45 protein-coding genes and 2 rRNA genes (1 of these 47 running past the window's edge) are annotated in these 47,729 nt (G+C 56.0%); 32 read left to right on the top strand and 15 right to left on the bottom strand.

The features are described 5' to 3' along the window. From ACMWLG_RS12420 to ACMWLG_RS12410, 3 genes are all read left to right on the top strand, one after another. Positions 1 to 76 (top strand): 23S ribosomal RNA (locus ACMWLG_RS12420); the annotation flags it as partial. A 72-nt stretch (positions 77 to 148) separates the two neighbouring features. Further along, a 5S ribosomal RNA gene (gene rrf, locus ACMWLG_RS12415) occupies positions 149 to 264 on the top strand. 209 nt (positions 265 to 473) lie between these two features. Continuing rightward, a complete protein-coding gene (locus tag ACMWLG_RS12410) occupies positions 474 to 1,769 on the top strand; it encodes an MFS transporter (RefSeq protein ID WP_045399405.1) in 1,296 nt (431 codons plus the stop codon). Here the strand turns inward: ACMWLG_RS12410 and ACMWLG_RS12405 are convergent. The 5 genes from ACMWLG_RS12405 to trxC all read right to left on the bottom strand — a co-directional run bounded on the left by ACMWLG_RS12405 (position 1,766) and on the right by trxC (position 7,487). Next, the gene (locus ACMWLG_RS12405) at positions 1,766 to 2,089 is read right to left on the bottom strand and encodes a YfiM family lipoprotein (protein WP_045399407.1); all 324 of its coding nucleotides are present in this window, start codon (positions 2,087 to 2,089) and stop codon (positions 1,766 to 1,768) included. The genes ACMWLG_RS12410 and ACMWLG_RS12405 overlap by 4 nt on opposite strands. Before the next feature lie 45 nt (positions 2,090 to 2,134). Then, positions 2,135 to 3,490 (bottom strand): CDP-diacylglycerol--serine O-phosphatidyltransferase, encoded by a 1,356-nt coding sequence (gene pssA / locus ACMWLG_RS12400; RefSeq protein WP_045399417.1) that lies wholly within the window; start codon positions 3,488 to 3,490, stop codon positions 2,135 to 2,137. 110 nt (positions 3,491 to 3,600) lie between these two features. Next, a complete protein-coding gene (locus ACMWLG_RS12395) occupies positions 3,601 to 6,264 on the bottom strand; it encodes a bifunctional acetate--CoA ligase family protein/GNAT family N-acetyltransferase (RefSeq protein ID WP_045399420.1) in 2,664 nt (887 codons plus the stop codon). A gap of 35 nt (positions 6,265 to 6,299) precedes the next feature. Then, positions 6,300 to 6,998 carry a tRNA-uridine aminocarboxypropyltransferase gene (gene tapT, locus ACMWLG_RS12390; protein WP_045399422.1) on the bottom strand — a complete coding sequence of 233 codons (699 nt, stop codon included), beginning with the start codon at positions 6,996 to 6,998 and terminating at the stop codon, positions 6,300 to 6,302. 69 nt (positions 6,999 to 7,067) lie between these two features. After that, positions 7,068 to 7,487, bottom strand: coding sequence for a thioredoxin TrxC (trxC, locus tag ACMWLG_RS12385; RefSeq protein ID WP_023308858.1), 420 nt, complete (start codon positions 7,485 to 7,487; stop codon positions 7,068 to 7,070). A gap of 204 nt (positions 7,488 to 7,691) precedes the next feature. Between trxC and ACMWLG_RS12380 the strand changes: the two genes are divergently transcribed. Then, positions 7,692 to 8,822, top strand: a complete 1,131-nt coding sequence (locus ACMWLG_RS12380) for a tRNA/rRNA methyltransferase (protein WP_029741125.1) — start codon at positions 7,692 to 7,694, stop codon at positions 8,820 to 8,822. Between the two features lie 48 nt (positions 8,823 to 8,870). Here the strand turns inward: ACMWLG_RS12380 and ung are convergent, their stop codons facing one another. Continuing rightward, a complete protein-coding gene (ung, locus tag ACMWLG_RS12375) occupies positions 8,871 to 9,560 on the bottom strand; it encodes a uracil-DNA glycosylase (protein WP_023308856.1) in 690 nt (229 codons plus the stop codon). 315 nt (positions 9,561 to 9,875) lie between these two features. Here ung and grcA point away from each other — a divergent pair, with 315 nt between their 5' ends. Continuing rightward, entirely contained in the window at positions 9,876 to 10,259 is a 384-nt protein-coding gene (gene grcA, locus ACMWLG_RS12370) for an autonomous glycyl radical cofactor GrcA (protein ID WP_045399425.1), read from the top strand. A gap of 51 nt (positions 10,260 to 10,310) precedes the next feature. Here grcA and srmB read toward each other — a convergent pair whose 3' ends face one another. Beyond that, the gene (gene srmB / locus ACMWLG_RS12365) at positions 10,311 to 11,639 is read right to left on the bottom strand and encodes an ATP-dependent RNA helicase SrmB (protein ID WP_023344704.1); all 1,329 of its coding nucleotides are present in this window, start codon (positions 11,637 to 11,639) and stop codon (positions 10,311 to 10,313) included. A 132-nt stretch (positions 11,640 to 11,771) separates the two neighbouring features. Between srmB and trmN the strand changes: the two genes are divergently transcribed. Then, a complete protein-coding gene (gene trmN, locus ACMWLG_RS12360; RefSeq protein ID WP_045399428.1) occupies positions 11,772 to 12,509 on the top strand; it encodes a tRNA(1)(Val) (adenine(37)-N(6))-methyltransferase TrmN in 738 nt (245 codons plus the stop codon). On the opposite strand, the gene nadB is transcribed toward trmN, so the two are convergent. Beyond that, a complete protein-coding gene (gene nadB, locus ACMWLG_RS12355) occupies positions 12,494 to 14,113 on the bottom strand; it encodes an L-aspartate oxidase (protein WP_045399432.1) in 1,620 nt (539 codons plus the stop codon). The two genes, trmN and nadB, sit on opposite strands and share 16 nt — an antisense overlap. Positions 14,114 to 14,457: 344 nt before the next feature. On the opposite strand from nadB, the gene rseD reads away from it, so the two are divergent. From rseD to acpS, 12 genes are all read left to right on the top strand, one after another. Next, positions 14,458 to 14,541, top strand: coding sequence for a rpoE leader peptide RseD (gene rseD / locus ACMWLG_RS12350; RefSeq protein WP_223605340.1), 84 nt, complete (start codon positions 14,458 to 14,460; stop codon positions 14,539 to 14,541). Next, on the top strand, positions 14,538 to 15,113 hold the full coding sequence (rpoE, locus tag ACMWLG_RS12345) for an RNA polymerase sigma factor RpoE (protein ID WP_006176728.1): 576 nt from the start codon (positions 14,538 to 14,540) through the stop codon (positions 15,111 to 15,113). Before rseD ends, rpoE begins: the two co-directional genes overlap by 4 nt. Positions 15,114 to 15,144: 31 nt before the next feature. After that, positions 15,145 to 15,795: an anti-sigma-E factor RseA gene (gene rseA / locus ACMWLG_RS12340; RefSeq protein ID WP_008502186.1), complete on the top strand. Its 651-nt coding sequence runs from the start codon at positions 15,145 to 15,147 to the stop codon at positions 15,793 to 15,795. After that, complete coding sequence (rseB, locus tag ACMWLG_RS12335; protein WP_023308851.1) at positions 15,795 to 16,748, top strand: sigma-E factor regulatory protein RseB; 954 nt, start codon at positions 15,795 to 15,797, stop codon at positions 16,746 to 16,748. Before rseA ends, rseB begins: the two co-directional genes overlap by 1 nt. Next, positions 16,745 to 17,221, top strand: coding sequence for a SoxR-reducing system protein RseC (gene rseC, locus ACMWLG_RS12330; RefSeq protein ID WP_045399436.1), 477 nt, complete (start codon positions 16,745 to 16,747; stop codon positions 17,219 to 17,221). The genes rseB and rseC overlap by 4 nt, the downstream gene beginning before the upstream one ends. A gap of 185 nt (positions 17,222 to 17,406) precedes the next feature. Then, positions 17,407 to 19,206, top strand: a complete 1,800-nt coding sequence (gene lepA / locus ACMWLG_RS12325) for a translation elongation factor 4 (protein ID WP_024908619.1) — start codon at positions 17,407 to 17,409, stop codon at positions 19,204 to 19,206. Between the two features lie 15 nt (positions 19,207 to 19,221). Then, on the top strand, positions 19,222 to 20,196 hold the full coding sequence (lepB, locus tag ACMWLG_RS12320) for a signal peptidase I (protein WP_023308848.1): 975 nt from the start codon (positions 19,222 to 19,224) through the stop codon (positions 20,194 to 20,196). A gap of 222 nt (positions 20,197 to 20,418) precedes the next feature. Then, a complete protein-coding gene (rnc, locus tag ACMWLG_RS12315) occupies positions 20,419 to 21,099 on the top strand; it encodes a ribonuclease III (protein WP_003860711.1) in 681 nt (226 codons plus the stop codon). Then, entirely contained in the window at positions 21,096 to 22,001 is a 906-nt protein-coding gene (era, locus tag ACMWLG_RS12310; protein WP_023308847.1) for a GTPase Era, read from the top strand. The genes rnc and era overlap by 4 nt, the downstream gene beginning before the upstream one ends. A gap of 17 nt (positions 22,002 to 22,018) precedes the next feature. Further along, positions 22,019 to 22,726 carry a DNA repair protein RecO gene (gene recO, locus ACMWLG_RS12305; protein WP_023308846.1) on the top strand — a complete coding sequence of 236 codons (708 nt, stop codon included), beginning with the start codon at positions 22,019 to 22,021 and terminating at the stop codon, positions 22,724 to 22,726. Positions 22,727 to 22,801: 75 nt separating this feature from the next. Beyond that, positions 22,802 to 23,533, top strand: coding sequence for a pyridoxine 5'-phosphate synthase (gene pdxJ, locus ACMWLG_RS12300; protein WP_032659491.1), 732 nt, complete (start codon positions 22,802 to 22,804; stop codon positions 23,531 to 23,533). Further along, complete coding sequence (gene acpS, locus ACMWLG_RS12295; RefSeq protein WP_023294331.1) at positions 23,533 to 23,913, top strand: holo-ACP synthase; 381 nt, start codon at positions 23,533 to 23,535, stop codon at positions 23,911 to 23,913. The genes pdxJ and acpS overlap by 1 nt, the downstream gene beginning before the upstream one ends. On the opposite strand, the gene ACMWLG_RS12290 is transcribed toward acpS, so the two are convergent. Further along, a complete protein-coding gene (locus ACMWLG_RS12290; RefSeq protein WP_008502177.1) occupies positions 23,910 to 24,170 on the bottom strand; it encodes a YfhL family 4Fe-4S dicluster ferredoxin in 261 nt (86 codons plus the stop codon). The two genes, acpS and ACMWLG_RS12290, sit on opposite strands and share 4 nt — an antisense overlap. 46 nt (positions 24,171 to 24,216) lie before the next feature. Further along, a complete protein-coding gene (locus ACMWLG_RS12285) occupies positions 24,217 to 25,065 on the bottom strand; it encodes a MurR/RpiR family transcriptional regulator (RefSeq protein WP_023308844.1) in 849 nt (282 codons plus the stop codon). Positions 25,066 to 25,182: 117 nt separating this feature from the next. On the opposite strand from ACMWLG_RS12285, the gene murQ reads away from it, so the two are divergent. Genes murQ through tadA form a run of 4 tightly spaced genes read left to right on the top strand, consistent with a single transcriptional unit; the run spans position 25,183 to position 28,651 of the window. After that, entirely contained in the window at positions 25,183 to 26,076 is an 894-nt protein-coding gene (gene murQ / locus ACMWLG_RS12280) for an N-acetylmuramic acid 6-phosphate etherase (protein WP_045399582.1), read from the top strand. An 11-nt stretch (positions 26,077 to 26,087) separates the two neighbouring features. After that, entirely contained in the window at positions 26,088 to 27,449 is a 1,362-nt protein-coding gene (locus ACMWLG_RS12275; protein ID WP_045399583.1) for a PTS transporter subunit EIIC, read from the top strand. 3 nt (positions 27,450 to 27,452) lie between these two features. Further along, positions 27,453 to 28,088 carry a phosphatidylglycerophosphatase C gene (yfhb, locus tag ACMWLG_RS12270; RefSeq protein WP_023308841.1) on the top strand — a complete coding sequence of 212 codons (636 nt, stop codon included), beginning with the start codon at positions 27,453 to 27,455 and terminating at the stop codon, positions 28,086 to 28,088. A 56-nt stretch (positions 28,089 to 28,144) separates the two neighbouring features. Beyond that, on the top strand, positions 28,145 to 28,651 hold the full coding sequence (gene tadA / locus ACMWLG_RS12265; protein ID WP_045399585.1) for a tRNA adenosine(34) deaminase TadA: 507 nt from the start codon (positions 28,145 to 28,147) through the stop codon (positions 28,649 to 28,651). Here tadA and mltF read toward each other — a convergent pair. Next, positions 28,539 to 30,089: a membrane-bound lytic murein transglycosylase MltF gene (mltF, locus tag ACMWLG_RS12260; RefSeq protein ID WP_045399587.1), complete on the bottom strand. Its 1,551-nt coding sequence runs from the start codon at positions 30,087 to 30,089 to the stop codon at positions 28,539 to 28,541. The genes tadA and mltF overlap by 113 nt on opposite strands. A 267-nt stretch (positions 30,090 to 30,356) precedes the next feature. On the opposite strand from mltF, the gene purL reads away from it, so the two are divergent. From purL to glnB, 5 genes are all read left to right on the top strand, one after another. Then, positions 30,357 to 34,244, top strand: a complete 3,888-nt coding sequence (gene purL / locus ACMWLG_RS12255) for a phosphoribosylformylglycinamidine synthase (protein WP_045399589.1) — start codon at positions 30,357 to 30,359, stop codon at positions 34,242 to 34,244. A 534-nt stretch (positions 34,245 to 34,778) separates the two neighbouring features. After that, positions 34,779 to 36,206: a two component system sensor histidine kinase QseE/GlrK gene (gene qseE / locus ACMWLG_RS12250; protein WP_045399592.1), complete on the top strand. Its 1,428-nt coding sequence runs from the start codon at positions 34,779 to 34,781 to the stop codon at positions 36,204 to 36,206. 1 nt (position 36,207) lies between these two features. After that, positions 36,208 to 36,945: a two-component system QseEF-associated lipoprotein QseG gene (qseG, locus tag ACMWLG_RS12245; RefSeq protein ID WP_023308836.1), complete on the top strand. Its 738-nt coding sequence runs from the start codon at positions 36,208 to 36,210 to the stop codon at positions 36,943 to 36,945. Next, complete coding sequence (gene glrR, locus ACMWLG_RS12240; protein WP_023308835.1) at positions 36,932 to 38,269, top strand: two-component system response regulator GlrR; 1,338 nt, start codon at positions 36,932 to 36,934, stop codon at positions 38,267 to 38,269. Before qseG ends, glrR begins: the two co-directional genes overlap by 14 nt. A 65-nt stretch (positions 38,270 to 38,334) precedes the next feature. Continuing rightward, the gene (gene glnB, locus ACMWLG_RS12235; RefSeq protein ID WP_003860685.1) at positions 38,335 to 38,673 is read left to right on the top strand and encodes a nitrogen regulatory protein P-II; all 339 of its coding nucleotides are present in this window, start codon (positions 38,335 to 38,337) and stop codon (positions 38,671 to 38,673) included. 79 nt (positions 38,674 to 38,752) lie between these two features. On the opposite strand, the gene hmpA is transcribed toward glnB, so the two are convergent. Then, positions 38,753 to 39,943 (bottom strand): NO-inducible flavohemoprotein, encoded by a 1,191-nt coding sequence (gene hmpA / locus ACMWLG_RS12230; protein ID WP_023308834.1) that lies wholly within the window; start codon positions 39,941 to 39,943, stop codon positions 38,753 to 38,755. 304 nt (positions 39,944 to 40,247) lie between these two features. On the opposite strand from hmpA, the gene glyA reads away from it, so the two are divergent. Then, entirely contained in the window at positions 40,248 to 41,501 is a 1,254-nt protein-coding gene (gene glyA / locus ACMWLG_RS12225) for a serine hydroxymethyltransferase (RefSeq protein ID WP_008502165.1), read from the top strand. Between the two features lie 53 nt (positions 41,502 to 41,554). Here glyA and ACMWLG_RS12220 read toward each other — a convergent pair whose 3' ends face one another. After that, positions 41,555 to 41,977 (bottom strand): DoxX family protein, encoded by a 423-nt coding sequence (locus tag ACMWLG_RS12220; RefSeq protein WP_032667909.1) that lies wholly within the window; start codon positions 41,975 to 41,977, stop codon positions 41,555 to 41,557. Between the two features lie 149 nt (positions 41,978 to 42,126). Between ACMWLG_RS12220 and ACMWLG_RS12215 the strand changes: the two genes are divergently transcribed. Both ACMWLG_RS12215 and ACMWLG_RS12210 read left to right on the top strand, forming a co-directional pair. Further along, positions 42,127 to 42,618 (top strand): DUF2569 domain-containing protein, encoded by a 492-nt coding sequence (locus tag ACMWLG_RS12215; RefSeq protein WP_045399594.1) that lies wholly within the window; start codon positions 42,127 to 42,129, stop codon positions 42,616 to 42,618. Between the two features lie 116 nt (positions 42,619 to 42,734). Then, the gene (locus ACMWLG_RS12210) at positions 42,735 to 43,880 is read left to right on the top strand and encodes a 3-phenylpropionate MFS transporter (RefSeq protein ID WP_045399597.1); all 1,146 of its coding nucleotides are present in this window, start codon (positions 42,735 to 42,737) and stop codon (positions 43,878 to 43,880) included. Here the strand turns inward: ACMWLG_RS12210 and csiE are convergent. Beyond that, entirely contained in the window at positions 43,875 to 45,152 is a 1,278-nt protein-coding gene (csiE, locus tag ACMWLG_RS12205) for a stationary phase inducible protein CsiE (RefSeq protein WP_045399600.1), read from the bottom strand. The genes ACMWLG_RS12210 and csiE overlap by 6 nt on opposite strands. A gap of 125 nt (positions 45,153 to 45,277) precedes the next feature. Here csiE and ACMWLG_RS12200 point away from each other — a divergent pair, with 125 nt between their 5' ends. Together ACMWLG_RS12200 and ACMWLG_RS12195 are read left to right on the top strand one after the other, a co-directional pair. After that, positions 45,278 to 45,916 carry a DUF1007 family protein gene (locus tag ACMWLG_RS12200; protein WP_045399603.1) on the top strand — a complete coding sequence of 213 codons (639 nt, stop codon included), beginning with the start codon at positions 45,278 to 45,280 and terminating at the stop codon, positions 45,914 to 45,916. After that, a complete protein-coding gene (locus tag ACMWLG_RS12195; RefSeq protein WP_045620567.1) occupies positions 45,907 to 46,887 on the top strand; it encodes a nickel/cobalt transporter in 981 nt (326 codons plus the stop codon). Before ACMWLG_RS12200 ends, ACMWLG_RS12195 begins: the two co-directional genes overlap by 10 nt. A 59-nt stretch (positions 46,888 to 46,946) precedes the next feature. Here the strand turns inward: ACMWLG_RS12195 and suhB are convergent, their stop codons facing one another. Further along, a protein-coding gene (gene suhB, locus ACMWLG_RS12190) for an inositol-1-monophosphatase (RefSeq protein ID WP_023308828.1) crosses the window boundary here: on the bottom strand, positions 46,947 to 47,729 show its 3' portion. Its footprint extends 21 nt past the window's final position; 783 of the gene's 804 nt are visible here — the last part of the coding sequence; its start codon lies off the right edge, out of view; its stop codon occupies positions 46,947 to 46,949.

Genomic DNA, 47,729 nt, shown 5'->3' with positions numbered 1-47,729 from the left:
ACGTTGATAGGTCGGGTGTGTAAGCGCAGCGATGCGTTGAGCTAACCGATACTAATGAACCGTGAGGCTTAACCTTACAACGCCGAAGCTGTTTCGGCGAAGAGACGACACAATCAAATTTCAGCCTGATACAGATTAACAGAATTTGCCTGGCGGCTTTAGCGCGGTGGTCCCACCTGACCCCATGCCGAACTCAGAAGTGAAACGCCGTAGCGCCGATGGTAGTGTGGGGTCTCCCCATGCGAGAGTAGGGAACTGCCAGGCATCAAATAGAAGAACCCCGTACCGAAAGGTGCGGGGTTTTTTGCTTTGTGCTTACCCTCTCTGGCCTTCCTCTTAATCCCTTATCCTGCTAATGGAATGTGTGATCCCTGTCGCAATGTTATTTATAACAAAATTATAACATTTCATTTACGAGGTAATTGAGTCTCCTGGCTCAATACGCCGCTGTTTATGGCAGGAGCATAATCACAATGACAGAAAGCATTACATCAAACGGGACGCTGGCTAACAGTGATATCCGAAGAAGGGTATGGGCAATAGTCAGCGCCTCTTCAGGGAATCTGGTTGAATGGTTCGACTTTTACGTCTACTCATTCTGTTCACTCTACTTCGCACATATTTTTTTCCCATCCGGCAACACCACAACGCAGCTGCTACAAACGGCGGGGGTTTTTGCCGCAGGGTTTTTAATGCGGCCCATCGGGGGCTGGTTGTTCGGTCGCATTGCGGATCGTCGCGGCCGTAAGACTTCTATGCTGATCTCGGTGTGCATGATGTGCTTTGGTTCTCTGGTGATCGCCTGCTTACCGGGATATGAATCGATTGGTACCTGGGCACCGGCGCTACTTTTACTGGCCCGCTTATTTCAGGGATTATCGGTGGGCGGAGAATACGGTACCAGTGCGACCTACATGAGTGAGATTGCACTGGAAGGCCGTAAAGGTTTTTACGCCTCATTCCAGTATGTCACGCTGATTGGTGGTCAACTGCTGGCCATTCTTGTGGTGGTGATCCTGCAGCAAATCCTGACGGACGAACAACTTCACGCCTGGGGATGGAGAATTCCTTTCGCAATGGGCGCAGTACTGGCGGTTGTCGCACTTTGGCTACGCCGTCAGTTAGATGAAACCTCTCAGAAGGAAGTCAGAACGCTGAAGGAGGCTGGAACATTCAAAGGGTTATGGCGTAACCGCAAAGCTTTCCTTATGGTACTGGGCTTTACTGCGGGCGGCTCTCTTAGTTTCTACACGTTCACCACCTATATGCAAAAGTATCTTGTGAACACCACCGGCATGCACGCAAACGTTGCCAGCGTAGTCATGACCGTGGCGCTATTTGTCTTTATGCTCATACAACCTATTATCGGTGCGCTCTCGGATAAAATCGGTCGACGAACGTCGATGCTGATTTTTGGCGGGCTGTCGGCGTTATGTACCGTACCTATTCTGTCTGCCCTTCAGCACGTGACTTCGCCGTATGCCGCGTTTGCGCTGGTGATGCTGGCGATGGTGATTGTCAGTTTCTATACCTCTATTAGCGGAATACTGAAAGCCGAAATGTTCCCGGCGCAGGTACGTGCTTTAGGGGTAGGGCTCTCTTATGCGGTAGCTAATGCGTTGTTTGGCGGATCGGCGGAGTACGTTGCGTTATCGCTTAAATCATGGGGAAGTGAAACGACATTCTTCTGGTACGTAACGATAATGGGCGCACTGGCCTTTGTTGTTTCCCTGATGCTGCATCGCAAAGGGAAAGGCATTCGACTTTAATAGCGCGCCATCTGCCACACTGCATAGCCGGTCGTTGCGCCGGCGACATCCCAGGCGAAATCTTTCCAGCTCCAGCCGCTCCCTGCGGGGCGGCTATCCCATAGTTCTTTTGATGCTCCAAGACTGACTGAGAACATCAACCCAATTGCCGCACTGCGATCCCGGCTGTATCCCTGATGCTGCGCATATTCATTACCGGCTGCAGACAACATCGCGGAAGCGAGGAAATGCTGGGCTTTATCCTGTCCAGACCAGTTATCGTTGGCCACATGGCTACAGCCACTCAGAAAAAGGACGCTCAGTAACAGAGGAATACGCATCCACGGGCCCCATAAAAAAGCCCTGCGGGTGGCAGGGCCTGGACATTACAGAATACGGCTGATAAGTCGGTCGATACGAATACGACGCAAGCGGCGGATAAGCTTGCGGACTTTCACCGGGTAATCGGCAATGCTCTGCAGTTCGCGGTAATGATTCACCACAGTGGTATGTGTGCGAATCAGCTCCAGCTCATGTTCACGTTTTGCGGCTAACTCATGCTGCGGGTCATGGATTAGGATAGCGTTTTCCAGATCCAGTCGCCACGCGCGTGGGTTCAGGTTGTTACCGGTCAGCAGCATCCACTCATCGTCGACCCACATTCCTTTCAGATGGTAAGTGTTGTCTTCATCTTTCCAGAGACGCACAACCAGCTGGTCAGTGTTTACGTAATACTGTAAACGGCTCAGGAAACGGCGCAGGTTAATCTCGTAGAGATAAGGCAGCGCACCGATGATTTTGAACGGCTGATCTTCAGGAATGAAGAAGTCGTTTGCAGTTTTATCGCCAACGATGATTTCCACTTTTTTACCGTCGCGCAGCAGCTGAATGATATTACGCACCAGCACGGCAGGAAGGTTGAAGTACGGCGTACAGATGGTAAGTTTCTGCTCTGCACACGGCATCAGATGGAAGATCGTTTTGTTAAGCAGGCTTGATTTGCCGAGCCCTACCAGCGGGGTAACGGATAACTCTTCGTTGTTCGCATCGCCCTGGAAATGATAGACCGCATCACGCAGCTCCTGACGGAAGGCGCGAACATCGTTTTTGATTTCCGGGCTTTTAGGACGCTCGGGATCGTCAAGGCGATTAACACCGCGTCCATGGACCAGATTTTTATCAACCCAGTTAAACATGATATCGGCCATCTGCGGATTACGGATCAGATGGTAGCGGTCGTAGCGATATTTATCGAGTTGATGCAGGTAAACATCATTCAGACTTGCACCGCTGTACAGCACGCTGTCATCAATGATGAACCCCTTGAAATGAAGGACGCCGAGCGCTTCACGGGTATTTACCGGGACGCCATAAACAGGCACATCAACGCCAGAATTTTCCTGCGCCGTACGGCAATACCAGTCGGCATTAGTGTTTGAGGCGGCAGCGCCAATACGGCCACGCTGAGCGCGATGCCAGTCTACCAGCACGCGAACATCAAGTTCTGGTCGCTGACGTTTGGCTTCATAGAGCGCGTTCAGGATCCCGCGCCCGCCTTCATCCTGTTCAAGATAGAGCGCCACAATGCAAATGCGTCGCGTGGCGCTGGCAATCTTTTCCAGAAGCGTCTCCCGAAAATGAGCGGGAGCGTAAAAGAACTCTACATCATCAACTGACTGAGAAATCTTCGGTAGTTGAGCAAGGTGTTGTTGATGTTTATTACGCTTAAATTTTGACAACATCACAGTGCGTTTCTTCTCTGTTCATTGAAGGGTTGTCTGTACCATGCAAACAACATAAGCGGACAATGATACCACCAGTCCCGTCCAAAGTGGGTAACATTTCCAGTAGCTTACTCGCGTTTGTCTGATGATCTCAGACTGAGGGACAAGGCCACAATACCTTCGTCCAGCTGAATATCAACGTCAAACCCAAGTTTTCGCGCCAGGGTCACCATACCGCGATTGTTAGGCATAGTAATGCCATTAAGGCGTAACAATCCGTGATCTCGCGTATAACTGATGAGTTTTTCCAGCAGCCGTCTCCCCAGACCCAGGCCTTTAAGATCGGAGCGCACCAGCACCGCAAACTCCGCATCGACGTTATCCGGGTCAGAAATCGCACGCGTGACGCCGAGGATCTCATCCCCCTTATCGGAGCGACGAACGGCAACAAACGCCATTTCTCGATCGTAGTCGATCTGGGTCATATTGGCTAAATCATCGTGGGTAAATTCGTTGATTTCGCTAAAATAGCGATAATAAAGATCCTCTTTCGTGACCTGAGAGATAAAGGCCCGCAGCTGGGGCTCATCTTCCGGCAGAATAGGGCGGAACAAGGCGCGTTCTCCATTCTTCATCTCAACCCACTCCTCCAGCTGCAGGGGATACGGGCGGATCGCCAGACGGCTCTCTCTGTCTCCTTCGAATGGTGCGATATCCAGGGTCACGTCCAGCGCCGTAAACTCATTGCCCGAGGCGAGCAGCGGATGAATGTCCAGCCGCTGGATTTCGGCACAATCCACAATCAGGTTAGAGACCTGCACCAGGAACTGGCTTAACCCGGCAATATCAAGCGGGCGCAGCGCGCTCCGGCCACGGATCTTTTTACTTTTGATCGCCTGGATGATCAGATACCGCGCCAGGTTCATGTTCAGCGGCGGTAACGCCACCACGGCCTGCTCCTCCGGGCGCCACTCAACGCCACCTTCCCCCAGCATGATGAGCGGTCCGAAGACGGGATCGTGTTCAACCACCACCCGTAATTCCTGGGCTCCTGCGCGGTTGGCCATGCTTTGCACCAGCAATCCGTGGATCCTTGCCTGCGGCCAGGCCATTTTTACCCGGTCGAAAATAGCATCAGCTGCCTGCTGCACCTCAGTCGCCGTACGCAGGTATAACATAACCCCCTGAACATCAGACTTATGCGGGATATCCGGGGAGCGGAGCTTCAGGGCCACCGGATAGCCAATCTGTTCGGCTATATGCACGGCCTCTGCGCTGTCGCTGGCGATCCAGGTCGGCAGGGTTTGCATCCCGTAGCTGCCCAGAATGGGCTGGACCTCATGGGTATCAAGCGAGGTCGCGCCTTCTTCAATGGCCTGCTGCAACAGCCGGTGAACATCGACGGTGTTCGCCGTCAGATTCCCCGGCAAAGCCGGCGTCTCACGCAGCTGTTTCTGGTTGCGGCGATATTCCACCATATGCATAAATGCGGTGATGGTGCCTTCCGGCGTGCGGTAGGTTGGCAGCCCGGCCTCGCTGAACAAGCGCCGTGCCTCCTGAGAGGAAAACTCACCGCACCAGTTGGTGAGCAGGGTAACGTATTTACCGCGTGGATGGTTGCGCACGGCATCAATAAGCGAGCGCGCGCTTTCACTGCCCGGCGCGACCGCGCTGGGGGAGTGGATAATCATCAGCGCATCGAAATCCTGGCTATCCAGCAAAATGGATATCGCCCTGATATAGCGGTCGCTGCTGGCGTCATCGCGCAAATCAAGCGGATTGCCGGGCGTCACGCTGGTCGGAAGCGCTTCTTTCAGGCGCTGCAGCGTCTCTTCACTCAGCGTTGCCAGCTTGCCGAAGCGCCGCCACAGCTCGTCCAGCGCGAGCGCGGCAGGGGCCGCACCGTTACTGACAATCATTAGCTTCTCACCGCGCAACGGGCGCATATGGCTTAACGTCTCAACGGCGGAAAAAAGCTCGTGCGTATCCTGTACCCGCAGCAACCCCGCGCGCTGAATGGCGGCGTCCCAGGCGGGATCCATGCCGGAATGAGAATGCAGCAGACGCTGTGCCGCAGGGCTGCGTCCGCTTTTGATCACCAGGATCGGCTTATTGCGCGAAGCGCTTCGCGAAGCCGAGACAAAACGACGCGCGTCGCTGAGGTGCTCAAGATAAAGCAGGATCGCACTGGTTTTGCCGTCACGCGCCAGAAAATCCAGTAGCTCATCAACGTCGATATCCAGGCTGTCGCCCAGGGCAATGAAGTAGGAGAATCCCATTTCACGCTGTTGCGCCCAATCGAGGATGGTGTTCGATACCGCAGCCGACTGCGAGATAAACGCCAGTTTGCCTTTGCGGATTGGAACCGGGGAGAAACTGGCATTCAGCCCCTGCCAGGGGGCGAGCAGGCCCAGACTGTTTGGCCCGAGAATGCGCATTTGATAGCGGCTGGCGCAGGCCAGAAGCTCGGCTTTCTGTTCAGGCGGAGACGAGAGAATAATGCAGGTTTTACACCCTTTCTTGCCGAGCGATTCCAGCAGCTCCGGGTTGCGCTTCGCGTTCGTACAGAGTACGGCAAGATCCGGCACGAAAGGCAGGCTCTGTACATCAGGCCATGCAAGCACTCCCTGAACCGCCTTATACGCCGGTGTGACGGGCAGGACGGGGCCATTAAATCCCCCGGCCAGCAGATTGCGCATCATCAGATAGCCAGCACGATCCGGTTTCATTGATGCGCCGATAACGGCAATGGATTTAGGACGAAGTAGCGCTTCTAACCCTCGCTGGCTCATGCAGGCCTCCTGTGAATGCAAGCGACCTGATGATTTTAAACGCTTTCTGGCTCGGGCGCTGTGACGCTGCCCTTATGAACGGTTTTTCCCGCCAGATAGCGCTCCCGGAAGCATGAGAAATGGTTGCCCAGAGCCCCAGCCGCAGCGGTATCTCCCGCTAAATCCAGAAGCGCAATTGCCACTTCGGCGGTGCAGTATTGCCCGTCAGCATGCGCTTCACGCAGGCGGTAGGCGGAGACGCGGGAAAGATCGACAGAAATGACCGGCAGCGCGTCGAGATAGGGGCTTTTGCGAAACATTTTTCGCGCTTCGGTCCATGTACCGTCCAGCATGATAAACAGAGGTGGTTTACCGTACGGCGGCGCAGAAAGAACCTGACGCTGTTCTCCCGCGTAGGACGCCGGAAATACCACCATTGGCTGGTAGTCGGGGTTTGTAACTAAATCGAGCAGCGCCTGAGGGGGTTCTATACGAGACCACTGAAACGCGGCGGTATCCGGCAGAATATCGGCAATAAGACGCCCCGTATTGCTGGGTTTCATCGGCTCGGTATCGAACATGACCAGACAAAAACGGCTTTGTGCCGTACTCGGTGCCAGCGTCTCGCACAGACAAACCTTCAGCGGCAGCAGGCAGCGCTGACAGCGGCGAATACGGTTGCCTCGGGCGAGGAACGGTCGGGTGGCGCGCGCAAGGCGTTCGGCGCGTAATTTAAGAACGGCGTTATCAGTCATGGGCGAAATGCAGGAAAAACGCTATTTTCGCAGAGGCGGGAGCGGGGCACAAGACGTGCCCCGAGAATGTTACAGAGACTCGTTTAACCAGCTTTCAAAAGGCGCTTTTGGAACCGCGCCGTTGAGCATATCGATTACTTCACCATTTTTAAAAATCATAATGGTCGGTATGCTGCGAATACGAAAACGGGCGCTCAGTTCGGGTTCGGCTTCGGTATTGACCTTAACGAATCGCATTTTTCCGCTGCGCTCTTCGGCCACATCTTCGAAAATCGGCGCGAAGCTACGGCAAGGGCCGCACCATGGCGCCCAGAAATCGATCACGACAGGAAGATCGTCCTTGAGGAGTTTGTCCAGCGTAGCACCCGTCGCGTTAATGACATCGCCATCAAATAATTCATGGCCACAACGTCCGCATTTCGCACCATCTTCCATCCGATCGTCCGGAATGCGATTAAGAGCCTGACAGTTGGCACATACGGTATTCATAACTAACCTCTGATAGAGCCGTGGGACAGCGGCACAACGCCGATAATGTTTCTAATATGTTACATATTATCAATGAGCCTGTTTGAAACAACAATGCGTTTTATTCAATGAGAACAATAGTCACAGGCTTTTGTACGAAATTATGGCTATGCGCTGGCACATCGGGTAATCTGCGCGCTTCGCGCAGCGCTGGTGGAGAAAAGCATGAACGACGAAATGAAAAACAAAAGCGGCAAGGTCAAAGTGATGTATGTCCGCAGTGATGATGACTCTGATAAACGCACCCAAAATCCGCGTACCGGAAAAGGTGGCGGGCGTCCGGCGTCTTCTCGTGCAGACGGTGGCCGTCGCCCCGCCCGCGATGACAGAAATAACCGCGGTGATGACCGCAAACGTGACGATCGCAAACGCGATGACCGTCCGCGTTCCGACCGCCCACGCAGTGACCGTCCACGCGATGACCGTCCGCGGGATGACTTCTCACGTGATAACGCCTCCCCGTGGCGCACCGTTTCTCGCGCCCCTGGCGATGAGACGCCGGAAAAAGCCGATCACGGCGGTATCAGCGGGAAAAGCTTTATCGACCCGGAAGTGCTGCGCCGTCAGCGTGCGGAAGAGACTCGCGTGTATGGTGAAAACGCCTGCCAGGCGCTGTTCCTGAGCCGTCCTGAGTGTATCGTTCGCGCCTGGTTTATCCAGAGCGTGACCCCGCGCTTCAAAGAAGCGCTGCGCTGGATGGCCGCGAACCGTAAAGCCTACCACGTGGTTGATGATGCCGAGCTGACCAAAGCGTCCGGTACTGAACACCACGGCGGCGTCTGCTTCCTGATCAAAAAGCGTAACGGCACGACCGTGCAGCAGTGGGTCAGCCAGGCGGATGCCGATGACTGCGTGCTGGCGCTGGAAGATGTGGGCAACCCGCACAACCTGGGCGCAATGATGCGCAGCTGCGCGCACTTTGGCGTGAAAGGCGTGCTGTTGCAGGATGCCGCGCTGCTGGAATCCGGCGCCGCGATCCGTACTGCGGAAGGCGGAGCCGAGCACGTACAGCCGATCACCGGCGACAGCGTGCTGGACGCCCTCGAGCAGTTCCGTAAAGCGGGTTATTCCATCGTGACTACCTCGAGCCATGCCGGTACGCCGCTGTTTAAAGCGACGCTGCCGCGCAAAATGGTGCTGGTGCTGGGTCAGGAACGTGATGGTCTGTCTGACGCGGCGCTCTCCAGTGCGGATCTGAGCGTCTCTATCGACGGAACAGGCAATGTGGAAAGTCTGAACGTATCCGTTGCGACCGGCGTACTGCTGGCCGAATGGTGGCGCCAGAATAAGGCATAATCCATTGTGCTTTTTGTATGCCCGGTGAACCGGGCATACAAACTCAAACTACTCGCTCTCTGCCGGTAATACAGGCATCCAGTCAATTGGCTTTTCGCCACGTTTTTCCAGCCATTCATTCGCCAGAACAAAATGATTACTGCCAAAGAAACCGCGATGCGCAGACAGCGGTGACGGGTGCGGTGCTTTCAGCACGTGATGACGCTGACGGTCAATAATCGCCCCTTTCTTCTGCGCGTGAGAACCCCAGAGTAAAAACACCACCCCTTCACGATGCTCGTTGATAAGGCTGATGACTTTATCGGTAAACGTCTCCCAGCCCAGACTGGCGTGCGAGTGCGCCTGACCCGCCCGTACGGTAAGCACCGTATTCAGCAACAGCACGCCCTGGCGCGCCCAGCTTTCCAGGTAACCGTGGTTTGGCCGGGTAAAACCGGGCACTGTTGCTTCAAGCTCTTTATACATGTTGAGCAGAGAAGGGGGTATAGCCACGCCCGGACGAACGGAAAACGCCAGCCCATGCGCCTGCCCGGGGCCGTGATAGGGATCCTGACCCAGAATGACCACTTTCACATCGCTCAGTTCGGTGTAGCGAAAGGCGTTGAACACGTCTTTCTGCGGCGGGTAAATCGTCTGTCCGGACTGACGCTCAGCGGCAACGGTGCTGAGCGTATTGATAAAATAAGGCTGCTGCTTTTCTTCTGCCAGCACGTCATGCCAGGTTAAAGGTGTCGTCATCTCGCTCTCCTGCGAATCTCAATCTCTGACTAGCTTACCTGTTTAGCCCCGGTGAGCAAAATTACGTGCTGAAATACGTGCTAAGTGGCTAAATTTATTTTGATAAGATACAGAGTGAGTTGAATTGGTAAAGCTGTGAAATTGATCTAAAACAATAAATTCAAACCACACTCTTTATGTGGTTGGTGTTTTTTGTTGATTTAAATCAATAAATCACCGGGGTGTGAATGTTATATATACACACAAGAAACAATGGTTTTACCAATTGGCTGCGAAAGGCCGACACCAGTTAATGTAGCCTAAGGGAGGCAACACATGATTACAGGTATCCAGATTACTAAAGCTGCAAATGACGATCTGCTCAACTCTTTCTGGCTGCTGGACAGCGAGAATAACGAAGCGCGCTGCGTCGTTGCGAAAGCGGGTTTTGCTGAAGATGAAATTGTACCGGTAAACAAACTGGGCGAAATTGAGTACCGTGAAGTTCCTATGGAAGTGCAGCCTGAAGTGCGCGTGGAAGGGGGTCAGCATCTGAACGTTAACGTGCTGCGCCGCGAAACGCTGATGGATGCCGTTGAGCACCCAGAAAAATATCCACAGCTGACCATTCGCGTGTCCGGCTATGCGGTCCGCTTTAACTCACTGACTCCAGAACAGCAGCGCGACGTCATCGCCCGTACCTTTACTGAAAGCCTGTAACGGCTTCTGCAGGGGGGGAATAAAAAAGCCGGGGATTTCCCCGGCTTTTTTTTACTCTTCAGTTTTCGTCTCTGGTGCGGCAGAGCTTGGCTTACGTCGCTTACCAATATTCTTGGTGTCGCGGTGGCGCTGCTTCACGCGCGGTTTCTCTTTTTCTTTCTCTTTTCTCTCAGCACGTTTCGCGAGCGCTTTCTTGGACGGTTTACCCGTCATTTTTTCACTCGGCGCTCGCGTGGTTGGGCGCAGGCCATCAATAACGCGCGCTTTCAGCGGCTCGTCAACATAGCGGCCAATTTTCTGCAGCAGCAGGTAGTCATGCGCTTCAACCAGTGAGATAGCAATACCTTTGCGGCCCGCGCGACCGGTACGGCCAATACGGTGCAGATAGGTATCGCCGCTGCGCGGCATATCGAAGTTGATCACGTGGCTGACGTCCGGAATGTCGATCCCGCGAGCGGCCACGTCTGTGGCAACCAGCACGTTAACGCGGCCATCGGTCAGGCGCTTAATGCCTTCGGTACGCTTGATCTGCGCCATCTCGCCTTCAAGATAGCAGTTATTGATCCCGGCGTTACGCAGCATTTCTGCCAGCTCGTGCACGCGCTCGCGCTTACGCACAAACACGATTGTGCGCAGCGCATCTTCCTGCTTCAGCAGGTGTTTCAGCAATTCGACCTTATGCTCGAGGTTGTCCGCGCGGTAGTACCACTGGTGGATCTTCTTACGCTCACGGGTGGACGGCGTCGCCGAGACTTCCACCGGATCTTCCAGCAGACGCTCTGCGAAGTCTTTAATCGCTTCCCCTTCGAGGGTTGCAGAGAACAGCATCGTCTGGTTACGCCAGCGTGTTTCCCCGGCAATGTGCTCGATATCCTGTGCAAAGCCCATGTCCAGCATGCGGTCGGCTTCGTCGAGGATCAGCGTTTCAACCGCGCGGCAGTCGAAGTTCTCTTCTTTAATGTACTGCAGCAGGCGGCCCGTCGTCGCAACGACGATGTCCTGGTTTTCGCTGAACACTTCTGCGTGGTTCATGTACGCAACGCCACCGGTAATGGTGGCGATATCCAGATGAGTATTTGCCGCGAGTTCACGCGCGTGATCGGCAACCTGCATTGCCAGTTCGCGCGTCGGCGTCAGGATCAAAATACGCGGCGGGCCAGATTTTTTACGCGGAAAGTCGAGCAGATGCTGCAACACAGGCAGCAAATAGGCTGCTGTCTTCCCCGTGCCGGTTGGCGCAGAACCGAGCACATCGCGGCCCTCAAGCGCAGGCGGAATGGCCGCTGCCTGAATGGCGGTCGGGCGTGTAAAGCCTTTGCTCTCAAGTGCATTGAGCAGGCTTTCATCGAGTTCAAGTTCGGAAAAAGTCGTTACAGTCATGTTCTACCTCTGTGTGGGGCGCTGATTATAGACGTTACGGCTGTAATCTTCATCTGTTTGTATGGATATCGCTTTTCGGCCACTTCGCTTTCCCCTATGCTACTCCAGTTTCACTTAGAAGGTTGCCCTGACATGTCTCAACTCAAAGCGCAGCTGCGCCGCGATGGTTTTACGTTCAAACAATTTTTTGTCGCTCACGATCGCTGTGCCATGAAGGTCGGTACAGACGGTATTTTACTGGGAGCGTGGGCGCCTGTCGCAGGTGTTAAGCGTATTCTTGATATCGGTACCGGTAGCGGGCTGGTGGCGCTGATGCTGGCGCAGCGTACGGAAGAACATGTCATCATTGATGCCGTCGAACTGGATGCGCAGGCCGCAGAGCAGGCGAGTGACAATATGGCCGAATCTCCCTGGGCAGCCCGAATGAAAGTGGAATGCGCAGATGTGCTCGCCTGGGCGCCTGAACAAACCGCGCGTTACGATCTGATCGTCAGCAACCCTCCCTACTACGAACCCGGCGTTGAGTGCGGGACACCCGAGCGTGAACAGGCGCGTTATACCGGCTCCCTCGATCATAAAGCGCTGCTCACCAGTGCGGCAGAACTCATCTCCGAAGAAGGTTTTTTCTGTGTGGTCCTGCCTGAGAGTACCGGCAACATGTTTATCGGCATCGCGCAGGAGATCGGCTGGACGTTACGTCTGCGTACCGATATTTCGGATACGGAAGGACGACTGCCGCACCGCGTGCTGCTGGCGCTCTCGCCAAAAGAGGGTGAATGCTTTAATGACCGGATGGTGATCCGTGGGCCAGACCAGCGTTATTCCGAAGATTACACTGCTCTGACCCAGGCGTTTTATCTGTTTATGTAAACCTGCGGGGCGAGTATCGACGGGCCGGACTCAGCAAGCTGATCCGGGTAGTCCAGGGTATAGTGCAGCCCGCGGCTCTCTTTACGCATCATCGCGCAGCGGACAATCAGCTCGGCCACCTGCACCAGATTGCGCAGCTCCAGCAGGTTATTGGATACGCGGAAGTTGGCATAATACTCATCAATTTCCTGCTGCAGCATGGTGATGCGGCGCAAGGCGCGTTCCAGGCGTTTCGTGGTGCGCACAATCCCCACGTAGTCCCACATAAATAGCCGTAGCTCATGCCAGTTATGCTGGATCACGACCAGCTCGTCCGGATTATCCACCCGGCTTTCATCCCAGGCTGGCAGGTGCTCTGTCTCGCGGGCGTAAGGCATGCGCTTTGTGATATCTTCCGCCGCCGACCAGCCGTACACCAGACACTCAAGCAGCGAGTTAGAGGCCATACGGTTCGCGCCGTGAAGTCCGGTATAGCTGACCTCACCGATAGCATACAGACTGTCTACGTCAGTACGTCCATGATCGTCAACCATTACGCCACCGCAGGTATAGTGGGCCGCTGGCACAATGGGCACCGGGTCGCGCGTTAAATCAATGCCAAGATTGAGCAGCTTCTCGTAAATCATCGGGAAATGCTGGCGAATGAACTCTGCTGGCTTATGGCTGATATCGAGATACATGCAGTCCACGCCAAGACGCTTCATTTCATGATCGATGGCGCGGGCAACGATGTCACGCGGGGCCAGTTCACCCCGGGCGTCAAAGTCGGGCATAAAGCGGGAGCCGTCAGGGCGTTTCAGATAAGCGCCTTCACCGCGCAGGGCTTCCGTCAGCAGGAAGTTGCGCGCCTGGGGATGGAACAGGGCAGTTGGGTGAAACTGATTAAACTCGAGGTTCGCCACTCGGCAGCCTGCGCGCCAGGCCATCGCGATACCGTCGCCGGAGGCAATGTCCGGGTTCGTGGTGTATTGATACACCTTGGAGGCGCCGCCCGTCGCCAGCACCACAGCCTTCGCCTGACAGGTCTCCACCTTCTCTTTATTGCGGTTCCAGACCCAGGCGCCCACCACGCGGCGCGTGCCGGGCAGGCCAATCTTGTCAGAGATAATCAGATCAACGGCATTGCTTCGCTCGAGAACCCGAATATTAGGATGGTTCAGCGCTTTGCTGACCAGCGTGGTTTCCACTTCTTTTCCGGTGGCATCCGCTGCGTGCAGGATGCGGCGGTGGCTATGGCCGCCTTCGCGAGTCAGGTGGTAGCTCTCTTCACCGTTGGGTTGAACCTGAGTATCGAACAAGACGCCCTGGTCGATGAGCCACTGAACGCAGTGACGGGCATTGCTGGCGACAAACTCTGCGGCGTGTGCATCCACGATCCCGGCCCCGGCAATGAGCGTATCTTCGACGTGAGACGCAATGCTGTCTGTCTCATCAAACACGGCGGCAATGCCACCCTGGGCATAAAACGTGGAACCTTCACTTATCGGTCCTTTACTCAGAACGATTACGTTTTGATGCTCGGCCAGGCGCAGCGCCAGAGAGAGACCGGCAGCGCCGCTGCCGATAATCAGTACATCACAATGGAGTTCAGGTGTTGTGTTCATGATTTTTGTTTAATTTACTAAACAGTGTTGGGGCAGAATAGCACCTGAATGCGATATATCGCACGTATTTTTTTAGAGGCTGTCGCAATGGCTAAACGCGTAAGCGGAGGTAAATGGAGGGTAAATGAGTGAAATTATTTTGCGAAGCAGATCGTTAGCGTCAGATTTTGTGGTGAAATAAAGCCTGTGTTGCGTTACTCTTCTGGCGGGAAAAAGATGTTTCTTGTCAGAAAGTGGTGCGTATCGTGAACAGACTTATAATGAGAGAAAATGAACGGTCTGCGGCGCGATGAACAAAAACAAAGGCGTTACGGAACTTATTGAAGATCAGACACTCTAATACGGTGCTTGCTCAAAGTGCGGTATTTTTAGAGTGGCGTTTCGATAACGCGTGGAATTTAGGTTTGGGGAGACATTACCTCGGATGAGCGAGCAGTTAACGGACCAGGTCCTGGTTGAACGGGTCCAGAAGGGAGATCAGAAAGCCTTTAACCTACTGGTGGTGCGCTACCAGCATAAGGTGGCGAGCCTGGTTTCCCGCTATGTACCGTCAGGCGATGTGCCTGATGTGGTGCAAGAGTCTTTTATTAAGGCCTATCGCGCGCTGGATTCTTTCCGGGGAGATAGTGCTTTTTATACCTGGCTGTACCGTATTGCGGTCAATACGGCAAAGAATTATCTGGTCGCTCAGGGCCGTCGTCCGCCTTCAAGTGATGTGGACGCAATCGACGCCGAAAACTTCGAAAGTGGCGGCGCATTGAAAGAAATTTCGAACCCTGAGAACTTAATGTTGTCAGAAGAACTGAGACAAATCGTTTTTCGCACGATCGAGTCGCTCCCGGAAGATTTACGTATGGCAATTACGTTACGGGAGCTGGATGGTCTGAGCTATGAAGAGATAGCCGCTATCATGGATTGTCCGGTCGGCACGGTACGTTCACGAATTTTCCGTGCGCGAGAAGCTATTGATAATAAAGTTCAACCGCTTATCAGGCGTTGACGATAGCGGGATACTGGAAAAGGTATTAGGCATGCAGAAAGAAAAACTTTCCGCTTTAATGGATGGTGAAACGGTGGATAGTGAGCTGCTCAACGAGCTGTCTCATTCACCCGAAATGCAAGAGACCTGGGAGAGTTACCATCTCATCCGTGACACCCTTCGCGGTGACACCGGCGAGGTTCTCCATTTCGATATCTCAGCCCGCGTCATGGCGGCGATCGAGAATGAGCCTGTTCATCAGACCACTCCGCTGATTCCTGAAGCTCAACCCGCGCCTCACCAGTGGCAGAAAATGCCATTCTGGCAAAAGGTGCGCCCGTGGGCCAGCCAGCTTACCCAAATGGGTGTGGCTGCATGCGTATCGCTTGCAGTTATTGTTGGCGTCCAGCACTATAATACTCAGTCTGAAACTAATCAGCAGCCAGAAGCGCCAGTGTTTAACACACTGCCGATGATGGGCAAAGCTAGCCCGGTAAGCCTGGGCGTACCGGCTGATGCTTCCGCCAGCGGCGGCCAGCAACAGCAGGTTCAGGAGCAGCGCCGTCGCATTAATGCGATGTTGCAGGATTATGAGTTGCAGCGTCGTCTGCACTCTGAACAGCTTCAGTTTGAGCAGGCGCAGACACAGCAAGCTGCTGTGCAGGTGCCCGGAAACCAAACTTTAGGAACGCAATCGCAGTAATGAAGCAACTTTGGTTCGCCATGTCTCTGATGGCGGGTAGCCTGTTCTTCTCTGCCAACGCCTCGGCTGATGTATCATCCGGGGCGTTGTTGCAGCAAATGAATCTGGCCAGCCAGTCACTCAATTACGAGTTGGCATTTATCAGCATCAATAAGCAGGGCGTCGAGTCGTTACGCTATCGCCATGCCCGTCTTGATAACCAGCCGCTCGCCCAGCTTTTACAGATGGATGGCCCGCGTCGGGAAGTTGTCCAGCGTGGTAACGAAATCAGCTATTTCGAGCCAGGGCTGGAGCCTTTCACGCTGAATGGCGACTATATCGTTGATTCCCTGCCGTCACTCATTTACACCGACTTTAAACGGCTTGCCCCTTACTACGATTTTATTTCGGTAGGGCGTACCCGCATCGCGGACAGACTGTGCGAGGTAATTCGCGTTGTTGCCCGGGACGGAACGCGCTACAGCTATATCGTCTGGATTGATGCCGAAACCAAACTCCCCATGCGTGTTGACCTGCTCGACCGTGACGGTGAAACGCTGGAACAGTTCCGGGTTATCTCCTTCAGCGTGAACAATCAGGTTGGCAACAGCATGCAGAATCTGGCTAAGGCCAGCCTGCCGCCGCTGCTTTCTGTTCCTGCCGGGGATTCCGTTAATTTCAACTGGGTACCTGCCTGGATCCCGCAAGGGTTTAGCGAAGTGTCCAGCAGCCGACGTCAGCTGCCAACGATTGAAACGCCGGTAGAATCGCGCCTCTATTCGGATGGTTTGTTCAGCTTTTCGGTGAATATTAATCGCGCAACGGCAAATAGCGCTGAACAAATGCTGCGTACCGGGCGCCGTACGGTGAGTACAACGGTACGCGATAACGCAGAGATCACCATTGTGGGAGAACTCCCTCCGCAGACGGCGAAGCGCATCTCCGACAGCATTAAATTCAGGGCTGCACAATGATCAAAGAGTGGGCGACGGTTGTCTCATGGCAGAACGGCATTGCGCTGGTGAGCTGCGATGTTAAAGCCTCATGTAATAGCTGCGCATCCCGCGCCGGCTGCGGCAGTCGCGTGCTGAATAAGCTCGGGCCGCAAACATCGCACACGATTTCTGTGCCAAGCGAACAGCCGCTGATGGCGGGGCAGAAGGTGGAACTGGGCATCGCGGAAGGCAGCCTGCTCGGCTCCGCTATGCTTGTGTATCTCTCTCCGCTGGTCGGCCTGTTTATCATGGGCGGCCTGTTTCAGATGCTGTTTGGTACCGATGTGGCCGCTATGTGCGGTGCCGCATTGGGTGGCGTGGGGGGATTCTGGCTTGCCAAAGGGCTCTCTCCGACGCTCGCCGCGCGCGAGGAGTGGCAGCCTGTCATTCTCAGCGTTGGGCTGGCGCCAGACCAGCTTCGTGTTGAAACGCTCTCTTCTGAGGCCCGGTGATCCATCGGGCTTTATCTTTTTTTACACCCTAAAACAGAAAACGTCCTTTCTTCACGCTATACCAGTCTCTAAGTGCATTTCCAGGTAGCGAGGATGTAGTGTAGAATGCTGCGTTTTCGCACTGAAAAACGTCAGGCTAAGAACAGCGGCCTCCAGGAATTCGTAAGGCATAATTATTTAACTATATGAAGAACATACGTAACTTTTCGATCATTGCTCACATTGACCACGGTAAGTCGACGCTGTCTGACCGTATTATCCAGATTTGCGGTGGCCTGTCTGATCGTGAAATGGAAGCCCAGGTACTGGACTCCATGGACCTGGAACGCGAACGCGGTATCACCATTAAAGCGCAGAGCGTTACGCTTGATTACAAAGCGGCTGATGGTGAAACCTATCAACTGAACTTTATCGACACCCCAGGCCACGTTGACTTCTCCTATGAAGTTTCACGCTCGCTCGCGGCCTGTGAAGGTGCGCTGCTGGTGGTGGATGCCGGGCAGGGCGTTGAAGCCCAGACCCTGGCAAACTGCTACACCGCGATGGAAATGGATCTCGAAGTTGTGCCGGTTCTGAACAAGATCGACCTGCCAGCCGCCGATCCTGAGCGCGTAGCGGAAGAGATTGAAGATATTGTCGGCATCGACGCGACCGATGCCGTGCGCTGCTCCGCGAAAACCGGTGTCGGCGTCACCGACGTGCTGGAACGTCTGGTGCGTGATATTCCGGCCCCGGAAGGCGATCCGGATGCCCCGCTGCAGGCGCTGATTATCGACTCCTGGTTCGATAACTATCTGGGCGTTGTCTCCCTGGTGCGTATTAAAAACGGCACCATGCGCAAAGGCGACAAAATCAAGGTAATGAGTACCGGACAGGTCTACAACGCCGACCGTCTGGGTATCTTCACGCCAAAACAGGTTGACCGCACCGAGCTGACATGCGGCGAGGTAGGCTGGCTGGTCTGCGCCATTAAAGACATCCTCGGCGCGCCGGTGGGCGATACCCTGACCGGCGCACGTAACCCGGCGGACAAAGCGCTGCCAGGCTTTAAAAAGGTGAAACCGCAGGTTTACGCGGGTCTGTTCCCGGTCAGCTCTGACGACTACGAAAACTTCCGTGACGCGCTCGGTAAACTGAGCCTGAACGATGCTTCACTGTTCTACGAGCCAGAAAGCTCAACGGCGCTGGGCTTCGGCTTCCGCTGTGGCTTCCTTGGTCTGCTGCACATGGAAATCATTCAGGAGCGTCTGGAGCGTGAATACGATCTGGATCTGATCACCACGGCGCCGACCGTAGTCTATGAAGTTGAAACCACCTCGAAAGAAGTGATCTACGTCGATAGCCCGTCCAAGCTGCCGCCGCTGAACAACATTCAGGAGCTGCGTGAGCCTATCGCAGAGTGTCACATGCTGCTGCCGCAGGAATTCCTGGGTAACGTCATTACGCTGTGTATTGAGAAGCGCGGCGTGCAGACCAACATGGTTTACCACGGTAACCAGGTGGCGCTGACCTATGAAATCCCGATGGCGGAAGTGGTACTCGACTTCTTCGACCGTCTGAAGTCGACCTCCCGTGGCTATGCCTCACTGGATTACAACTTTAAACGCTTCCAGGCTTCCAACATGGTGCGTGTGGACGTGCTGATCAACGGCGAGCGCGTGGATGCGCTGGCGCTGATCACCCACAACGACAATGCGCCATACCGTGGCCGCGAGCTGGTTGAGAAGATGAAAGATCTGATCCCGCGTCAGCAGTTCGATATCGCGATTCAGGCGGCGATTGGCAACCACATTATCGCGCGTTCAACCGTGAAACAGCTGCGTAAAAACGTTCTGGCGAAGTGCTATGGCGGTGACGTCAGCCGTAAGAAAAAGCTGCTGCAGAAGCAGAAAGAAGGTAAGAAGCGTATGAAGCAGGTCGGTAACGTCGAGCTGCCGCAGGAAGCATTCCTTGCCATCCTTCATGTTGGTAAAGACGGCAAATAACCCTAAGGAGTTGGCATGGCGAACATGTTTGCCCTGATCCTGGTCATTGCTACCCTGGTGACAGGTCTGCTGTGGTGTCTGGATAAGTTTATCTTCGCCCCAAAACGTCGTGAACGTCAGGCTGCCGCACAGGCAGCCACTGGCGATGGGATTGACGCGAAAACCCTGAAGAAAGTCGGCCCGAAACCGGGCTGGCTGGAAACGGGCGCTTCGGTATTTCCGGTGCTGGCGATTGTGCTGGTGGTACGTTCGTTTATTTACGAGCCGTTCCAAATCCCATCAGGTTCAATGATGCCAACGCTGCTGATTGGTGATTTTATTCTGGTAGAGAAGTTTGCCTACGGCATTAAAGATCCTATCTACCAGAAAACGCTGATCGAAACCGGTCATCCGAAACGTGGCGACATCGTGGTGTTCAAATATCCGGAAGATCCGCGCCTGGACTACATCAAGCGCGCGGTAGGTCTGCCGGGTGATAAAGTGACTTACGATCCGGTTGCGAAAGAAGTCACCGTTCAGCCGGGCTGCAGCTCCGGTACCGCATGTGAAAACGCGCTGCCAATCACATACTCAAACGTTGAGCCAAGTGATTTTGTGCAGACCTTTGCCCGTCGTAACGGCGGCGAAGCGACCAGCGGATTCTTCCAGGTACCGAAAGGTGAAACCAAAGAGGACGGCATCCGTCTGGTTGAGCGCAAAGAGACGCTGGGCGATGTGACGCACCGAATCCTCACCGTGCCAATCGCGCAGGATCAGCTGGGTATGTACTATCGCCAGCCGGGCCAGCAGCTGGCTAGCTGGATTGTACCGCCAGGACATTACTTCATGATGGGTGACAACCGCGATAACTCTGCGGACAGCCGTTACTGGGGCTTTGTGCCGGAAGCGAATCTGGTCGGCAAAGCAACCGCCATCTGGATGAGTTTTGAGAAGCAGGAAGGCGAATGGCCGACCGGTGTACGCCTTAATCGTATTGGCGGAATCCATTAATTCTCAATAAATGAACGCGTAGCCGCTTTAATTAGCGGCTGCGTGAATTATTTCCACGATAAATCTCTTCGAACTAACGACATCCCCTGTCGTTGTGTATAGAATATTTCCCCGAAGTTTAAGGTTGGCCCTGCAAGGGTGCCACGGCACACGAAACCGCGTTGGTTTTCTCAGGTCGGTTTCGTGTGCTGCATTTTTGACGCATTCATTTATTGGTATCGCATGAACCCCATCGTAATTAATCGGCTTCAACGGAAGCTGGGCTACACTTTTCATCATCAGGAGTTGTTGCAACAGGCATTAACCCACCGCAGTGCCAGCAGCAAACATAATGAGCGTCTCGAGTTTTTAGGCGACTCTATTTTAAGTTTCGTGATTGCGAATGCGCTTTATCATCGTTTCCCGCGTGTGGACGAGGGTGATATGAGCCGCATGCGTGCCACGCTGGTTCGGGGTAATACCCTTGCGGAAATCGCGCGCGAGTTTGAACTGGGCGAATGTCTGCGTCTTGGACCGGGTGAACTGAAAAGCGGCGGCTTCCGTCGTGAATCTATTCTTGCCGATACGGTCGAAGCATTAATTGGTGGTGTGTTCCTGGACAGCGATATCCAGACCGTAGAAAAGCTGATCCTGAACTGGTATCAGACCCGTCTGGACGAAATCAGCCCGGGCGATAAACAAAAAGATCCGAAAACGCGTCTGCAGGAATATTTGCAGGGTCGTCATCTGCCGCTGCCGTCTTATCTGGTGGTACAGGTGCGTGGCGAAGCGCACGATCAGGAATTTACCATCCATTGCCAGGTCAGTGGCCTGAGTGAACCGGTGGTGGGCACAGGTTCAAGCCGTCGTAAGGCTGAACAGGCTGCCGCCGAACAGGCGTTAAAAATGCTGGAGCTGGAATGAGCGAAGATAAAACCTATTGCGGATTTATTGCCATCGTCGGACGTCCGAACGTTGGCAAATCCACCCTGCTGAATAATCTGCTTGGGCAGAAGATTTCTATCACTTCGCGTAAGGCGCAGACCACGCGTCACCGCATCGTCGGCATCCATACTGAAGGCGCGTATCAGGCGATCTACGTCGATACCCCTGGCCTGCACATGGAAGAGAAGCGTGCCATCAACCGCCTGATGAACAAGGCGGCGAGCAGCTCGATCGGCGATGTAGAGCTGGTGATTTTCGTTGTGGAAGGCACCCGCTGGACGCCGGATGACGAGATGGTGCTGAACAAGCTGCGTGACGGCAAAACGCCTGTCATCCTCGCGGTCAACAAAGTTGATAACGTGCAGGAAAAGGCCGACCTGCTGCCGCATCTGCAGTGGCTCGGTAGCCAGATGAACTTTCTCGACATCGTTCCGCTGTCTGCTGAGACCGGTCTGAACGTTGATACCATCGCGGGCATCGTGCGTAAGCACCTTCCGGAAGCGATTCATCACTTCCCGGAAGACTACATCACCGATCGCTCTCAGCGCTTTATGGCGTCTGAAATCATCCGTGAAAAGCTGATGCGTTTCCTGGGTGCTGAACTGCCTTACTCCGTAACGGTGGAGATCGAGCGTTTCCAGACCAACGAGCGCGGTGGCTACGATATCAACGGCCTGATCCTCGTTGAGCGCGAAGGGCAGAAGAAGATGGTGATCGGCAACAAAGGGGCCAAGATCAAAACCATCGGCATTGAAGCCCGTAAGGACATGATGGAGATGTTCGAAGCGCCGGTTCACCTCGAACTGTGGGTGAAAGTGAAATCTGGCTGGGCCGATGATGAGCGTGCTCTGCGCAGCCTCGGTTACGGCGAAGACCAGTAACTTAAGACGACGAGCATATGGATGGATGGCAGCGCGCCTTTGTCCTGCATAGTCGTCCCTGGAGCGAAACCAGCCTTATGCTGGACGTCTTCACGGAAGAGTCGGGCCGCGTGCGCCTTGTTGCGAAAGGCGCACGTTCCAAACGTTCTAACCTGAAAGGTGCCCTACAGCCTTTCACGCCGCTGCTGGTACGCTTCGGTGGGCGAGGGGAAGTGAAAACCCTGCGCAGCGCTGAAGCCGTCTCCCTGGCGCTTCCTCTTTCCGGCATCACGCTCTATAGCGGTCTGTATGTCAACGAACTCATCTCACGCGTTCTTGAACATGAGACCCGCTTCTCTGAACTTTTCTTCGATTATCTGCACTGTATCCAGGCGCTGGCTGGCGGAACCGGCACGCCCGAACCCGCCTTGCGTCGTTTTGAACTGGCGCTGCTGGGCCACCTCGGATACGGCGTAGATTTTCTGCACTGCGCGGGCAGCGGTGACGAGATAGAAGACACCATGACCTACCGCTACCGCGAAGAAAAAGGCTTCATTGCCAGTATCGTGATAGACAACAGCACCTTTACCGGGCGCCAGCTCCGGGCGCTGTATGAGCGCGAGTTTCCCGATCTGGACACCCTGCGCGCAGCAAAACGCTTTACCCGGATTGCCCTCAAGCCTTATCTTGGCGGCAAGCCCTTAAAGAGCCGCGAATTATTCAGGCAGTTTGTGCCGAAACGTTAATGTTTTACCCCTCACCCCAGCCCTCTCCCGGAGGGAAGAGGGGAAGAGAAATGAACCAAAATACCGAGGATTGTCATGGCTGAATTACTGTTAGGCGTCAACATCGACCACATCGCCACGCTGCGTAATGCGCGCGGCACGGCGTATCCCGATCCGGTTCAGGCAGCGTTTATCGCTGAACAGGCTGGCGCTGACGGCATTACCGTTCACCTGCGTGAAGACCGTCGCCATATCACCGATCGCGACGTGCGCATTCTGCGTCAGACGCTGGACACCCGTATGAATCTGGAGATGGCGGTCACCGAAGAGATGCTGGCGATTGCCTGCGAGACCCAGCCGCATTTCTGCTGCCTGGTGCCGGAAAAACGCCAGGAAGTAACTACCGAAGGCGGTCTGGATGTGGCCGGTCAGCTCGACAAAATGCGCGATGCCTGCAAGCGCCTGGCGGATGCCGGTATCCTGGTTTCTCTGTTTATCGACGCCGATTTCGCCCAGATTAAAGCGGCGGCCGACGTGGGTGCACCGTATATCGAAATCCACACCGGCTGCTATGCCGATGCCAAAAACGACGCCGAGCAGGCCAAAGAGCTGGAGCGTATTGCCAAAGCGGCCACGTATGCTTCAAGCCTGGGACTGAAGGTTAACGCCGGTCACGGCCTGACCTACCATAACGTGAAGGCCATTGCCGCGCTGCCGGAAATGCACGAGCTGAACATCGGCCACGCCATCATTGGCCGCGCGGTGATGAGCGGCCTGAAAGAGGCGGTTTCAGAAATGAAACGCCTGATGCAGGAAGCGCGTCAGTAATGGCCATTCTGGGCTTAGGCACCGATATCGTTGAAATAGCCCGTATTGAAGCGGTGATCGCCCGTAGCGGCGATCGCCTCGCAAGACGCGTGCTGAGCGATAACGAGTGGGCCATCTGGGAAGCGCATCAGCAGCCGGTGCGTTTTCTGGCAAAGCGCTTTGCGGTAAAAGAGGCGGCGGCCAAAGCCTTCGGGACCGGCATTCGTAACGGCCTGGCGTTTAATCAGTTCGAAGTGTTTAACGATGAGCTGGGCAAACCGAGCCTGCGTCTGTGGGGAGAAGCGCAAAAGCTGGCGGAAAAGCTGGGGGTGAATCACATGCACGTGACGATCGCGGATGAACGCCACTATGCCAGCGCGACGGTGATCATCGAAAGTTAAAGTTTGTCCGCGTGGTGCATCAGGACAAACTTATCCCATAGCTGCTCTTCGCTCTCAACGTGGGCCGGATCCTTCAGGATGGTATTCGGGATCGGGCACACTTTCTGACAGGTCGGCGTTTCATAGTGGCCGATGCATTCCGTGCAGCGGTCGCTGTTAATCTCATAAATGCTGTCGCCCATCGAAATCGCCTGGTTCGGGCATTCGGGCTCGCACATATCGCAATTAATGCATTTTTTGGTAATTAACAGCGCCATCAGGAAATTCTCAGAAACAACACAAACCGGGCGGGCATTATAAGCGTCAAACCAGTTTCTTTACCAGTTCTTCGCTGTGACGAATGCGTTCGGGCGCGCGCTCCAGATCCTGCTGCACCAGCGCCATAAACAGCAGGTCCGTCAGCATCATTTGCGCGCTGGTGGACGAGATAGCCGCGCTGCGCGTGGCCTGTTCTTCGGCAATGGTATATAAACAGCGCGTTGCCCGCTGCTGCAGGGCATTCGGGGTAAAACCGGTGATCGCCAGAATTTTACCGCCGACGCGCAGCGCTTCATCGGTTGCCATGTTGATTTCACGGCGCTCGCCGGAGTAGGAGATAGCCAGCAGCAGATCGTCAGGATCCATCGCCTGTACGGTCGCCAGCAGGGCGTGCATATCCTGCTCGACGATGGCGTTAAGCCCAATTTTCGTCAGCTTCCAGCCAAAGTTACGCGCCACAAGTCCGGACGCCCCGATACCGGTCAGGATGATGCGCCGCGCGCCGCGCAGCATCGCTACGCTCTCCAGCAGCTTCTCTTCCGTATTCACGTCGAGCGTCGCGTGCATAGCCGCCACGTTCTCTTTGATCAGCTTTTCGCCAACCAGCCGCATCGGGTCATCGCCGCGGATCTGATTATGCACCGGCATTGACTGCGGGTTGGGGTTGCTCACCAGCGCTTCGCTGATCGCCAGCTTGAGGGCGGGGAACCCCTTAAAGCCAATCTTCTGGGCAAACTTCACCACGCTGGACTGGCTCACGCCGGCTTCACTCGCCAGCTGCTGCGAGCTGAGGTGGCGTGCATGATCGGGTTGAGAAAGCAGAAAATCCGCCAGCTTCTTGTCGCTTTGGGCAAAGCCTGCATAACGCTGGCGAATGCGAATTAAACAGTTCATAGGGTCTCCTGGCGAAAATGTGATTATCTGCGCAAATACGAATTTTGCTCGCCTGAATGAATTTTATATTCCATTATAGTGTGATTATTATGAATTAAAAATTCTTGAGGTACAAAAATGAATCTTGGCTCACTTGTTTCTGAAAGGCGTAACCCACAAACCATGGATCTGGATGCGCTCTCCACCCTGGAGCTGGTTAACCGCTTTAATCAACAGGATACGCTGGTCGCGCAGGCAGTGAAAGAGACTTTACCCGAGGTGGCGAAAGCGGTCGATGCGGCGGCGGAAGCCCTTAAGGCCGGCGGTCGCATTATCTACATGGGAGCGGGTACCAGCGGGCGTCTTGGGGTTCTGGATGCGTCAGAATGTCCGCCCACCTTTGGGGTGCCGCACGGTCTGGTCGTTGGGCTGATTGCCGGTGGACCCGGCGCGCTGCTGAAAGCCGTTGAGGGAGCGGAAGACAATAAACAGCTGGGCGAGGATGACCTGAAGGATCTGAATCTGACCGCGAAGGATCTAGTGGTCGGGCTGGCGGCATCCGGGCGCACCCCGTACGTCATTGGCGGGCTGGAATACGCCAACCGGACGGGCTGCACGACGGTCGCCATCTCCTGTAATCCGGGTTCCCCGATTGCGCAGGTGGCCGCTATCGCTATCTCTCCGGTAGTCGGGCCGGAAGCGCTCACCGGCTCCACGCGCCTGAAATCCGGGACCGCGCAAAAGCTGGTGCTCAATATGATCTCCACCGGCGCGATGGTGAAGTTCGGCAAGGTTTATCAGAACCTGATGGTGGATATGCAGGCCACCAACGTCAAGCTGGTGGACAGAGCCTGCCGCATGGTGATGGAGGCGACAGGCGCAGGCCGTGAAGAGGCAGAAGCGGTGCTCAGGCAGACCGCTCACGATGTTAAACCGGCCATTCTGATGATCCTGAGCGGGCTGGATGCGGCGGCCGCGAGGGCCAAACTCGCTGCGCATAACGGCTTCTTACGGGCGGCATTAGAAAACTAACAGAGGCGTCTATGGACAAAACAGCAGCGCTCGCCAGCGATATCCTGCAGGGGATCGGTGGGGAAAAAAATATTCAGCGTCTCGAAAACTGCATGACGCGCGTGCGAGTCGAGGTACATAACGACGACCAGCTTGACGTACCGCGCCTTAAGCAGCTGTCCGGCGTCAGCGGCTACGTGAAACAAGGGCAGCAGCATCAGCTGATCGTCGGGCCGGGGAAAGCGGCGCAGGTTGTCGATGCCATGCGCGCGCTGATGGGCGTTAGCGCGAGCGCGTCGATGGACGATGCGGAGCGCACCAGGGCGCAGGCAAAGGCCAAATACAAAGCCCCCATGAGCGATGCGCTGCGTCAGCTGGCAAACGTCTTTATTCCACTAATCCCGGCGTTTATTGCCTCAGGCCTGATCACCGGGATCATCAACATCCTCAAGCGACCGGATATTGTGGGGGATTTCGCCACGCAGTATCCGAACCTGCTGGGGATTCTCGGGATCTTCGGCAGCGCTGTTTTCGCCATCATGAACATTCTGGTCGGGGTGAATACCGCGAAGGTGTTTGGCGGATCGCTGGCGATGGGCGGGGTAATGGCGGGCATCTTGTCCAGCCCGCAGCTGGCGCAGATCACGCTGTTTGGCGAGGCGCTCCAACCGGGCCGCGGCGGGGTGATCGCCGTGCTGCTGGTGGTCATCCTGATGAGCTGGATCGAGAAAAGGCTGCGCGCGGTTCTGCCTGGCTCGATCGAGCTGATTCTCAACCCGCTGTTGACCACGCTCATTACCGGTAGCGTAGCGATTGTGGCCCTCCAGCCGCTAGGCGGGTGGATCTCTGAAGCCATCGCTCACGGTGCGTCTCTGGCTATCGACCGAGGCGGGCTGCTGGTTGGCGCTGTGCTTTCCGGTACCTTCCTGCCGCTGGTGCTGACCGGCCTGCACCAGGGGCTGGTGCCGATCCACGTCGAGCTTGTACAGGCGCACGGCTATAACGCGCTGCTGCCTATCCTGTCGATGGCGGGGGTGGGGCAGGTCGGCGCGGCAATTGCCGTACTTATGAAAACCCGCAACGCGCGTCTGAAAAAAATGATTAAAGGCGCGCTCCCGGTCGGACTGCTCGGCATCGGCGAGCCGCTGATTTTCGGCGTTACGCTGCCGCTGGGTAAACCGTTCCTCGCCGCCTGTCTGGGGGGCGCGGTAGGCGGGGCGCTGATCAGCTACTGGAAAGTCGCTACCGTTATCACCTTTGGGCTTTCCGGTTTACCGCTGGCATTAACCATCGTGACCGGAAAAGTGATGCTCTATCTGTTAGGCTATTTAGTAGCGGTGATCGCCGGGTTCCTGTTTACCTGGCTGTTAGGTTTCAACGACCCAGAGGAGTAAGGTTTGGCAAATCACGCGCGTCGCGTTGTCTTTTTCGATCTGGATGGAACGCTGCATCAGCAGGATATGTTTGGTACGTTTATGCGTTACCTGCTGCGGCGTCAGCCTTTGAATGCGCTGCTCGTGCTGCCGCTCTTACCGGTTATCGGTATCGCGCTGCTGGTGAAAGGCCGTGCGGCGCGATGGCCGATGAGTTTGCTGCTGTGGGGATGTACCTTTGGGCACAGCGAAGCGCGGCTCAAGCAGCTCGAAAAGGATTTTGCGCACTGGTTTCGCGGCCACGTCGCCGCCTTTCCGGTTGTGCAGGCGCGCCTGACCAGCTACCTCGACGCTAACGATGCCGACATCTGGCTGATTACGGGCTCCCCGCAGACGCTGGTGGAGCAGGTCTATTTTGATACCCCCTGGCTTCCGCGCGTGAATCTTATCGCCACGCAAATTAGCCGCGGCTACGGCGGCTGGGTGCTGACCCTGCGCTGCCTGGGGCATGAAAAAGTGGTTCAGCTGGAAAAACGCATCGGTACGCCGCTGCGCCTCTACAGCGGCTACAGCGACAGCAAGCAGGACAACCCGCTGCTCTATTTTTGCCAGCACCGCTGGCGCGTCACGCCATCAGGCGAACTTCAGCAACTCGAATAGTCTTCTCTAAAACTGGCGTGTATAATGCCGCCCGCTTTTCGACTGGAGTATCGCCTTTGTCCAACCCTGTACACAATCATGAATACTGGATGCGCCACGCGCTGACGCTGGCTCAACGCGCCTGGGACGAGGGCGAAGTGCCCGTGGGCGCGGTGCTGGTCCATAACAATCAGGTGATTGGCGAAGGGTGGAACCGGCCTATTGGTCGCCACGATCCTACCGCGCATGCCGAAATTATGGCGCTTCGCCAGGGCGGTCTGGTGCTGCAAAACTATCGTCTGCTTGATACCACGCTGTATGTGACGCTGGAGCCGTGCGTGATGTGCTCCGGCGCGATGGTGCACAGCCGGATCGGGACGTTGGTTTTCGGCGCGCGGGATGAAAAAACCGGTGCGGCCGGTTCGCTGATGGACGTGCTGGGTCACCCTGGTATGAACCACCAGGTGAAGACTATCGGTGGGGTGCTTGCACCAGAGTGTTCGGGGCTATTAAGCGATTTCTTTCGAATGCGCCGTCAGCAGAAAAAGCAGCAAAAGGCAGAATTGAAGCTGTCGGACGATTAAGCTCGTCCGGCGCCACGACCGGGTAACTTTGAGCCAGCTGTTTGGCCTCCGTCGCCTCTTTCTCTTTCTCCAGCAGATACCCGACCAGGCTAATCTGATATTTACGGATATTTTCCACGTAGGCGTAGGCTTCATGCCCGCGCGCGTAGCCGTATGTCAGCTTGTTATACCATGGCTTTTGGCTCAGCAGCGGCAGGCGCTGCTTAACGTCTGACCAGCTGTCCGGGTTACCTTTCGTTTTGGCCGTCAACGCTCGCGCATCAAGCATATGCGCGTAGCCCATATTGTAGGCCGCCAGCGCAAACCAGATCCGCTCTTCTTCCGGCACCGTTTCCGGTACTTTGGCCATCATATCCTGCAGGTAGCGCGCACCGCCGCTGATGCTCTGTTCGGCATCGGTACGGTCATTGACGCCAAGGCTCAGCGCGGTATTTTTGGTTAACATCATCAAACCGCGTACCCCCGTGGGCGACGTGGCCTGGGTATCCCAGTGGGATTCCTGATACGAAATAGCCGCCAGCAGCTTCCAGTCAATCTCCTGGGCGTATTTTTCGAACAGCGGCTGCAGATCCGGCAGGACGCTGTCTACTGCTCGCAGGAAGCTGCGGGTATCAACGTAGTCAAAGTCATCGCCGTGCCCGAGGTACTTCTCTTCGAGACGCGCCAGGGTACCGTCTTCATTGATGGTGTTGAAGAAATCAAGCATCGCGGCAGAGAAGGTCTGATCGTCATCAAGCTGGCTAAACCAGGTCACGGGCTGCTCGTCGGTGACGTCCAGCGCCACGGCGATTTCAGGATGCACCCGCTGGAACAGGCTGATCGCGACCGAATCGGCGATGGTGTAGGACACCTTCTGATCTTTTACCTGCTCCAGCAGCTCCGTCGTGCCGAGTTTCGGATCCACCGTCCAGCTCAGGTCGGGATATTTCTTCTCCTTGAGCTCCCGCAGATCGTCAATCACCACGTGGCCGGGCGCAATCGTCAGCTGCCGATCGTTAATTGAAGCCAGCGAGCGCGGGCGCAGGCTCCCGACGCGGTAAACCAGCTGCTGAGAAACGGAGTAGTAGGTCGGGCCTGGCTGGTAGTTCTTGCTGCGCTCGCTGTTATACACCAGCCCGGCGGCGAGCATATCGGCATCGTCGTTATCGAGGTCGTCAAACAGCTCGTTGATATTCTGGCGGACGGTGATTTTAAGCTTCACGCCAAGATAGTCGGCGAACTGTTGTGCAAGTTCATAATCCAGACCAATGATTTTGCCGTTGACGTCGCTGTAAATCAGCGGGGAGTTGAGGGTACTGACGCGCAATTCCCCCCGCTCCTGAATGGCGGCGATACGGTTTTCGGCTTTGCCGAACCAGGGGATGGAAGGCCAGAGGGCCACTGCCAGCAGCAACGTTACAATGCCGATGAGCAGATAATTAATCTTTAATTTTTTCAATTAGTTAATTCTCTGCGACGCCGGTTGCCTCAGTTTGCTGTAGCCATGTTAATCATAAGGTTTGCCATTGAATGAGCGGCATTTTGCGTAAACTTACGCCACTTGGCAACCAATTAGAGAGACAGGTCACATCTATTGTTAAATCTCTGTGCAAATTTTATTTCGACGCAAACGGTTTCGTCGGCGCTCAGGATTCTCTATAATGACGCCCGTTTTCCCCCCTTGCGCACACTGTAAGCGCCCCGGCGCTTCGAAGACGAGAGACTTATGATGGAAATTCTGCGTGGTTCGCCTGCACTGTCTGCCTTCCGTATCACTAAACTGCTGGCACGTTTTCAGGCGGCCGACCTTCCGGTAAGCAATATTTACGCTGAGTATGTCCATTTTGCTGACCTGAATGCCCCCCTGAATGCAGAGGAGCGCGTACAGCTGGAACGCCTGCTCAAGTATGGCCCAAGCCTGAGCAGCCATACGCCAACCGGCAAACTGATCCTTGCGACGCCTCGTCCGGGCACCATCTCCCCCTGGTCTTCCAAAGCCACCGACATCGCCCACAACTGTGGCCTGAGCCAGATTAACCGTCTGGAACGCGGCGTGGCGTACTACGTGGAAGCCTCTACCCTGAGCGACGCGCAGTGGCAGGCGGTTGCGGCTGAACTGCACGATCGCATGATGGAGAGCGTATTTGCCTCTCTCGATGACGCGCAGAAGCTTTTCTCTCACCATCAGCCTGCGCCGGTACAGAGCGTAGACCTGCTGGGGCAGGGCCGTCAGGCGCTGATTGACGCCAACCTGCGTCTCGGCCTGGCGCTGGCTGAAGACGAAATTGATTACCTGCAGGATGCGTTTGTTAAGCTCAACCGTAACCCGAACGACATCGAACTCTACATGTTCGCGCAGGCTAACTCTGAGCACTGCCGCCACAAGATTTTCAACGCCGACTGGATTATTGACGGCGAACAGCAGCCGAAGTCGCTGTTCAAAATGATCAAAAACACCATGGAGCAAACCCCTGACCACGTGCTGTCTGCCTATAAGGACAACGCCGCGGTAATGGAAGGTTCCGAGGTGGGCCGCTTCTTCGCCGATCGCGAAGCAGGGCGCTATGACTTCCATCAGGAGCCCGCGCATATCCTGATGAAAGTGGAAACCCACAACCACCCGACGGCGATCTCCCCGTGGCCGGGCGCGGCGACCGGCTCCGGCGGTGAAATCCGTGATGAAGGTGCGACCGGTCGTGGCGCTAAACCCAAAGCGGGTCTGGTCGGTTTCTCCGTCTCTAACCTGCGTATCCCGGGCTTTGAACAGCCGTGGGAAGAAGATTTCGGCAAGCCAGAGCGTATCGTGACCGCGCTGGATATCATGACCGAAGGCCCGCTGGGCGGCGCGGCGTTTAACAACGAATTTGGTCGTCCGGCGCTGAACGGTTACTTCCGCACCTATGAAGAGAAAGTGGACAGCCACAACGGCGAAGAGCTGCGCGGCTACCACAAACCGATCATGCTGGCGGGCGGGATCGGCAACATCCGTGCCGATCACGTGCAGAAAGGCGAGATCGTCGTCGGCGCGAAGCTGATCGTACTGGGCGGCCCGGCGATGAACATCGGCCTGGGCGGCGGGGCGGCCTCTTCTATGGCCTCCGGCCAGTCTGATGCGGATCTCGACTTCGCCTCCGTGCAGCGCGACAACCCTGAGATGGAGCGCCGCTGCCAGGAAGTGATCGACCGCTGCTGGCAACTGGGCGACGCTAACCCGATCCTCTTCATTCACGACGTGGGCGCGGGCGGCCTGTCCAACGCCATGCCGGAGCTGGTAAGCGACGGCGGCCGCGGCGGGCGTTTCAACCTGCGCGATATCCTGAGCGATGAGCCGGGCATGAGCCCGCTGGAAATCTGGTGTAACGAATCCCAGGAGCGTTACGTGCTGGCGGTTGCTGCCGACCAGCTGCCGCTGTTTGACGAGCTGTGCCGCCGCGAGCGCGCGCCGTATGCCGTCATCGGTGAAGCGACCGAAGAGCAGCACCTTTCCTTAAGCGACACCCACTTTGACAACCAGCCAATCGATCTGCCGCTCGACGTTCTGCTCGGTAAAACGCCGAAGATGACCCGCGACGTAACCACCCGTAAAGCGGCGGGCAAAGCGCTGGATCGCCAGGGCATCACCGTGGCAGAAGCGGTCAACCGCGTGCTGCATCTGCCTGCTGTGGCAGAGAAAACCTTCCTGGTGACCATCGGCGACCGCACCGTGACCGGTATGGTATCGCGCGATCAGATGGTCGGCCCGTGGCAGATCCCTGTCGCTAACTGCGCCGTGACCACCGCGAGCCTCGACAGCTACTACGGCGAAGCGATGGCTCTCGGCGAACGTACCCCGGTGGCGCTGCTGGAATTCGCTGCTTCTGCCCGTCTGGCGGTCGGTGAAGCGCTGACCAACATCGCCGCGACGCAGATTGGCGATATCAAACGTATCAAGCTCTCCGCCAACTGGATGGCCGCTGCCGGCCACCCTGGCGAAGATGCTGGCCTGTATGAAGCCGTGAAAGCGGTGGGCGAGGAGCTGTGTCCTGCCCTCGGCCTGACCATTCCGGTGGGCAAAGACTCCATGTCGATGAAAACCCGCTGGCAGGAAGGCAGCGAGCAGCGCGAGATGACCTCTCCGCTGTCGCTGGTGATCACCGCGTTTGCCCGCGTGGAAGACGTGCGTCACACCGTTACGCCGCAGCTTGCGACCGAAGACAACGCCCTGCTGCTGATTGACCTGGGTAAAGGTCACAACGCGCTGGGTGCTACCGCGCTGGCGCAGGTTTACCGCCAGCTCGGCGACAAGCCAGCCGACGTGCGTGACGTGGCCCAGCTGAAAGGCTTCTACGACGCGATTCAGGCGCTGGTGGCGCAGCGTAAGCTGCTGGCCTACCACGACCGTTCCGACGGCGGCCTGCTGGTGACCCTGGCAGAGATGGCCTTCACCGGCCACTGTGGCGTGGAAGCGAACATTGCGACGCTGGGCGAAGACCGTCTGGCGGCGCTGTTCAACGAAGAGCTGGGCGCCGTGATTCAGGTGCGCGCGGCGGATCGCGACGCGGTTGAAGCGATTCTGGCGAAGCACGGTCTGGCAGACTGCGTGCACTATCTGGGTAAAGCCGTTCAGGGCGACCGCTTCGTGATTGAAGCAGACGGTCACGCGGTATTCAGCGAAAGCCGCACCACGCTGCGCATGTGGTGGGCGGAAACCACCTGGCAGATGCAGCGCCTGCGTGATAACCCGGAATGTGCCGATCAGGAGCATAACGCGAAAGCGAATGACCAGGATCCAGGCCTGAACGTGAAGCTCTCCTTCGACATTAACGAAGATATCGCTGCGCCGTACATTGCGACCGGCGCGCGTCCAAAAGTGGCCGTGCTGCGCGAGCAGGGCGTCAACTCCCACGTTGAGATGGCGGCTGCCTTCCACCGCGCGGGCTTTGACGCTATCGACGTCCACATGAGCGACCTGCTGGCCGGACGTACCGGTCTGGAAGATTTCCAGGCGTTGGTGGCGTGCGGCGGCTTCTCCTACGGCGACGTGCTGGGCGCGGGCGAAGGCTGGGCGAAGTCCATCCTGTTCAACAGCCGCGTGCGCGACGAGTTCGAAACCTTCTTCCACCGTCCGCAGACCCTGGCGCTGGGCGTGTGTAACGGCTGCCAGATGATGTCTAACCTGCGCGAGCTGATCCCGGGCAGCGAAGCCTGGCCGCGCTTTGTGCGCAACCAGTCTGACCGCTTCGAGGCGCGCTTCAGCCTGGTGGAAGTGACCCAAAGCCCGTCTCTGCTGCTGCAGGGAATGGTCGGTTCTCAGATGCCAATCGCCGTTTCCCACGGTGAAGGTCAGGTAGAAGTACGTGATGCTGCGCATCTGGCTCAGCTGGAGAGCAAAGGCCTGGTGGCGCTGCGCTTTGTCGATAACTTCGGCAAGGTGACTGAAACTTACCCGGCTAACCCGAACGGCTCCGCCAACGGTATTACGGCGGTGACCAGCGAAAGCGGTCGCGCGACCATCATGATGCCGCACCCGGAACGCGTATTCCGTACCGTGAGCAACTCCTGGCACCCGGACAACTGGGGCGAGGACAGCCCGTGGATGCGTATCTTCCGCAACGCGCGTAAGCAGTTGGGTTAAGTTTTAGCCACACACCCTTCCAGGCCCGGTAAGCGAAAGCTCCACCGGGCTTTTTTATTTGTGTCGCAATTACGCGACAGACCCGTAATCCAACTGTCTCCAAAAGGCGACATTTAACTCATTGATTTATATGTGGCAGTAAAGGTTCCCGTTAAGGTGTTGCTTAACAGCGACACTTAGCCTGGAAATCATTCAACCGATAATTAACAGGCTAAACGAGTAAAACTCATATATTTCAAACTGTTAATATTTTGTTTTGCATTCTGGCATGGGTGTTGCATAATATTAACCAGTGGCTCATTCACCTGCTTATGTCAGCCCCTTCGGGACGCGCTACATAAACTTCGAATGACGCACAAAAAGGTGCCTGCCGTCCAACTACTGATCATAGCGATGCTTTATCAGGCCAGGGCGAAACGTCGAGTTAGGCACCGCCTCATTCCATGACAAAGCCGGGTTTTTACCCGGCTTTGTTGTATCTGAAGGGCAGACTCAGTTACGCTCTGCGTAAATCCCCATAAAGAGAGTAATGCGTTGAAACGCTGGCCCGTTTTCCCCCGCTCCCTGCGGCAGCTCGTCATGATGGCCTTCCTGCTGATCCTGCTGCCGCTGCTGATCCTTGCCTGGCAGGCGTGGCAAAGCCTGAACGCACTGAGCGCGCAGGCGGCTTTGACCAACCGCACGACGCTCATCGACGCCAGACGCAGTGAAGCAATGACCAACGCCGCGCTGGAGATGGAGCGTAGCTATCGTCAGTATTGCGTGCTTGACGATCGGACGCTGGAAAAGGTTTATCAGAGTCAGCGTAAACGCTACAGCGAAATGCTGGACGCTCACGCGGGGGTCTTGCCTGATGACAAGCTGTATCAGGCGTTACGTCAGGATTTGAACGATCTCGCGCAGCTGCAGTGCAGCAACAGCGGCCCGGATGCCGCCGCCGCCGCGCGCCTCGAAGCATTTGCCGGCGCCAACACCGAGATGGTGCAGTCAACGCGCGCGGTGATTTTCTCTCGCGGCCAGCAGCTCCAGCAGGAGATTGCCGAGCGTGGCCAGTTCTTCGGCTGGCAGGCGCTGGTGCTGTTCCTGGTGAGCCTGGGGCTGGTTCTGCTCTTTACCCGCATGATCATCGGCCCGGTGAAGGGCATTCAGCGTATGATCAACCGTCTGGGGGAGGGGAAATCGCTCGGGGATACGGTAGCCTTTAAAGGTCCCCGCGAGCTGCGATCCGTAGGCCAGCGCATTATCTGGCTGTCCGAGCGCCTGGCGTGGCTCGAATCACAGCGCCATCAGTTCCTGCGCCATATCTCCCATGAGCTTAAAACGCCGCTGGCCAGCATGCGCGAAGGGACGGAACTGCTGGCGGACGAAGTAGCCGGGCCCCTTACGCCAGAACAGAAAGAAATTGTCGAGATCCTGGATAACAGCAGCCGCAATCTGCAAAAGCTGATTGAGCAACTTCTGGATTACAACCGCAAGCTGGCTGACGGGGCGGTCGTACTGGAAAACGTTGAAATTGAGCCCCTGGTGGATATGGTGATCTCCGCCCACAGCTTGCCAGCAAGAGCTAAAATGATGCATACCGGCGTTGAGCTGAATGCGCCTGCGTGCCTGGCTGAACCCATGTTGCTGATGAGCGTTCTAGATAATCTTTACTCCAATGCGGTGCACTATGGTACTGAATCCGGTAACATTTATATCCGAAGTAATACGAATGGTTCACGGGTGTTTATTGACGTCGCAAACACCGGCACCCCGATCCCCGATGACGAAAAAACCATGATCTTCGAACCCTTTTTCCAGGGGAGTCATCAGCGGAAAGGCGCGGTTAAAGGAAGCGGGCTGGGCTTGAGCATCGCCCGGGACTGCATACGACGCATGCAGGGTGAGCTAAACATTGCCGCGGACGAACGTTCAGACGTTTGCTTCCGTATCGAACTGCCCGTGAGCCGGAAAAATCAATAAAATGAATCTATGTCTGGTGAGTATGTCACACGTCTTTTTCCGCGCCGTACGCGCGGTGTTTTCCTGCAACACGCTTCGCCTGAGCCTGCCCTGTTTATTTCTGGCAGGGTGTGTTTCCCATGCGCCACAAAGTGCAATTAGCGATAAACAAGAAGATAAATGGCCCGATAACCAGCTGGCAGATTTCCTCTCAACCCGCTGCGACGACATCTGGAACCTGTCAGGACATGACGTTGAAAGCAACCCGCTGTTCTGGCTGCGAGGAATAGATTGCGCCCAGCGTCTTGCGCCGGTAGACGCCCGCTCGAAGGCGGCGATGCTGGATGACGACACCTGGCAGGACGCTTTCAAGCGCGGAATTTTACTCGCAGATGCGAAAATCACCCCCGTTGAACGCCGCGTCAATGTCACCCGGCTGGACACGTTTGTAGTCAATCTTCCTGTGCAGGTACGCCCGGTATACCAGCTCTGGCGCGATGGACAGACATTACAGCTTCAGCTTTCTGAAGAGCGCTCCCGCTACAGCAAGCTGCAGCAGTCAACCGACAGCGAGCTTGATACGCTGCGTCAACAGCAGCAACATTTACGTACGCAGCTGGATACCACGACGCGCAAGCTGGAAAACCTGACGGATATCGAAAGGCAGCTCTCGTCGCGTAAATATCAGCCGGGGAGTTCATCCGCTGCACCGGACAGCGATACGCCGAAACAAGAGGATGTGAAGCATGACGAGCCGTAAACCTGCCCATCTTTTACTGGTGGATGACGATCCCGGACTGTTAAAGCTGCTGGGGATGCGTCTGGTGAGCGAAGGCTACAGCGTCGTCACCGCTGAAAGCGGGCTGGAAGGACTGAAGATCCTCAGCCGCGAGAAAATCGATCTGGTGATAAGCGACCTGCGGATGGACGAAATGGATGGTCTGCAGCTGTTCGCGGAGATCCAGAAGCAGCAGCCGGGTATGCCCGTGATTATCCTGACGGCGCACGGGTCGATCCCGGATGCGGTTGCCGCGACGCAGCAGGGGGTCTTCAGCTTCCTGACCAAGCCGGTGGACAAAGACGCGCTTTATAAGGCTATCGACAGCGCGCTGGAACACGCCGCCCCGGCGGGGGATGAAGCGTGGCGGGAGTCCATCGTCACCCGCAGCCCCATTATGCTGCGTCTGCTTGAACAGGCCCGGATGGTGGCGCAGTCCGACGTCAGCGTGCTCATCAACGGCCAGAGCGGAACCGGGAAAGAGATCCTGGCGCAGGCGATCCATAACGCCAGCCCGCGCAGTAAAAACGCCTTTATCGCCATTAACTGCGGCGCGCTTCCAGAACAGCTGCTCGAATCTGAACTGTTTGGTCACGCCCGCGGCGCATTCACCGGCGCGGTGAGCAGCCGGGAAGGGCTGTTCCAGGCCGCGGAAGGGGGCACGCTGTTCCTGGACGAGATTGGCGACATGCCCGCGCCGCTGCAGGTCAAACTGCTGCGCGTATTGCAGGAGCGAAAAGTTCGCCCGCTGGGCAGCAATCGCGACATTGATATTAACGTACGCATTATTTCCGCTACCCACCGCGACTTGCCAAAAGTGATGGCCCGCAACGAGTTTCGCGAAGATCTCTACTACCGTCTGAACGTGGTGAATCTGAAGATCCCGGCGCTGGCGGAGCGTGCGGAAGACATTCCGCTGCTGGCGAACCATCTTTTGCGCCAGGCGGCCGATCGCCATAAACCATTCGTGCGCGCGTTTTCCACCGACGCGATGAAGCGGCTGATGGCCGCAGGCTGGCCGGGTAACGTGCGCCAGCTGGTGAACGTGATTGAGCAGTGCGTGGCGCTGACCTCCTCACCGGTGATCAGCGATGCGCTGGTGGAGCAGGCGCTGGAAGGGGAAAACACGGCCCTGCCGACGTTTGCGGAAGCGCGGAATCAGTTTGAGCTGAACTATCTGCGTAAGCTATTGCAGATCACCAAAGGCAACGTGACCCACGCGGCGCGCATGGCCGGACGCAACCGCACCGAGTTCTACAAGCTGCTGTCGCGCCACGAGCTGGAAGCAAACGATTTTAAAGAGTAATGCCGTATGGTACTGTGAGCAATCGATTACGAGGCAGCTTACAGGCAAGAGTTTAAGGACCCACCATGAAAAAGATTGATGCGATTATTAAACCTTTCAAACTGGATGACGTGCGTGAAGCGCTGGCGGAAGTCGGCATCACCGGGATGACCGTGACGGAAGTGAAAGGTTTTGGTCGTCAGAAGGGCCACACCGAGCTTTACCGTGGCGCAGAGTACATGGTCGACTTTCTGCCGAAAGTAAAAATTGAAATCGTGGTCAGCGACGATATCGTCGATACCTGCGTGGATACCATTATCCGCACGGCGCAGACGGGCAAAATCGGCGACGGTAAAATCTTCGTCTTTGACGTGGCGCGCGTGATCCGTATTCGTACCGGCGAAGAAGACGACGCCGCGATTTAACAATGCCAACGGTTTTGTAGGCCGGGTAAGGTGCAACCACCCGGCGAAAAAAAAGCCCCTCGAACGAGGGGCTTTTTCATTACAGCACCTTATGGGGCCCGAAACATTCATAATGAATGTTGTCTTTGTTCACACCCAGCTCCACCAGCTGCTTCGCGGCATACTGCATAAACGCCACCGGCCCGCAGACGTAGAACTGCATGTCCGGCGCGCTAAACGCCCCTTCCATCAGGCTTAAATTCATCAGACCTTCGCTGTCAAATCGTGCGGCCGCGCGGTCTGCATCCGTCGGCAGGCGATACCAGGTGTGCGCGGTGAAGCGCGGCAGGGACGCCCCGAGCGTTTTCACTTCATCAGCAAAGGCGTGCACGTCACCGTTTTCCGCAGCGTGGAACCAGTTGACCTGCGCACCGTGGTTGGCTTTCGCCAGCGTATCAAGCATCGCCAGCATTGGCGTTTGGCCTACGCCCGCAGAGATCAGCGTAACCGGGGTATTCGCTTCAACGGCCATGAAGAAATCGCCCGCCGGCGCGGCCAGATGAACCACGTCGCCCACGTTAGCTTCGCTGTGAAGCCAGTTGGATACCTGACCGCCGTCCTCACGCTTCACCGCAATGCGGTAGCCTTTGCCGTTTGGCTTGCGGGTAAGAGAATACTGGCGGATCTCCTGATGCGGGAAACCTTCAGGCTTCAGCCACACGCCCAGATACTGGCCCGGCTGGTAATCGGCAACCGGCTGTCCGTCCACTGGCTCAAATTCAAAGCTGGTAATCAGCGCGCTGCGCGGCGTTTTCTCAACGATGCGGAAGGCGCGCGTGCCTTCCCAGCCGCCGTTCTTGCTGGCATTTTCGCTGTAGATCTGCGCTTCGCGGTTGATAAACACGTTTGCCAGCACGCCGTAGGCTTTCCCCCACGCGTCCAGCACCTCCTGGCCCGGGCTGAACATCTCGTCCAGCGTTGCCAGCAGGTGGCCACCCACAATGTTGTACTGCTCGGGCTGGATCTGGAAGCTGGTGTGCTTCTGCGCGATTTTTTCCACCGCGGGCAGCAGTGCCGCCAGGTTTTCAATATTGCTGGCGTAGGCCGCGATGGCGTTGAAAAGCGCTTCGCGCTGATCGCCGTTACGCTGGTTGCTCATGTTGAAAATTTCCTTGAGCTCCGGGTTGTGCGTGAACATGCGATCGTAGAAATGGGCGGTGAGTTTAGGGCCGGTTTCCACCAGCAGGGGAATGGTGGCTTTAACGGTAGCGATGGTTTGAGCGTCGAGCATGAGCGCATCCTTCTGATGTGACTTTAATGATGTATTTTAAATGCATCTTATAAAAAATACCCCTGCGTTGTAAATGGTTCTTTGCAAGATGAAAAATATGCATCACAAACCTGAAAAGAAATCCGCTGGAAAGAGCGAGAGCTTTATTCCTCAAACCCTTGCGTGGCGGGTAGGAAAACGTTTGCGTAAAATCGTTTGTCAAGACCTGTTATCACAGAACTAATCAGTTATACTGTTGCCCGTCGTCCAACAGGACTGCCTTTTCAGGCCAAAATTTACTTGTTAGCTGAGTCAGGAGATGCGGATGTTAAAGCGTGAAATGAACATTGCCGATTATGATGCCGAACTGTGGCAGGCTATGGAGCAGGAAAAAGTACGTCAGGAAGAGCACATCGAACTGATCGCCTCCGAAAACTACACCAGCCCGCGCGTCATGCAGGCGCAGGGTTCTCAGCTAACTAACAAATATGCTGAAGGTTACCCGGGCAAGCGCTATTACGGCGGTTGCGAGTACGTTGATATCGTTGAGCAGCTGGCTATCGACCGTGCGAAAGAACTCTTTGGCGCTGACTACGCGAACGTGCAGCCGCACTCTGGCTCTCAGGCTAACTTCGCGGTCTACACCGCGCTGCTGCAGCCGGGCGATACCGTTCTGGGTATGAACCTGGCGCAGGGCGGCCACCTGACTCACGGCTCCCCGGTTAACTTCTCCGGCAAACTGTACAACATCATCCCTTACGGTATTGATGAGTCCGGTAAAATTGACTACGAAGACATGGCGAAGCAGGCTAAAGAGCACAAACCGAAGATGATCATCGGTGGCTTCTCTGCTTACTCCGGTATCGTTGACTGGGCAAAAATGCGTGAAATCGCGGACAGCATCGGTGCTTACCTGTTCGTCGACATGGCGCACGTTGCGGGCCTGATTGCCGCTGGCGTTTACCCGAACCCGGTTCCACACGCTCACGTTGTGACCACCACCACCCACAAAACCCTGGCGGGTCCACGCGGTGGCCTGATCCTGGCGAAAGGCGGTGACGAAGAGCTGTACAAAAAACTGAACTCCGCTGTATTCCCAAGCGCGCAGGGCGGCCCGCTGATGCACGTTATCGCGGCAAAAGCGGTCGCGCTGAAAGAAGCGATGGAGCCTGAGTTCAAGGTTTATCAGCAGCAGGTTGCTAAGAATGCCAAAGCGATGGTGGAAGTGTTCCTGAACCGTGGCTACAAAGTGGTATCCGGCGGTACTGAAAACCACCTGTTCCTGTTGGATCTGGTTGATAAGAACCTGACCGGTAAAGAAGCTGACGCAGCCCTGGGCCGCGCCAACATCACCGTGAACAAAAACAGCGTGCCAAACGATCCGAAGAGCCCGTTCGTGACCTCCGGTATCCGTATCGGTTCTCCGGCCGTAACTCGCCGCGGCTTTAAAGAAGCGGAAGTGAAAGAGTTGGCTGGCTGGATGTGTGACGTTCTGGACAACATCAATGACGAAGCGGTTATCGAGCGCGTCAAAGGTAAAGTTCTGGATATCTGCGCACGCTTCCCGGTTTACGCATAATTCCTCTGCCTGGCAGAAATAAAAAAGGCCGCGCTTGCGGCCTTTTTTATGGCTTAACGCCGGTCGAGGGAAATGGCTCCAGGTCCGACAATCGCCAGCAAAATAAAGGCGCCAGCAATACTGACGTTCTTATAGAAGTTAATCATATTCGGCACGACCGCATCACCTGTCATATCCCAGTAGTGGTGCCCAATCACCGCGGTTCCGAGGGTATAGAATACAAACAGTACCGCGAGAGGACGGGTGAAAAAGCCCAGGACGATCAGGATAGCGGCAGGCACTTCCATTACCACCGCAATAATGGCCGCCAGCATGGGCATCGGCGCACCCAGCGAGGTCATATATTGTACGGTGCCGCTAAACCCCGTCAGTTTTGGATAACCAAAGATAATAAACAGCACGACAAGCGCGATGCGGCCAATCAGCAGCAGCAGGTGACGTGACTGACCGAAATCTAAATAACGTAGAGTGTTCATAGCTGGCTCATTTTTCAGGGGACCCAATCTAAAATTAATACACAAATCCATAGTCTTCCATTCAGCTTTTCTTCATAAATCAGGCGTTCGCGTGATGTTAAATTCAGACTTCGTGTAAAATTGTCTCTTTTCTTTGGCAAGGGAAATTTATGCAGTGCATATCATGTCAGCAAGAAGAGGCAAATAAAGAATCCGGGCTGTGTAATCAGTGTGAGCGTGTAGACGAAAAGAAAATTAACGGGCTGCTTTATCTCCCGGCGGCGGGCCTGATGATTAACCTCATCATGACGCCTATTGGAGCATGGAATTACTTTGCGGCGATGTTCCACTTTTTCCAGTCAGGGGGAATTAACCTGTTTGGGGCCGTGGGTATCGCGGTAATGATAATTGATGTGGCACTGACCGCGGCCGCAGGCTGGTATTTCTTTAAAAGAAAGTCGGGTATCCGTAAGATCATCATTCCCTACTATTTAATGGGCGTTGTCTTTATGCTCTATTTTGTGGGCATACCAGCCTGGCTCTTCGACGCAAGGCTGGATACGGCTGATATTCGCAATGCGCTTTCCTCCATTGTTGGCGCATCGATCTGGATCCCCTACTTCCTGGTTTCCAAACGCATTAATCAGGTCTTTGTACGCTAGACGTTTCGCAGGGCCGCCATGGCCCTGTGAAATGTGCGTGTTATTCACTTGTTAATAGTTGCTTGCGCAGGCTTTGATTTAACGCCAGACTATGGCCTCGATTTCGGGAGGGATTCATGGTCTTGCATTCCACGCGCTGGCTGGCGCTCAGTTATTTCACCTATTTCTTTAGCTACGGTATTTTTCTGCCCTTCTGGAGCGTCTGGCTCAAGGGTATCGGCCTGACTCCTGAGACTATCGGTGTCCTGCTGGGGGCCGGGCTGGTAGCGCGTTTCCTCGGCAGCCTGCTAATTGCCCCGCGCGTCAGCGATCCCTCCTTGCTGATCAAGGCCGTGCGTATTCTTGCTCTGCTGACGCTGGTCTTTGTTGCCTGCTTCTGGGTCAGCCACCAGTTTGCCTGGCTGATGGTGGTGATGGTCGGCTTTAACCTGTTCTTCTCACCGCTGGTACCGCTAACGGATGCCCTGGCGAACACCTGGCAAAAGCAGATCACCATGGACTATGGCCGCGTGCGCCTGTGGGGCTCTATTGCCTTTGTGATAGGTTCCGCGCTGGTGGGCAAACTGGTCAGCCTTTACGATTACCGCGCCATTCTCGCCCTGCTGAGTATCGGTATTGCCTCAATGCTGCTGGGCATGCTGCTGCGTCCGTCGGTGATGCCGCAAGGGGAAAGCCGCCATCAGGAGAGCGCAGGCTGGCCCGCCTGGCGGAGCCTGGTGGCCCAGAGCTGGCGTTTTCTGGCGTGTGTCTGTCTGCTTCAGGGGGCGCATGCGGCGTACTATGGCTTCAGCGCCATCTACTGGCAGGGGGCGGGATACTCAGCTTCCGCAGTGGGCTATCTGTGGTCGCTGGGGGTAGTGGCCGAAGTCATTATCTTCGCCCTGAGCAAGAAGCTGTTCCGCCGCTTTGGCGCGCGAGACCTGCTGCTGCTTTCCGCCGTGTGCGGCGTGGCGCGCTGGGGGATTATGGGCTGGACGACCGATCTGCCATGGCTGATAGTGGCGCAAATCCTTCACTGCGGCACCTTTACCGTGTGCCATCTGGCGGCCATGCGCTATATCGCAGCGCGCGAGGGCGGAGACGTTATTCGCCTGCAGGCCGTCTATTCGGCGGTCGCGATGGGGGGCAGTATCGCGATCATGACGGTCTTTGCGGGGTTCCTCTACCAGCATCTGGGGCATGGGGTCTTCTGGGTGATGGCGATGGTCGCCTTACCCGCCATCGTTGTTCGTCCTAAAGTGGCCGCTCGCGCCTCGCTATGATTCCAGCATGGCGCGAATATGTTCTTGCTGCTGCGCGTTCAATGTCTCAACGGCATGTATCAGCGGCGGCGAGAACAGCGGCAGGACGGTAGGGTAGGGGGTGATAACCAGCGCGGCTTCGCGCGGTGCCCCCTCTTTCTGAAAAGCCTGCAGCGTCAGATAGCGAATGTTGAGCGGCAGCAGCGTCAGCTCGCGAAGCTGCTGTTCAATCAGATCCTCGCTGGCTTTATCGTCTCCCGTCAGCAGGATCACCTGTTTTTCGTGCAGATCGGTCTCCTGCATCAGCCAGGCACCGAAAATCACCGCGACAAGACTCATCTCTTCATCTGAAAAACGCAGCCCAAACTCCGCTTCCAGCTCAAACAGCGCTTCCTTTGTGGTGCGTAACAGCCGGGGATAAAGGCGATGGATCTCCTCCGGCAGGCTATTGTCGATGCCGATCTCAAACAGCGAGCGGTCCAGCGCCTGAGCCAGATGGATATACAGCTGATCGGTCAGCCCTTGCTCATCGCTGAAGTTCATCCCGGTCTGCGCGCGAAAACGAGCGACCATGCGCACGATGGCCCGACGCAAGCGCTGATCCTGCTGGTGTTTATCGAGCACCGGATCGGGCGTGCGGAGCATCATAAACAGCAGGGCCAGAAACAGCTGTTCATCCCCGTGCGCACCCTGCGGCACGCGACGTCTCCAGTGACGCACGATCTCCTGGGCCGTAAAATACTCCCCTCTCGACTGGGTCCAGCTGCGCTGAACGTGAGAAAACTGCGGCGTATTCCCGAGCTGGTGCTGAATAAGACAGTATTGCAGATAGAGCTGTAAAAACTGGACGTCGCGGCATTCAAACTGGCGCTGCAGCTTGCGGGAGCAGAAGCCGATCAGCGCCCGCAGGTTCGCATCATCGTAAAGCGGCCGCGCAATGCCGTGTTGTTTAAGCGCGGTTTTTAATGCGGGGGTAAACTGGTGCGAGACAAACTGCGGGCAAAGCCGCAGCGCCCGGCGCAGCCAGTGCAGCAGGCATAAACGCTGATTCAGGGCTGTGCCTTCAATCCGGTAGCTGCCGTCGTGGTGCGTGACGATGTCCAGCCGGTGATAGCGCTGGATTTCATCGCGCGTCTCGGCTATATCTTGCCGTGCCATCGCGTCGTCCACCCCGTTGGCAGCAATTATGCTCTGTGCGGTGACGGCAGCATCGGGCAGGTAAAGCATCAAAAGCACCTGGCAGCGGCGCTGCGAACTGGAAAGCACAGATGGAATTTCAAGCGTCGTCATCATCTGTCGGGTATCCAGTGTGAATGTTTGATAAGAATAGCTAAAGGATGAGCGCTGAAAAGCGCGCCGGCAGGCCTTTCACTCAGGATTGCTGGGGAACATCACAGAATTTTTGACGTGAGGAATTGATGCAAACAGTTAAACAAAGTGCGATGGCGTTATTTTTGGCGGTTATCAGCTTCACCGCCAGCGCACATCCTCACAGTTTTATTGACCTCCAGACCGAGCTGGTTACCGACGGCACGCAGCTGAGCGGCCTGAAGATGCGCTGGACGATGGATGAAATCACCTCGGCCGATCTGCTCTATGATGCGGGAAACGCTAAGCCTGGCGATGAAATCTGGAAAAAGCTGGCGGCGGAAGTGATGGCTAACGTGCTCGGCCAGCACTACTTCACAGAATTCTGGCACAACGGGCAGAAGGTCAAATTTCTGAACCGGCCAACGGAATACGGTATGACGCGTGACGGGCATCAGGCGGTGCTGACGTTTGTGCTTCCGCTGGCGCATCCGCAGCCGCTGGCGGGGCAAACGTACCGCTTTTCTACCTTTGATCCTACCTACTATGTCGACATGCGCTATGACAAAGACGGCGACGTACGGCTGCCGGACGCTCTGCAAAAAAACTGCAAAATTGGCGTGCACACCCCGAAACCCAGCGAAGAGACGCTGAACTTTGCGATCTCGCTTGATAAAGAAGATGCACCCCCTGAGGACATGGAGTTGGGTAAACAGTTCGCGCAGGAGGTGACGTTACAATGTCAGTGATCTCTTCTCCGGTTCGTAAACCGCGCCGCTGGCTGCACCTCTGGCCGCTGGCGCTCTTTCTCCTGCTAGCCGTTTGCGGTTCGCTCTGGCTATGGCAGACCTGGCCGCAGGTCATGATGAAAAGCATCGTCTGGCAGCGTGAGGTCAACCAGCAGATGAGCGGCCTGCTGAAGGCGGTGGCGGAGAACCCGACCAAAGCGGGCGGATCCCTGCTGGCGTTCAGCTTTATCTATGGCGTTCTGCACGCGCTGGGGCCGGGGCACGGCAAAATCGTGATCGCGACCTGGCTCGCCACCCATCCGTCGAAGCTGAAATCGAGTATCGGGCTGACGCTGGCCTCCTCGCTGCTTCAGGGCAGCGTGGCGATTGCGCTCGTCGTTGTCGTGCTTTCGCTGTTGCAGCTTCCCGCGCGCCAGCTGCACATGAGCAGTTTCTGGCTGGAGAAGGGGAGCTACGCGCTGGTTGGCGTGCTGGGGGTGATCCTCTGTTGGCGGGCGCTGAAAAAGCTGCGCGTGCTGCTGCAAAAACCGATATTCAAAGCCTTTACGCCGCACCACGTTCATGATGAACACTGCGGCTGCGGACATCAGCATTTACCCACGCAGGAACAATTACAGAACGGCGACGACTGGCGCGCGAGGTTGATGATTGTTCTCTCGATGGGGATGCGTCCGTGCTCGGGGGCCATCATGGTGCTGCTGTTCAGTAAGGTGATTGGCGTGTTTGGCTGGGGAATGCTCTCTGCGCTGGCGATGGCGGCAGGAACGTCTCTCACCATTTCGTCTTTAGCGCTGCTGGTTCACAGCTTCCGTCAGCTGGCGGTCAGACTCAGCGGCAATAAAACGCCGGTGCTGTGGCGGCAGGTAGGGTGGACAACGCTTGCGCTGGCGGGCGGAGTGATTCTGCTGGTGGCGGCGGTGACGATGTGGATGAGCGCGGTGCCGGTGGGAAGGGGATTGCGGCCTTTCTAGCGTACTGAGGGATTTTGTAGGCCCGGTAAGCGTAGCGCCACCGGGCTTAACTAACTGGATTAACGCTTCAGCGCATCGCTCAGTTCATCACGCATGTTTGCCAGCATGGCTTTAACAACGCGTGGATTACCCGCAACGACGTTACCGGTAGACATATAGTTATGGCCGCCGGTGAAATCACACACGATGGCGCCTGCTTCACGTGCGATCAGCTCGCCCGCAGCAAAGTCCCACGGCTTCAGAGACAGCTCGAAGTAACCGTCAACGCGGCCGGTCGCCACGTAGGCCAGATCCAGCGCGGCAGAACCGGTGCGGCGGAAGTCAGCGCATTCGGTAAACAGTTTGCCCAGGATATTCATATAGGTGGTCGCGTGCTGTTTCGCCTTGAACGGGAAACCGGTCGCCAGGATGGTGCCGTCCAGATCGCGTGCGTTGCTGCAGCGCAGACGGTAGCCGTTCAGCTGTGCGCCCTGACCGCGGGTAGCGGTGAACAGTTCATTACGCATTGGATCGTAAACAACGGCGACTTCAGTACGGCCTTTAATGCGTACTGCGATAGACACAGAGAAGTGTGGCAGGCGTTTAACAAAGTTGGTGGTGCCATCCAGTGGATCGATAACCCATTGAACATCCTGATCGGTACCTTCATGTTCACCGCTTTCTTCGGTGATGATGGTGTGCTGCGGGTAAGATTTGCGGATCGTTTCGATAATAATCGCTTCTGCGGCTTTATCGACGTTAGTCACGAAATCATTGCTGCCTTTCTGGCTGGTTTCTACGGAGTCTGGCGTTTCGTAGTGTTTGGCAATTACATTACCCGCCTTGCGCGCTGCGCGCACGGC

Source organism: Enterobacter sp. 01-M-02-SI-ECC (assembly GCF_047530595.1).
In the GTDB taxonomy this organism is placed as follows: Bacteria; Pseudomonadota; Gammaproteobacteria; order Enterobacterales; family Enterobacteriaceae; genus Enterobacter; species Enterobacter cloacae_M.
Note: the sequence above shows the minus strand (reverse complement) of the source record. Positions and strands in the feature narration are given on the sequence as shown.

What these genes read in the sequence shown, in the direction of transcription:
- ACMWLG_RS12410 (WP_045399405.1), top strand. Translation starts at nt 474, where the DNA reads ATGACAGAAAGCATTACATCAAACGGGACGCTGGCTAACAGTGATATC.
- ACMWLG_RS12405 (WP_045399407.1), bottom strand. Translation starts at nt 2,089, where the DNA reads ATGCGTATTCCTCTGTTACTGAGCGTCCTTTTTCTGAGTGGCTGTAGC.
- pssA (WP_045399417.1), bottom strand. Translation starts at nt 3,490, where the DNA reads ATGTTGTCAAAATTTAAGCGTAATAAACATCAACAACACCTTGCTCAA.
- ACMWLG_RS12395 (WP_045399420.1), bottom strand. Translation starts at nt 6,264, where the DNA reads ATGAGCCAGCGAGGGTTAGAAGCGCTACTTCGTCCTAAATCCATTGCC.
- tapT (WP_045399422.1), bottom strand. Translation starts at nt 6,998, where the DNA reads ATGACTGATAACGCCGTTCTTAAATTACGCGCCGAACGCCTTGCGCGC.
- trxC (WP_023308858.1), bottom strand. Translation starts at nt 7,487, where the DNA reads ATGAATACCGTATGTGCCAACTGTCAGGCTCTTAATCGCATTCCGGAC.
- ACMWLG_RS12380 (WP_029741125.1), top strand. Translation starts at nt 7,692, where the DNA reads ATGAACGACGAAATGAAAAACAAAAGCGGCAAGGTCAAAGTGATGTAT.
- ung (WP_023308856.1), bottom strand. Translation starts at nt 9,560, where the DNA reads ATGACGACACCTTTAACCTGGCATGACGTGCTGGCAGAAGAAAAGCAG.
- grcA (WP_045399425.1), top strand. Translation starts at nt 9,876, where the DNA reads ATGATTACAGGTATCCAGATTACTAAAGCTGCAAATGACGATCTGCTC.
- srmB (WP_023344704.1), bottom strand. Translation starts at nt 11,639, where the DNA reads ATGACTGTAACGACTTTTTCCGAACTTGAACTCGATGAAAGCCTGCTC.
- trmN (WP_045399428.1), top strand. Translation starts at nt 11,772, where the DNA reads ATGTCTCAACTCAAAGCGCAGCTGCGCCGCGATGGTTTTACGTTCAAA.
- nadB (WP_045399432.1), bottom strand. Translation starts at nt 14,113, where the DNA reads ATGAACACAACACCTGAACTCCATTGTGATGTACTGATTATCGGCAGC.
- rpoE (WP_006176728.1), top strand. Translation starts at nt 14,538, where the DNA reads ATGAGCGAGCAGTTAACGGACCAGGTCCTGGTTGAACGGGTCCAGAAG.
- rseA (WP_008502186.1), top strand. Translation starts at nt 15,145, where the DNA reads ATGCAGAAAGAAAAACTTTCCGCTTTAATGGATGGTGAAACGGTGGAT.
- rseB (WP_023308851.1), top strand. Translation starts at nt 15,795, where the DNA reads ATGAAGCAACTTTGGTTCGCCATGTCTCTGATGGCGGGTAGCCTGTTC.
- rseC (WP_045399436.1), top strand. Translation starts at nt 16,745, where the DNA reads ATGATCAAAGAGTGGGCGACGGTTGTCTCATGGCAGAACGGCATTGCG.
- lepA (WP_024908619.1), top strand. Translation starts at nt 17,407, where the DNA reads ATGAAGAACATACGTAACTTTTCGATCATTGCTCACATTGACCACGGT.
- lepB (WP_023308848.1), top strand. Translation starts at nt 19,222, where the DNA reads ATGGCGAACATGTTTGCCCTGATCCTGGTCATTGCTACCCTGGTGACA.
- rnc (WP_003860711.1), top strand. Translation starts at nt 20,419, where the DNA reads ATGAACCCCATCGTAATTAATCGGCTTCAACGGAAGCTGGGCTACACT.
- era (WP_023308847.1), top strand. Translation starts at nt 21,096, where the DNA reads ATGAGCGAAGATAAAACCTATTGCGGATTTATTGCCATCGTCGGACGT.
- recO (WP_023308846.1), top strand. Translation starts at nt 22,019, where the DNA reads ATGGATGGATGGCAGCGCGCCTTTGTCCTGCATAGTCGTCCCTGGAGC.
- pdxJ (WP_032659491.1), top strand. Translation starts at nt 22,802, where the DNA reads ATGGCTGAATTACTGTTAGGCGTCAACATCGACCACATCGCCACGCTG.
- acpS (WP_023294331.1), top strand. Translation starts at nt 23,533, where the DNA reads ATGGCCATTCTGGGCTTAGGCACCGATATCGTTGAAATAGCCCGTATT.
- ACMWLG_RS12290 (WP_008502177.1), bottom strand. Translation starts at nt 24,170, where the DNA reads ATGGCGCTGTTAATTACCAAAAAATGCATTAATTGCGATATGTGCGAG.
- ACMWLG_RS12285 (WP_023308844.1), bottom strand. Translation starts at nt 25,065, where the DNA reads ATGAACTGTTTAATTCGCATTCGCCAGCGTTATGCAGGCTTTGCCCAA.
- murQ (WP_045399582.1), top strand. Translation starts at nt 25,183, where the DNA reads ATGAATCTTGGCTCACTTGTTTCTGAAAGGCGTAACCCACAAACCATG.
- ACMWLG_RS12275 (WP_045399583.1), top strand. Translation starts at nt 26,088, where the DNA reads ATGGACAAAACAGCAGCGCTCGCCAGCGATATCCTGCAGGGGATCGGT.
- purL (WP_045399589.1), top strand. Translation starts at nt 30,357, where the DNA reads ATGATGGAAATTCTGCGTGGTTCGCCTGCACTGTCTGCCTTCCGTATC.
- qseG (WP_023308836.1), top strand. Translation starts at nt 36,208, where the DNA reads ATGAATCTATGTCTGGTGAGTATGTCACACGTCTTTTTCCGCGCCGTA.
- glrR (WP_023308835.1), top strand. Translation starts at nt 36,932, where the DNA reads ATGACGAGCCGTAAACCTGCCCATCTTTTACTGGTGGATGACGATCCC.
- glnB (WP_003860685.1), top strand. Translation starts at nt 38,335, where the DNA reads ATGAAAAAGATTGATGCGATTATTAAACCTTTCAAACTGGATGACGTG.
- hmpA (WP_023308834.1), bottom strand. Translation starts at nt 39,943, where the DNA reads ATGCTCGACGCTCAAACCATCGCTACCGTTAAAGCCACCATTCCCCTG.
- glyA (WP_008502165.1), top strand. Translation starts at nt 40,248, where the DNA reads ATGTTAAAGCGTGAAATGAACATTGCCGATTATGATGCCGAACTGTGG.
- ACMWLG_RS12220 (WP_032667909.1), bottom strand. Translation starts at nt 41,977, where the DNA reads ATGAACACTCTACGTTATTTAGATTTCGGTCAGTCACGTCACCTGCTG.
- ACMWLG_RS12215 (WP_045399594.1), top strand. Translation starts at nt 42,127, where the DNA reads ATGCAGTGCATATCATGTCAGCAAGAAGAGGCAAATAAAGAATCCGGG.
- ACMWLG_RS12210 (WP_045399597.1), top strand. Translation starts at nt 42,735, where the DNA reads ATGGTCTTGCATTCCACGCGCTGGCTGGCGCTCAGTTATTTCACCTAT.
- csiE (WP_045399600.1), bottom strand. Translation starts at nt 45,152, where the DNA reads ATGATGACGACGCTTGAAATTCCATCTGTGCTTTCCAGTTCGCAGCGC.
- ACMWLG_RS12200 (WP_045399603.1), top strand. Translation starts at nt 45,278, where the DNA reads ATGCAAACAGTTAAACAAAGTGCGATGGCGTTATTTTTGGCGGTTATC.
- ACMWLG_RS12195 (WP_045620567.1), top strand. Translation starts at nt 45,907, where the DNA reads ATGTCAGTGATCTCTTCTCCGGTTCGTAAACCGCGCCGCTGGCTGCAC.